The organism is Rhizobium sp. N324 (assembly GCF_001664485.1).
GTDB lineage: Bacteria > Pseudomonadota > Alphaproteobacteria > Rhizobiales > Rhizobiaceae > Rhizobium.
Genome location: NZ_CP013631.1, coordinates 229157 through 284715 on the forward strand (window position 1 = coordinate 229157; position 55559 = coordinate 284715).

At 62.5% G+C, this 55559-nt stretch carries 56 protein-coding genes and 1 pseudogene (2 of these 57 running past the window's edge); 28 read left to right on the forward strand and 29 right to left on the reverse strand.

Going from position 1 to position 55559, the window contains the following annotated elements; genetic code table 11:
• The 3 genes from AMK05_RS23345 to AMK05_RS23355 form a co-directional block, all read right to left on the reverse strand.
• Positions 1-431, reverse strand: partial view of a response regulator transcription factor gene (locus AMK05_RS23345; protein WP_064841685.1) — the 5' portion only. Its footprint begins 241 nt before the window's first position; only the first 431 of its 672 coding nucleotides appear in the window; the start codon lies at positions 429-431; its stop codon lies beyond the left edge, outside the window.
• Positions 428-1801: a cache domain-containing protein gene (locus tag AMK05_RS23350; RefSeq protein ID WP_064841686.1), complete on the reverse strand. Its 1374-nt coding sequence runs from the start codon at positions 1799-1801 to the stop codon at positions 428-430. Before AMK05_RS23350 ends, AMK05_RS23345 begins: the two co-directional genes overlap by 4 nt.
• A gap of 77 nt (positions 1802-1878) precedes the next feature.
• Entirely contained in the window at positions 1879-2343 is a 465-nt protein-coding gene (locus AMK05_RS23355) for an Lrp/AsnC family transcriptional regulator (RefSeq protein ID WP_064841774.1), read from the reverse strand.
• A 162-nt stretch (positions 2344-2505) separates the two neighbouring features.
• Here AMK05_RS23355 and AMK05_RS23360 point away from each other — a divergent pair, with 162 nt between their 5' ends.
• The 8 genes and pseudogenes from AMK05_RS23360 to AMK05_RS23395 all read left to right on the forward strand — a co-directional run bounded on the left by AMK05_RS23360 (position 2506) and on the right by AMK05_RS23395 (position 9772).
• Positions 2506-3285: an ABC transporter ATP-binding protein gene (locus AMK05_RS23360; RefSeq protein WP_064841687.1), complete on the forward strand. Its 780-nt coding sequence runs from the start codon at positions 2506-2508 to the stop codon at positions 3283-3285.
• Positions 3286-3333: 48 nt separating this feature from the next.
• Positions 3334-4107, forward strand: a complete 774-nt coding sequence (locus tag AMK05_RS23365; protein ID WP_064841688.1) for a transporter substrate-binding domain-containing protein — start codon at positions 3334-3336, stop codon at positions 4105-4107.
• 12 nt (positions 4108-4119) lie between these two features.
• Entirely contained in the window at positions 4120-4845 is a 726-nt protein-coding gene (locus tag AMK05_RS23370) for an ABC transporter permease (protein ID WP_064841689.1), read from the forward strand.
• Between the two features lie 13 nt (positions 4846-4858).
• A complete protein-coding gene (locus AMK05_RS23375) occupies positions 4859-5548 on the forward strand; it encodes an ABC transporter permease (protein ID WP_064832009.1) in 690 nt (229 codons plus the stop codon).
• Between the two features lie 123 nt (positions 5549-5671).
• Positions 5672-6580 (forward strand): homocysteine S-methyltransferase family protein, encoded by a 909-nt coding sequence (locus tag AMK05_RS23380; protein ID WP_064841690.1) that lies wholly within the window; start codon positions 5672-5674, stop codon positions 6578-6580.
• Positions 6581-6757: 177 nt separating this feature from the next.
• Positions 6758-7868, forward strand: a pseudogene (locus AMK05_RS23385) (ABC transporter substrate-binding protein).
• Between the two features lie 66 nt (positions 7869-7934).
• Entirely contained in the window at positions 7935-8987 is a 1053-nt protein-coding gene (locus tag AMK05_RS23390) for a FecCD family ABC transporter permease (protein ID WP_064841691.1), read from the forward strand.
• The gene (locus AMK05_RS23395; RefSeq protein WP_064841692.1) at positions 8984-9772 is read left to right on the forward strand and encodes an ABC transporter ATP-binding protein; all 789 of its coding nucleotides are present in this window, start codon (positions 8984-8986) and stop codon (positions 9770-9772) included. The genes AMK05_RS23390 and AMK05_RS23395 overlap by 4 nt, the downstream gene beginning before the upstream one ends.
• Positions 9773-9794: 22 nt before the next feature.
• Here the strand turns inward: AMK05_RS23395 and AMK05_RS23400 are convergent, their stop codons facing one another.
• Positions 9795-10232, reverse strand: coding sequence for a MarR family winged helix-turn-helix transcriptional regulator (locus AMK05_RS23400; RefSeq protein ID WP_064841693.1), 438 nt, complete (start codon positions 10230-10232; stop codon positions 9795-9797).
• Between the two features lie 206 nt (positions 10233-10438).
• On the opposite strand from AMK05_RS23400, the gene AMK05_RS23405 reads away from it, so the two are divergent.
• From AMK05_RS23405 to AMK05_RS23415, 3 genes are all read left to right on the forward strand, one after another.
• A complete protein-coding gene (locus AMK05_RS23405; protein ID WP_064841694.1) occupies positions 10439-12250 on the forward strand; it encodes a chloride channel protein in 1812 nt (603 codons plus the stop codon).
• A gap of 75 nt (positions 12251-12325) precedes the next feature.
• Positions 12326-12592, forward strand: a complete 267-nt coding sequence (locus AMK05_RS23410; RefSeq protein WP_064841695.1) for a type II toxin-antitoxin system Phd/YefM family antitoxin — start codon at positions 12326-12328, stop codon at positions 12590-12592.
• Positions 12589-13035 (forward strand): type II toxin-antitoxin system VapC family toxin, encoded by a 447-nt coding sequence (locus tag AMK05_RS23415; RefSeq protein ID WP_064841696.1) that lies wholly within the window; start codon positions 12589-12591, stop codon positions 13033-13035. Before AMK05_RS23410 ends, AMK05_RS23415 begins: the two co-directional genes overlap by 4 nt.
• A gap of 35 nt (positions 13036-13070) precedes the next feature.
• Here AMK05_RS23415 and AMK05_RS23420 read toward each other — a convergent pair whose 3' ends face one another.
• The 5 genes from AMK05_RS23420 to AMK05_RS23440 form a co-directional block, all read right to left on the reverse strand.
• Positions 13071-13841, reverse strand: coding sequence for an ABC transporter ATP-binding protein (locus tag AMK05_RS23420; protein WP_064841697.1), 771 nt, complete (start codon positions 13839-13841; stop codon positions 13071-13073).
• Positions 13842-13850: 9 nt separating this feature from the next.
• Positions 13851-14834, reverse strand: a complete 984-nt coding sequence (locus AMK05_RS23425; RefSeq protein ID WP_064841698.1) for an ABC transporter substrate-binding protein — start codon at positions 14832-14834, stop codon at positions 13851-13853.
• Positions 14835-14871: 37 nt separating this feature from the next.
• Entirely contained in the window at positions 14872-15726 is an 855-nt protein-coding gene (locus AMK05_RS23430) for an ABC transporter permease (RefSeq protein ID WP_064841699.1), read from the reverse strand.
• Positions 15727-15736: 10 nt separating this feature from the next.
• Positions 15737-17089, reverse strand: a complete 1353-nt coding sequence (locus AMK05_RS23435; RefSeq protein ID WP_064841700.1) for an LLM class flavin-dependent oxidoreductase — start codon at positions 17087-17089, stop codon at positions 15737-15739.
• Positions 17090-17440: 351 nt separating this feature from the next.
• Entirely contained in the window at positions 17441-18226 is a 786-nt protein-coding gene (locus AMK05_RS23440) for an IclR family transcriptional regulator (protein ID WP_064841701.1), read from the reverse strand.
• Positions 18227-18448: 222 nt separating this feature from the next.
• Here AMK05_RS23440 and AMK05_RS23445 point away from each other — a divergent pair, with 222 nt between their 5' ends.
• The 8 genes from AMK05_RS23445 to AMK05_RS23480 are packed head-to-tail and all read left to right on the forward strand — an operon-like array spanning position 18449 to position 26633.
• Positions 18449-19519, forward strand: a complete 1071-nt coding sequence (locus tag AMK05_RS23445) for an ABC transporter substrate-binding protein (RefSeq protein WP_064841702.1) — start codon at positions 18449-18451, stop codon at positions 19517-19519.
• Between the two features lie 21 nt (positions 19520-19540).
• Positions 19541-21055: a sugar ABC transporter ATP-binding protein gene (locus AMK05_RS23450; RefSeq protein WP_064841703.1), complete on the forward strand. Its 1515-nt coding sequence runs from the start codon at positions 19541-19543 to the stop codon at positions 21053-21055.
• Positions 21052-22014 (forward strand): ABC transporter permease, encoded by a 963-nt coding sequence (locus tag AMK05_RS23455; RefSeq protein WP_064841704.1) that lies wholly within the window; start codon positions 21052-21054, stop codon positions 22012-22014. The genes AMK05_RS23450 and AMK05_RS23455 overlap by 4 nt, the downstream gene beginning before the upstream one ends.
• A complete protein-coding gene (locus AMK05_RS23460) occupies positions 22011-22952 on the forward strand; it encodes an ABC transporter permease (RefSeq protein ID WP_064841705.1) in 942 nt (313 codons plus the stop codon). Before AMK05_RS23455 ends, AMK05_RS23460 begins: the two co-directional genes overlap by 4 nt.
• Positions 22949-23905: an amidohydrolase family protein gene (locus tag AMK05_RS23465; protein WP_064841706.1), complete on the forward strand. Its 957-nt coding sequence runs from the start codon at positions 22949-22951 to the stop codon at positions 23903-23905. Before AMK05_RS23460 ends, AMK05_RS23465 begins: the two co-directional genes overlap by 4 nt.
• On the forward strand, positions 23898-25208 hold the full coding sequence (locus AMK05_RS23470; RefSeq protein WP_064841707.1) for an alanine racemase: 1311 nt from the start codon (positions 23898-23900) through the stop codon (positions 25206-25208). Before AMK05_RS23465 ends, AMK05_RS23470 begins: the two co-directional genes overlap by 8 nt.
• Before the next feature lie 35 nt (positions 25209-25243).
• Positions 25244-25588 carry a RidA family protein gene (locus tag AMK05_RS23475; RefSeq protein ID WP_064841708.1) on the forward strand — a complete coding sequence of 115 codons (345 nt, stop codon included), beginning with the start codon at positions 25244-25246 and terminating at the stop codon, positions 25586-25588.
• Positions 25589-25619: 31 nt separating this feature from the next.
• Complete coding sequence (locus AMK05_RS23480; RefSeq protein WP_064841709.1) at positions 25620-26633, forward strand: succinylglutamate desuccinylase/aspartoacylase family protein; 1014 nt, start codon at positions 25620-25622, stop codon at positions 26631-26633.
• On the opposite strand, the gene AMK05_RS23485 is transcribed toward AMK05_RS23480, so the two are convergent.
• The 7 genes from AMK05_RS23485 to AMK05_RS23515 form a co-directional block, all read right to left on the reverse strand.
• Positions 26630-27814, reverse strand: coding sequence for a hypothetical protein (locus AMK05_RS23485; protein ID WP_064841710.1), 1185 nt, complete (start codon positions 27812-27814; stop codon positions 26630-26632). The genes AMK05_RS23480 and AMK05_RS23485 overlap by 4 nt on opposite strands.
• A gap of 96 nt (positions 27815-27910) precedes the next feature.
• The gene (locus AMK05_RS23490) at positions 27911-28585 is read right to left on the reverse strand and encodes a 4-carboxy-4-hydroxy-2-oxoadipate aldolase/oxaloacetate decarboxylase (RefSeq protein ID WP_064841711.1); all 675 of its coding nucleotides are present in this window, start codon (positions 28583-28585) and stop codon (positions 27911-27913) included.
• A gap of 88 nt (positions 28586-28673) precedes the next feature.
• Positions 28674-29510, reverse strand: coding sequence for an ABC transporter substrate-binding protein (locus AMK05_RS23495; protein WP_064841712.1), 837 nt, complete (start codon positions 29508-29510; stop codon positions 28674-28676).
• Between the two features lie 31 nt (positions 29511-29541).
• A complete protein-coding gene (locus AMK05_RS23500) occupies positions 29542-30306 on the reverse strand; it encodes an amino acid ABC transporter ATP-binding protein (protein WP_064841713.1) in 765 nt (254 codons plus the stop codon).
• Positions 30303-31058: an amino acid ABC transporter permease gene (locus AMK05_RS23505; protein ID WP_064841714.1), complete on the reverse strand. Its 756-nt coding sequence runs from the start codon at positions 31056-31058 to the stop codon at positions 30303-30305. The genes AMK05_RS23500 and AMK05_RS23505 overlap by 4 nt, the downstream gene beginning before the upstream one ends.
• Positions 31055-31762, reverse strand: a complete 708-nt coding sequence (locus AMK05_RS23510) for an amino acid ABC transporter permease (RefSeq protein ID WP_064841715.1) — start codon at positions 31760-31762, stop codon at positions 31055-31057. Before AMK05_RS23510 ends, AMK05_RS23505 begins: the two co-directional genes overlap by 4 nt.
• Entirely contained in the window at positions 31759-32532 is a 774-nt protein-coding gene (locus AMK05_RS23515) for an SDR family oxidoreductase (protein WP_064841716.1), read from the reverse strand. Before AMK05_RS23515 ends, AMK05_RS23510 begins: the two co-directional genes overlap by 4 nt.
• Positions 32533-32764: 232 nt before the next feature.
• On the opposite strand from AMK05_RS23515, the gene nac reads away from it, so the two are divergent.
• Positions 32765-33670 (forward strand): nitrogen assimilation transcriptional regulator NAC, encoded by a 906-nt coding sequence (nac, locus tag AMK05_RS23520; protein ID WP_064841717.1) that lies wholly within the window; start codon positions 32765-32767, stop codon positions 33668-33670.
• A 6-nt stretch (positions 33671-33676) separates the two neighbouring features.
• Here the strand turns inward: nac and AMK05_RS23525 are convergent, their stop codons facing one another.
• The 12 genes from AMK05_RS23525 to AMK05_RS23580 all read right to left on the reverse strand — a co-directional run bounded on the left by AMK05_RS23525 (position 33677) and on the right by AMK05_RS23580 (position 45570).
• Entirely contained in the window at positions 33677-34879 is a 1203-nt protein-coding gene (locus tag AMK05_RS23525) for a pyridoxal phosphate-dependent aminotransferase (protein WP_064841718.1), read from the reverse strand.
• 61 nt (positions 34880-34940) lie between these two features.
• A complete protein-coding gene (locus AMK05_RS23530) occupies positions 34941-35708 on the reverse strand; it encodes a 5-oxoprolinase subunit PxpA (RefSeq protein ID WP_064841719.1) in 768 nt (255 codons plus the stop codon).
• Between the two features lie 21 nt (positions 35709-35729).
• A complete protein-coding gene (locus AMK05_RS23535) occupies positions 35730-36722 on the reverse strand; it encodes a biotin-dependent carboxyltransferase family protein (protein WP_064841720.1) in 993 nt (330 codons plus the stop codon).
• Complete coding sequence (pxpB, locus tag AMK05_RS23540; RefSeq protein WP_064841721.1) at positions 36719-37426, reverse strand: 5-oxoprolinase subunit PxpB; 708 nt, start codon at positions 37424-37426, stop codon at positions 36719-36721. The genes AMK05_RS23535 and pxpB overlap by 4 nt, the downstream gene beginning before the upstream one ends.
• A complete protein-coding gene (locus AMK05_RS23545) occupies positions 37423-37848 on the reverse strand; it encodes an acetyl-CoA carboxylase biotin carboxyl carrier protein (RefSeq protein WP_064841722.1) in 426 nt (141 codons plus the stop codon). Before AMK05_RS23545 ends, pxpB begins: the two co-directional genes overlap by 4 nt.
• Positions 37845-39239, reverse strand: a complete 1395-nt coding sequence (gene accC / locus AMK05_RS23550; RefSeq protein WP_064841723.1) for an acetyl-CoA carboxylase biotin carboxylase subunit — start codon at positions 39237-39239, stop codon at positions 37845-37847. Before accC ends, AMK05_RS23545 begins: the two co-directional genes overlap by 4 nt.
• Positions 39239-39670 (reverse strand): acetyl-CoA carboxylase biotin carboxyl carrier protein, encoded by a 432-nt coding sequence (locus AMK05_RS23555; protein WP_064841724.1) that lies wholly within the window; start codon positions 39668-39670, stop codon positions 39239-39241. Before AMK05_RS23555 ends, accC begins: the two co-directional genes overlap by 1 nt.
• Positions 39671-39975: 305 nt before the next feature.
• The gene (locus AMK05_RS23560) at positions 39976-40314 is read right to left on the reverse strand and encodes a hypothetical protein (protein ID WP_064841725.1); all 339 of its coding nucleotides are present in this window, start codon (positions 40312-40314) and stop codon (positions 39976-39978) included.
• A 34-nt stretch (positions 40315-40348) separates the two neighbouring features.
• Positions 40349-40951, reverse strand: a complete 603-nt coding sequence (locus AMK05_RS23565; protein WP_064841726.1) for a hypothetical protein — start codon at positions 40949-40951, stop codon at positions 40349-40351.
• 8 nt (positions 40952-40959) lie between these two features.
• Positions 40960-42291: a hypothetical protein gene (locus AMK05_RS23570; RefSeq protein WP_064841727.1), complete on the reverse strand. Its 1332-nt coding sequence runs from the start codon at positions 42289-42291 to the stop codon at positions 40960-40962.
• A gap of 117 nt (positions 42292-42408) precedes the next feature.
• Entirely contained in the window at positions 42409-44283 is a 1875-nt protein-coding gene (locus AMK05_RS23575) for an adenylate/guanylate cyclase domain-containing protein (protein ID WP_064841728.1), read from the reverse strand.
• Positions 44284-44499: 216 nt separating this feature from the next.
• Positions 44500-45570, reverse strand: a complete 1071-nt coding sequence (locus AMK05_RS23580; protein ID WP_064841729.1) for a LacI family DNA-binding transcriptional regulator — start codon at positions 45568-45570, stop codon at positions 44500-44502.
• A 223-nt stretch (positions 45571-45793) separates the two neighbouring features.
• Here AMK05_RS23580 and AMK05_RS23585 point away from each other — a divergent pair, with 223 nt between their 5' ends.
• From AMK05_RS23585 to ppk2, 7 genes are all read left to right on the forward strand, one after another.
• Entirely contained in the window at positions 45794-46747 is a 954-nt protein-coding gene (locus tag AMK05_RS23585; protein ID WP_064841730.1) for a sugar phosphate isomerase/epimerase family protein, read from the forward strand.
• Positions 46748-46805: 58 nt separating this feature from the next.
• Positions 46806-48038, forward strand: coding sequence for an ABC transporter substrate-binding protein (locus AMK05_RS23590; RefSeq protein WP_064841731.1), 1233 nt, complete (start codon positions 46806-46808; stop codon positions 48036-48038).
• Positions 48039-48130: 92 nt separating this feature from the next.
• A complete protein-coding gene (locus AMK05_RS23595) occupies positions 48131-49018 on the forward strand; it encodes a carbohydrate ABC transporter permease (protein WP_064841732.1) in 888 nt (295 codons plus the stop codon).
• Entirely contained in the window at positions 49018-49902 is an 885-nt protein-coding gene (locus tag AMK05_RS23600) for a carbohydrate ABC transporter permease (RefSeq protein ID WP_064841775.1), read from the forward strand. The genes AMK05_RS23595 and AMK05_RS23600 overlap by 1 nt, the downstream gene beginning before the upstream one ends.
• An 8-nt stretch (positions 49903-49910) precedes the next feature.
• Positions 49911-50990: an ABC transporter ATP-binding protein gene (locus tag AMK05_RS23605; RefSeq protein ID WP_064841733.1), complete on the forward strand. Its 1080-nt coding sequence runs from the start codon at positions 49911-49913 to the stop codon at positions 50988-50990.
• An 81-nt stretch (positions 50991-51071) separates the two neighbouring features.
• Positions 51072-52724: a GMC oxidoreductase gene (locus tag AMK05_RS23610; RefSeq protein WP_064841734.1), complete on the forward strand. Its 1653-nt coding sequence runs from the start codon at positions 51072-51074 to the stop codon at positions 52722-52724.
• 109 nt (positions 52725-52833) lie between these two features.
• On the forward strand, positions 52834-53748 hold the full coding sequence (gene ppk2 / locus AMK05_RS23615) for a polyphosphate kinase 2 (protein WP_064841735.1): 915 nt from the start codon (positions 52834-52836) through the stop codon (positions 53746-53748).
• Positions 53749-53838: 90 nt separating this feature from the next.
• On the opposite strand, the gene AMK05_RS23620 is transcribed toward ppk2, so the two are convergent.
• Complete coding sequence (locus tag AMK05_RS23620) at positions 53839-54714, reverse strand: aldo/keto reductase family oxidoreductase (RefSeq protein WP_064841736.1); 876 nt, start codon at positions 54712-54714, stop codon at positions 53839-53841.
• A gap of 96 nt (positions 54715-54810) precedes the next feature.
• Between AMK05_RS23620 and AMK05_RS23625 the strand changes: the two genes are divergently transcribed.
• On the forward strand, positions 54811-55559 hold the 5' portion of the coding sequence (locus AMK05_RS23625) for a LysR family transcriptional regulator (protein ID WP_064841737.1). 163 nt of this gene lie beyond the right edge of the window; the window shows 749 of its 912 coding nt (coding positions 1-749); its start codon is at positions 54811-54813; its stop codon lies beyond the right edge, outside the window.

Consider the following 55559-nt stretch of genomic DNA (forward strand, 5'->3'; position numbering starts at 1 on the left):
TCTACGCGCTCACCCATCAGCGCGTCGAAGACGCCGGAGGAGAAATAGGTGCCGCCGCCCGCCACTGTCTCGATGGCCGCGACGATCTCGTCGGTGGACACGTCTTTCAGCACATAACCGGCGGCGCCATGCATGACCGACGAGGAAATATACTCGCGGCTGTCATGCATGGAGAGCATCACGACGCGGGTCTGCGGAAGTTCGCTCCTGAACAGTTCGATCGCATCGATGCCGCTGAGCTTCGGCATGTTGATGTCCATCAGCACCACCTGCGGCTGGATCTGCCGGGCGATGTCGAGCCCGGTCTGCGCCAAGCCCGCAGTGCCGGCAACCTCGATATGATCGAAGGTTTCGAGCACCGCCTTCAATCCGTCCAGCACCAGCGGATGGTTGTCGATCAGGAGCACCCTGATTTTCTGGCGTTCCGTCATGCGGCTTCCGCCTGCTTGTCAGTGGGCAGATTGGCCGATCTCGGCATCATCGCCGTCAAAGTCGTGCCGGCTTCGCTGCTGTCGATGAGCAGCAGGCCGCGGAAGTGCGCCATCCGCTCCTGCATGTTGCGCAGGCCGAGGCCCGAGCCGCCGGACGCGCCATCGAAGCCGCTGCCGTTGTCGGAGATGGTCATGCGGGCGCGGCCGCCGTCGCTCCAGAGCTTGACCGAGAGCTTCGAGGCGCCCGAATGCCGCTCGACATTGTTGAAGGCCTCCTGGGCGACGCGATAAAGGGCGGTACTGGCTTCCGCCTTCAGCGTGCCGGTGAAGCCCGAGGCGTCGATCTCCGTCTCGATGCCCGTGCGTTCGGCAAAGTGATGGCAGAGCGCCTCCAGCGCAGCCGTCAGGCCGAGATCGTCGAGCACGCGGGGGCGCAGATCATGCGAGAGCAGCCGAATTTCCTTGATCGCGCCGTTCAGCGCCTCGACGCCGCGCTCGATGGTCAGCGCCGCATCGTCGACATTGGTCCTGACTTTGCGGCCGGCGAGATCCATCGCATAGCGCACGCCGAGAAGGGTCTGGGAGATGCCGTCATGCAGCTCGCGCGCCAGCCGTGTGCGCTCTTCTTCCTGGGTGTCGATGACCCGCTGCGTCAGTTCCTTCAGCCGGCTGTCGGCCATGCGGCGCTCATGGAAGGTCAGCAGCATGCAGGTGGTGAACACGACGAGCACCGAAGGCACGGCGATCAGCGCGACGATGACGAAGGTCCGTCTGATGTTGGCGCGCGTCACCGCATTGGCGGCGGCACTCTGGGCAAAGACGTCATCCAGGTAGACGCCGGTGCCGACGACCCAGTGCCATTTGTCGAGGCTGACGACAAAGGAGAGTTTGTCGGCGATCTGTCCGGTCGATGGCTTCTGCCATTTGTACTGGTGCAGGCCGCCGCCGGCCTTTGCCGTGGCGATCAGTTCGGCGATGACCTTGTCGCCATCGGGATCGGTAAGGTCGAGCCAATTTTGCCCATGGCGGAAACTCTGGCGCGGATGGACGATATTGTTGCCGTCGTAATCATAGACGAAGAAATACCCGTCCTTGCCGTAGTCGAGCGAGGTCAGGATCTCAGCCACCTGCTGCTTGGCGGCCTCGTCGTCTACCCCGGCCTTGTCATAGATTGTCTGGATGGCCGATAGCGCAAGATTGGTCAGATTGAGGATCTCGGCTTCCTTGGTCTTCAGCATGTTCTGCTCGAACGTGTCGATGCTGTTCTTGGCGAGGTTTGCCGATTGCCAGGTGATGAAGGTGGTGATCGCGAGGATCGAAATGACCAGCGGGACGATCGCCAATACGATGATCTGGTGTCGTAGCGTCAACGGTCATTCCTCCCAAGGATCTGCGCCCGGAATTATGCCCTTTGTCCGATATGAGTCCAGCCGCCCGGGCGCGATCGCTATTCCAGCGGCACGAACAGGCCGAGCTTGACGTCGCGCAGCACGACATTGGTGTGCATGCGGCGGATCTGCGGATTGTCAGCCATGATCAGGGCGGCGATGTCGTCATAATGCTCGACGTCGCGGGCGGTGACGATCGCAATCAGATCGACGGCGCCGGTGACGTAATAGACCTGCTGGATATGATCCTGCTTCTCCGCCCAGACGCGAAATTTCGCCAAAGCGTCGTAATTGTCCCGCTCGATCTCCATGCCGACGATGAACACCATCGCTGTTCCCGTCGCTTTCCGATCAACGACGGCGACCTCGGCCTTGATGATCCCCTCCTCGCGCAGCCGTTTCAACCGCCGCTGCACGGCCGAGACCGACAGGCCGATCCGTTCGGCGATCGTTTCGGCCTTCAGCTGGCAATCGCGCTGAACGATATCGAGGATGTCACGGTCAAAACGATCCAGCTGTTCCATTGTCCATTCCCATTTCAGCTGCGGCACATCATACATTCTGCCGCATTCGATGCGCGAGGAAGATTATTTTGCACAAAATATGCAAAATAGGTGATAATTGCGCGAAAAAACCGCGTTATTTTATCATTATCCTTCGCATCTCAAGTTCAGCCGGACCCATGCATGTCGGATCAACCCTTTCCTGCTCTTCGCGTCGAAGATCTCCACAAAAGCTTCGGCTCGCAACAGGTTCTCAAGGGTATCTCGACCGAGGCCCACAAGTCAGATGTGATCTCTATCATCGGCTCGTCGGGTTCCGGCAAGAGCACTTTTCTCAGATGCATCAATTTCCTGGAAACACCGGATCGCGGCCGCATTGCGGTGAACGGCGAGGAAGTCGGGATGAAGTCCGGCCGCGACGGGAAGCTGCAGCCGCAGAGCTGGCGGCAGATCGAACGGCTGCGAACGGGGCTCGGCATGGTGTTTCAGAGTTTCAATCTCTGGGCTCATCGCACCTTATTGGAAAACGTCATCGAGGCGCCGGTCCATGTCATGGGCATTTCCAGGCGCGAGGCAATCGAAAAGGCGGAGGCCCTGCTTCACAAGGTCGGGCTCTTCGACAAGCGTGACGCCTATCCCGCCTTTCTCTCCGGCGGTCAGCAGCAGCGCGCGGCGATCGCGAGGGCGCTCTGCGTCGATCCTGCCGTCATGCTGTTCGACGAGCCGACATCGGCGCTCGATCCGGAATTGGTCGGCGAGGTGCTGAAGGTCATCCGCGATCTCGCGGAGGAAGGCCGGACCATGCTGATCGTCACGCATGAAATGCGCTTCGCCCGGGATGTGTCGAGCCGCGTCCTCTTCCTGCATCAGGGGCGGATCGAGGAGGAAGGGCCGCCGGAGCAAGTTTTCGGGGCGCCGGTCAGCGCCCGCTGCCGGGAGTTCACCAGTCTCGGCGCCCATTGATCCACATCAGCCATCATCGACAACACACGAACCTGGAGAATTCTGCGAATGAAACTGCTTCCCATGCTTTTCGCCGGCGCGGCCCTTGCGCTTTCCGCCGTCACCGCACAGGCCGAAGTCCGCTTCGGCGTCATGAACGAATCCTACCCGCCCTTCTTCGCCAAGGACGCCTCCGGCGAGTGGCACGGCTGGGAGATCGATCTGATGAACGCCGTCTGCGCAGAGATGAAGGAAAAATGCTCGATCGTCGACATTTCCTGGGATGGTCTCATTCCGGCTCTCCAGAGCAAGAAGTTCGACGTGATCTGGTCGTCGATGTCGAACACGGCGGAACGCTCGAAGGTGATCGATTTCACCGACAAATATTATAACACGCCGAGCACCCTGATCGGTCCCAAGGACCAGAAGCCGGGCGCCACCGCCGAGGACGTGAAGGGCAAGACCATCGGCATCCAGGTGTCGACGATCCAGTCTGAATATTACAAGAAGTATTTTGCCGGCGCCGCCGAGGAAAAGACCTACCAGACGCTCGACGAGGCTTTCCAGGATCTGGCCTCCGGCCGTATCGACTACGTCTTCGGCGATTCGCTCGCGCTCGACGCGTTCCTCAAAAGCGACGGCGGCAAGGATTGCTGCGCCAAGATGGGAGATGTCGCCGACGACAAGGAAATTCTCGGAGCCGGCGTTTCGGCCGGATTGCGCAAGGAAGACACGGAGCTGAAAGCCAAGCTGAACGCGGCGATCGCTGCCGTTCGCGCCAACGGCCAGTATGACGCCATCACCAAGAAATACTTCGACTTCGACATCTACGGCGCGAAGTAAGCACTGCAAAAAATGGCGACCGCGCAACAAGGCATTCTGGATCTGCTGTCTCCCTATCCTCCGGGATGGGGCGGCGTTCTTTTGACAGGTGCTGTCTCCACGGTCGCCATCTCGGCTTGCGCCTTCGCCATCGGCCTGCTGCTCGGCACCGGCGGCGCACTCGGAAAGCTTTCCGGCAATCGAGCACTGCGCCTGGTGCTCGATCTCTACACCACGCTCATCCGCGCCGTTCCCGAACTGATCCTCATCGTCGGCCTCTATTATGCCGGCACCGACGGCCTCAACCGGCTGCTGGCGGCACTCGACCTGCCGCCGGTCAATGTGAACGGCTTCGTCGCCGCCGTCGCAGTGCTCGGCTTCGTGCAGGGCGCTTATATGACCGAGGTGCTGCGCGGCGCGATCCTCGCCATTCCCACCGGTCAGATCGAGGCGGCCAAGGCCTTCGGCATGGGGCCGATGCTGCGGTTCCGCCGCGTCCTGCTGCCGGCGCTGTTGCCGAACGCGCTGCCGGGGCTTGCCAATCTCTGGATGTCGATCACCAAGGACAGCGCGCTCGTCGCGGTCGTCGGCTACCAGGAACTGGCGCTCGCCACCCGGCTGGCCGGGGCAAGCACCAAACACTATTTCGTGTTTTTCCTCGCCTCCGCCTTTCTCTACCTCGCCATCACTCTCGTTTCCAACGTCGCCTTCAAGCTGATCGAAGGGCGGGTGCGGCGCGGACAGCCGCGTCTCGCCTGAGGAAGCCGCGCCCATGAGTTTCACCTGGATCTCCTCCTATTGGCCGCTGCTTCTGACCGGCGCCTGGCAGACCGTGGCGCTGCTGGTCATCTCAGTGGTGTTCGGTTTCATCATTGCCATCGGACTCGCCTTCGCGCAGGTCAGCGGCGGCAGGCTGACGCGGCTGCTGGCCCGCGGCTACTGCACCTTCTTCCGCGGCACGCCGCTGCTGATCCAGCTCTGGCTTCTCTACTATGGAGTCGGCTCGCTGCTGCCGATGATCCCCGGCATCCGCCAGAGCCTGTTCTGGCCGATCCTGCGCGAGGGCTTCTTCTTTGCCGCCGTCAGCTTCACGCTGAATTATGCGGCCTATGAGGCGGAGGTTTTGCGCGGCGCGCTGCTTGCCGTTCCCAAGGGCGAGCTGGAAGCCGGGCGGGCTTTCGGTCTGTCGCCCTGGAAGCTGACTCGCCGCATCTGGCTGCCGCGCGCCATCCGCATCGCCCTGCCGACGATTGCCGGAGAGATCGTCATGCAGCTGAAGGCGACGCCGCTCGCCTTCACGGTGACGGTGATGGATCTCTACGCCGTGGCCAACAAGGTTCGTCAGGATACGCTGCTGGTCTATGAGCCGCTGCTCGTCGTCACTCTCTTCTATCTCGCCCTGACCGCAGTGATTGCCCGCGTCTTTCGAGGTCTCGAAGCGCAAGTGCCGGTTCGTCGTTAGCCGATCGGAAAGAGCTCGCTATGAATCCCGCCGCCTGTCGGAGCGAACAACGCACACTCACCCCTTTGTAAATGAAAAGCACGCCCGCCGGTGACGGCGCGGCGGCCCGAATGGAGACCCTTCATGAACAGGACACGAATCCTCGATGGCGGCATGAGCCGCGAGCTGCTGCGGCTCGGCGCCGAATTGAAACAGCCGGAATGGTCGGCGCTCGCGCTGATCAATTCGCCGGATATCGTCCGCGAGGTGCATAAGGAATTTATCGCCGCCGGCTCTGAGATCATCACGACCAACAGCTATGCGCTCGTGCCCTTCCATATCGGCGAGGACCGATTCCAGAAGGAGGGGCCAGCACTGATCCGTCTCGCCGGTCGCCTGGCGCGCGAGGCGGCCGATTCAATCGCCGACCGCAAGGTGCTGGTCGCCGGTTCGTTGCCGCCGATCTTCGGCTCCTACGAGCCACAGAATTTTCAGCCTTCGCGAGTGCAGGATTACCTCAAGGTGCTGGTCGAAAACCTCGCCCCCTTTGTCGACATATGGCTCGGCGAGACGCTGAGCCTGATCGCCGAGGGCGAGGCCGTCCGCCAGGCGGTGGCGGCATCAGCCAAGCCCTTCTGGATCTCCTTCACGTTGGCGGATGACGCGGCGGATATCGAAAGCGGCGAACCGAGGCTTCGCTCCGGCGAAAGCGTCGAGGCGGCGGCATCCTGGGCAGTGCCGTCAGGCGCCGAAGCCTTCCTGTTCAATTGCAGCAAACCCGAAGTCATGCGAGCCGCCGTCGAGACGGCCGCCGGGACGTTCCGGAAGGCGGGTGCCCAGATCGAAATCGGCGTCTACGCCAATGCCTTCGAAGGGGAACAGGGCGAATCGGCCGCCAATGAAGGTCTGCACGAGACTCGCGGCGACCTGAACGACGACGCCTATTCGCGTTTTGCCTGCTCCTGGGCCGAGGCTGGCGCCACGATCATCGGCGGTTGCTGCGGCATCGGTGCCGCTCATATTCACCGCCTCGGCAAGGTGCTTTTGCGCTGACACGGCAGGGCGGCGGTGGTTGTCATACCGCCGCCGCCACGCATCGATGGAGATGATGGCGCACCATTATTTTCGGTGCCGTCACTTGTGTTTCTGCAGGGGAAGAGCCTGTCGATAAATAACTTGATTTATCAGCTTTTATAACTCGGCCTCGTATTTAACTCATGGAAGGTCGTCATGAATTTTAGATCCGGAGCCGGCTGGCTGGTTGCCTCGATTATTTCTGTTTCCGTTGTTTTCTTTGCCCCGTCTGTGATGGCTGAGCAGAAGACGATCGCCGATGTGATCGGCCGTCACGTGAAGGTCGAGCTTCCGGCCAAGCGCGTCGTTCTCGGCTTCTATTTCGAAGATTACATGGCCGTCGGCGGCGAGAAGGCCTATGACTCCGTCGTCGGCATTTCCCGCGAGGCATGGGAAGGCTGGGTGCCTGCGAACTGGAAGATGCACATTACCCACCGCCCCTCGCTCGGCGACATCGCCGATGTCGGCGAAGTGGAAGCACAGACCTTTTCCATCGAGAAGGTACTGAGCCTCAACCCCGACCTGGTCATCCTCGCAGTCCCAGGCGCTCGGCCAGGACGTCCATCGCTTGGAAGAACAAGGCATTCCGGTCGTCGTGGTCGATTACAACGCCCAGACGGTCGAGCGCCATGTCGCCTCGACCGTGCTGTTCGGACAACTGACCGGTCAGGATTCGCGCGGCAAGGAAATCGCCGATTTTTATGCCGGCGCGCTGAAGGACATCGCCACCCGCATCGCCGCGTCGGGCAAGCCGAAGCCGAAGGTCTATGTCGAATTCGGCAATAAGGGGCCGGCGGAATATTCCTTCACCTACGGCAAGAACATGTGGGGCGCCATGTCCACGGCAGCCGGCGGCGACAATATCGCGGCACCCTTCGTCGAATGGTGGGGGCCGATCAATCCCGAGCAGGTCCTGGCGTCCAAGCCAGACGCCATCTTCATCTCCGGCCGCGAGAACAACAAGAGCGAGACCGCCCTGCCGATGGGCGAGGGCGTGAAGGCCGACGAAGCCCGCGGCAAGCTGAAGGCCTTCGAAACCCGCCAGGGCTGGAGCGAGCTTCCCGCCGTCAAGAACGGCCAGCTCTTCGGCGTTTATCAAGGCGCGTCCCGGACGATCTCGGATTTTGCGATGGTGCAGTATATCGCCAAGCAGCTCTATCCCGAGCAGTTCAAACACGTCGACCCGGTTGCCGACTACCTCGGCTATTACAAGAAGTATCTGCCGGTGGTTCCCGAAGGCACCTTCGCCATTGCCGTCAAGGGTTGATCCCGGCCGGCCCATCTCCGCGAGCGCCATCTTCGATGGCGCTCGCTTCCAATCGAGAGTTTTCCCATGACAGTGACCGCCCGCAATGCCGAAGCGATCGGCGCGCACCGGCTGCGTGAACGCAGGCGCTGGCGCAGCCTGCTCCTTTTTGTCGCGCTGATGGCGGTCTGTCTCGTTCTCGATATCGCGACAGGCCCCTCGCTGCTGTCGCCGGCAGAAGTGGTGCGGTCGCTCACGGGTCTCGGCGAGCGGGCAGGAATGACTGATGCCATCGTTCGCGGCTTGCGCCTGCCCATGGCGCTGATGGCGCTTGCCGTCGGTGCAGCGCTCGGGGCCGGAGGCGCGCAGATGCAGACGCTTCCCAACAATCCGATGGCCAGCCCCTATACGCTCGGCATGGCGGCCGCGGCCGGGTTCGGAGCAGCCCTGGTTCTGGCGCTCGGCGGCTTCGGCCTCGATGCGATGATCGCCGTGCCGCTCGGCGCATTTGTCTTTTCCATGCTGGCGGCGCTCTTTCTCTTCACGCTTGCATCGATGCGCCGCATGACAGCGGAAACCATCATTCTCGGCGGCATCGCCCTTCTGTTCCTGTTCCAGTCGCTTCTGTCGCTGATCCAGTTCCTCTCCTCGCCGGAGCTGTCGCAGCAGATCTTGTTCTGGCTGTTCGGCAGTCTGACGAAGGCGACCTGGCCGACACTCGGTCTGACCGCGGCTGTCACGTTCGTCTGCTGCGCTATGCTCATGGCGGATTCCTGGAAGCTGGCGGCCCTGCGCATGGGCGAGATGCGGGCGGCAAGCCTCGGCGTCAATGTCCGGCTCTTACGCATGAAGGTCCTCGTCATCGTTGCCATCATGACAGCGACCGCCACCAGTTTCGTCGGCGTGATCGGCTTCATCGGCCTCGTCGCCCCGCACATCGCCCGCATGACGGTGGGTGAAGATCAGCGCTTCTTTCTGCCGATGTCGGTCGTCAGCGGCGCGCTGATGCTGTCGGCCGCCTCCGTCGTGTCGAAGTCGATCATTCCAGGCGCGCTGTTTCCGGTCGGTATCGTCACCGCCATCGTCGGCGTGCCGTTCCTGCTGTGGCTGATCTTTGCGCCGAAGAGGTCCGGCGCATGATCCGCCTCGAAAACATCGCCATCGAACGCGGCGGGCAAAGAATTGTCTCCGGTATCGATACCTGCCTGGAGGCTGGCAAGATCCACGCTGTCATCGGCCCCAACGGCACAGGCAAGACCACGCTTCTGCGGGCGCTCTTCGGCGACTTGCCGCTCGCCGAGGGCAGGCTCACGCTTGGCGGCAACAGCCTCTCCGCCGGACGCACGAGCGCGCGGACGCTGAAGTCCTGGCGCGAAAGCTTCGCCTATATGCCGCAGGATACCGCCGCCGATATTGCGCTCACCGTTCTCGAAGTCGTGGTGCTCGGGCGGCTTGGCCGGCTCTCGCTGCACATTGATGACGAGACGCTCGACATGGCGATGACGCGGCTTTCGCAGGCCGGCATCGCCCATCTTGCCGGCCGCGACATCGCGTCGCTGAGCGGCGGGCAAAGGCAGATGGCGCTGTTTGCGCAGGTGCTGATGCGCGCGCCGAAAGTCATGCTGCTGGACGAACCCGTCAGCGCGCTCGATCTGAAGCATCAGATCGCGCTGCTCGACCTGGTGCGCCGGGAAACGCGCGCCAATGGCTGGGTCACCATGGTCGTGCTGCATGATCTCAATCTGGCCTGCCAATATGCCGACAACCTGCTGGTGATCGCGGATGGCGCGATGAAAGCGAACGGTCACCCGCAATCGATCGTGACGCCTTCGCTGATCGCGCAGACCTATGGCGTGGATGTCGAAGTTTTGCGCGACCGCCGCGGCCAGCCCGTCATTCAGCCGCTGGTCGCCGAGACTGTGTGAGTGCCGCCAGCCGCAGCCGCGTTCACTGCGCTTTCGGCGCCGTCTTCTGCAGCTCGAGCAGAAGCTCGATCAGCTTCGGCGCCATCACCCTGATTTCCGAAAGGTGGACGGCGCTCAGCCTCGTCAGAAGCTCGTCCGCCTTCTCGGTCAGCAGCAGCGTCTGGCGGCGCCTGTCTGTGGGATCGGCATGGCGTTCGACCAGCCCGGCATCCGACAGCCGCCCGACGAGCTCGGTCGCCGTATGCGGCGCGATGATCAGCCGCTCGGCGAGCATGCCGATGGTCATGGTTTCGCCGCCGCGTTGCCCCTTAATCGCCAGCAGCGCCTGATGTTGCTGCACGGGCAGTCCTTCGGACTGGGCGGCCGACGCGCTGAAGTCCATGAACTGACGAAGCGCGAATCTGAGGTCGGCGAGCGCCTCGTAATCCTCCTGTCTCAGCGGCGGCGGGATTTTCTTCACACTCATTCTCCTCTGCCGCTTGCTTCGCAGGAGGCGATCCATGCGGGCGCTATTGCCGATCTCGAATAGATGGGCAGCCGCCGGCCGGTCAAGTGTGGCATCTTCCGAGAGATTTTCGCCTTCTTGCTTTCGTCCATTGATTTATATCGTATCGCGATATAATGACGCCACTCAAGCAGACCCATTTCCGCGTAGCAGAGGCTTCCATGGCGCAGCATCAACCCAGCAACCGGCCGCATGATTTTACCGGCGGTCTTTCCCGGCGCGAGGCCGGCGATTTCACCACCGACAGGCGGGTTCTCCTGCTGGTCGGGATGTCCATCATCGTCGGCACGGCGGGCGCCTTTGCGGCCTGGTGTCTCGTCAGCCTGATCGCGCTGGTCACCAATGTCATCTGGTTCGGAGAGATCGGCATTCAGCCTAACTCTCTGGCTTCAGTGCCGCGCTCGCTGTGGGTGGTGCTGGTGCCGCCGCTCGGCGGACTGGTCATCGGCCTGATGGCCCGCTTCGGGTCGGAAAAAATCCGCGGCCACGGCATTCCCGAGGCGATCGAAGCGATCCTGATCGGCGGCAGCCGGATGTCGCCGAAGGTCGCCGTGTTGAAGCCGCTGTCGTCGGCGATCTCGATCGGTACCGGCGGCCCGTTCGGCGCCGAGGGGCCGATCATCATGACCGGCGGGGCGATCGGATCGCTGTTCGCGCAATTCTTCCATATGAGCGCGGCCGAGCGGAAGACGCTGCTCGTCGCGGGTGCAGCCGCTGGCATGACGGCGATCTTCGGTTCACCCATCGCCGCCGTCATGCTGGCGGTGGAACTGCTGCTGTTCGAATGGAAGCCGCGCAGCTTCATTCCCGTCGCCGTTGCTGCCTGCGTGTCGATCTGCTGGCGTCCGCTGCTCTTTGGCACCGGACCGCTGTTCCCGACCCATTTCCAGGTGGATTTGCCCTGGTGGGGAATTTTCGCCTGTGCGGCAATGGGCATCATATCGGGGCTGCAATCGGGATTGCTGACGACACTGCTCTATCGGATCGAGGACTTGTTCGAGGCGCTGCCGATCCATTGGATGTGGTGGCCGATGCTCGGCGGTCTCGTCATCGGCCTCGGCGGCCTGATCGAACCTCGGGCGATGGGTGTCGGTTACGACATTATCGATGGCCTGCTCAACAACCGGCTGCTCGCACCGGCGGTGATGTCGATCCTGCTGGTGAAGACCGCCATCTGGCTGTTTGCCCTGTCGTCGGGCACCTCCGGCGGCGTGCTCGCGCCGCTTCTGATTTTCGGCGGCGCGCTCGGATGGCTGGTCGGCCTTGTCATGCCCGGCAATGATCCGGGCTTCTGGGCGCTGCTCGGCATGGCGGCGATGATGGGCGGAACGATGCGCGCGCCGCTGACGGGGACCTTCTTTGCGATGGAGATCACCGGCGACATCAGCACGCTCGTTCCTCTGCTCGCCGCAACGGTGGTGGCCTATGCCGTCACGGTTCTTCTCTTGCGCCGCTCGATCCTCACCGAGAAGATCGCCCGCCGCGGGCAGCACATCACCCGCGAATATGGCGTCGATCCCTTCGAACTCTCACGGGCAAGGGAGATCATGATCGGTGATGTCGACACGCTTCCCGTTACCATGACAATCGGCGAGGCCTGCGATTTCTTCGCCTCCGAGCAGAAGACGCACCGGATTTATCCGGTGGTCGATACGCAGGGCAAACTGGCCGGCATCGTCTCGCGGGCTGATGCCCTGCTCTGGCAGGGCAAGCCCGACCTCGCCGCCCAGACGCTTGGCGAAACCGTCACGGATGATTCCGTTCCCGTCGGGCATCCTGACGATACGGTCGCATTCATTGCCGATCTGATGCTGTCGACGGATAACGGCCGTATTCCGATCGTCGATCCGGCATCGGGCAGACTGCGCGGCCTGATCGCCCGAAAAGATCTGCTGCGGCTGCGCAGTTCCTTGAGGTCCGCGGAACTGGACCGGCGGCCCTATCTGACCGCAGGAGCGAGAAGCAAACCGTGATGGCCGCGCCGCTTGCCACTCCTCCAGTTTTGGCTTATATAGTCATGATGGTCACTCTAGTCATGAGGCTGAGCAATGCAGCCATCACGGGAAGGCGATGAAAGCTGGACCGTTGCCAGCGCAAAGGCGAAGCTTTCCGAGGTTATCGAACGGGCGCAATCCGCGCCGCAGACGATAACCCGGAACGGCAAGCCGAGCGTCGTCGTCGTCTCCGCTGAGGAATGGCAGCGCAAGACTGCGCGCAAGGGTACGCTTGTCGAATTTCTGATGAGTTCGCCGCTGCGCGGCGCTGATCTGGATCTCGAGCGTCAACGCGACGAACCGCGTGATCCTGAACTGTGAGGCTTCTGCTGGACACCAACGTCCTGTCCGAGGTGACGAAGCCGAACCCTGACATGCGCGTCTTGGCGTGGCTGGATAAGCTCGACGAGGATCGCACCTTCATCAGCATCGTGTCGATCGCGGAGATCAGGCGTGGTGTCGCCTTGATGGACAGCGGACGAAAACGCGACGCGCTGACCGAATGGCTTGCCCGGGACCTGCCGCAACGCTTCCAGCGCCGCATCATCCCGGTGGAGGAGCCGGTTGCCTTGGCCTGGGGCGACCTGATGGGCCAGGCGAAGCGGAGCGGTCGCGGCCTCTCCTCGATGGACGGCCTGATCGCAGCAACCGCGGTTGCTCACGATCTCACTCTGGCTACACGTAACACCAGAGATTTCGTGGGATTCGGGATCGAACTCGTTGATCCCTGGCTCGATCCTCTCGATCTCTGGGTCGATCCCTAGACCGTGTAATCCGGGTAGGCCTGGGGCCGCAGCCTTCAATGCAGCCCGAACAGGTTGAGCAGCTCCTCGCGGTGCCGGACGAATTCCGGTGCGCTGCGGTCGCGCGGGCGCGGCAGATCGATGTCGATCAGGCGCGGTTCGGCCCCCTTTTCCCGCGGCAGGATCAGGATCCGGTCGGCGAGATAGATCGCTTCCTCGAGATCGTGGGTGACGAGAATGGTCGTCACATCCTCATCGCGCCAGATCCGGGCGAGTTCCTGCTGCATGCCGATCTTGGTCATCGCATCGAGCGCGCCGAGCGGTTCGTCGAGCAGCAGGATTTCCGGCTGGACGGCAAGCGCTCGGGCGATGCCGACGCGCTGTGCCATGCCGCCGGAGAGTTGCCGGGGATAGGCCGCCTCGAACTGCTGCAGACCGACGAGCTTGACGTAGTGACGCGCCCGCGCCCTCGCCTGCTCGCGGGTGAGGCCTCTCGTTTCCAGGCCGAAGGCGACGTTGCCGAGCACATCGAGCCAGGGAAGAAGGCGCGGCTCCTGGAAGATGACGGCGCGTTCCGCGCCGACGCCGCGGATCGCCTTGCCGTCGACAAGCACGTCACCGGTGTCGGCCTCTTCGAGGCCGGCCAGAACCCTGAGCAGGGTCGTCTTGCCCGAACCGCTGGCGCCGACGATTGCAAGGCTTTCGCCGGAGCGGATGTGGAGATTGATATCTTTCAGAACCTGCAGATGGCTGCCGTTCAGCTTGTAGGATTTGGAAAGGTGACGGATCGTCACCTCTCCGCGGCGAATGTCTTGGGCGAGGCTCATCACTCTTCCTCAGTTGCTTGCCGGCTTGGCATCGGCCGCGAAGATGATGTCCTTCGCCGCCAGCTGGCCTTGCTTCAGTTTGCCCTCGCGAACCAGGACGTCGATCCAGAACTGGATATCGCGTTCAACAGGCAGGCCGCCGGCGCGCACGCCGTAGCCGCGGAAGTATTGAGCAATATCAGGGTTTTCGCCGCGTTCGGTCAGGGCCTTGGCCAGGATCTTCTTGGTTTCCTCGGGATGTTCGCGGGCATAATCGAGGGCGCGGGCCGACTGCTCGACGAAGATCTTCGAGGCTTCGGGATGCTTCTGAATGAAATCGCGGCGCAGAACCACGAAGCCGCCGGCAATGTCGCCGAGCACGTCGGTATCGTCGAAGACCGCCCGCAGGCCGCCATTCTTCAGCGCCGCACCCTCGAAGGTCGTCTGCCAATAGCCGAAGGCGGCAATATCGACTTGCTTGGAGCGCAGCACCTGTTCGAGCTGCGGCCCGGGAACGACGACCTGATTGGCGGAGTCGCTTGGCAGGCCGACGGAGTGCAGGGCTTCGCGGATCGTGTAGTCGAGATGGGCGCCGAGCGTGTTGACGGCGATGCTCTTGCCGGCGATGTCCTTGATGCTTTTGATCGGGCTGTCTTCCAGCACGTAGAATGTCGACTGCACCTCGTCATTGATGCCGTTCGACGGATAGGCGGCGACAAAGTCGTTGCCGCCGATGATCGAGTTCAAAACGGCTGACGTGGCGGCGCTGCCGATCTCGACGTCACCGGATGCGAGCGCGATGAGGGAGGCCGGGCCGCCCTGGGCATAGCCGACATTCTCCAGCGTGATGCCGGTGTCTTTGAAATAGCCGAGTGCGTCGGCGAGTTCATGGGCGGCAAGGCCGCCCTGGCTCGCGAGATAGCGCAGCTTCACGGTATCGGCGGCGGCTGCCGGCGTGGCGAGACCGAGCGCGATCACGGCCGGCAGGAGAAGGTTGCGGGGATGGAAAGTCATGACGTGTCCTTTCGGAAGAGGAAATCGGAGAAAGCGGTCAGGCGTTCGGCTGAGACCAGCGGCAGAGGCGGCGCTGCAGGAGAACCAGCAAGGCATTGGCTGCAAGGCCGAGAAAGGCGAGCAGCAGGATCGCCGCAAACATCAGCGGGATCTGGAAATTGTACTGGGCGTTCATGACCTGGAAGCCGATGCCCTTGTTGGCGCCGATCATTTCGGCGGCGATCAGCAGGAGAAGCGCCGTCGTCGCCGAGAGGCGCAGCCCGACGAAGATTGCGGGGACGGAGGCCGGCAGGATGACGCGGCGGAAGACGGTCAGCGATCCGGCGCCATAGGTGCGCGCCATCTCGATGAGCTTCTGGTCCACCTCCTTGACGCCGCCGATCGTGGCAAGCAGCACCGGAAACAGCGTCGCCCAGAAGATCACGAAGATCTTGGATGTTTCGCCGAGGCCGAGCAGCAGGATGAAGACCGGATAGAGCGCCAGCGCCGAGGTCTGGCGGAAGAGTTGCAGGATGGGATCGAGCGCCTGCTCGACCGCACGAACCTGGCCCATGAACAGACCGAGCGGAATGCCGATCACGACTGCAAAGACGAAGGCGGTTCCGGATCGCTGCAGACTAATGGCGATGTCATCGAGCAGCGCGCCGTTGGCAAGGTTGGTCCACAGAGCCGAGAGGATTGCGTTCAAGGGCGGGAAGACGGCGGGATTGACCCAACCTTCGGTGCTCGATACCTGCCAGAGCGCGAGGAAAGCGAGGAGCAGGCCATAACGCGGCAAAAGCGATGCCAGCGCGCCGCGCAGATAGGATGCGAGGATCGAGATCGTGCTTGTTTCGCCGCTTTTCAGGCGGCCGAAGCTTCTCGGGAGGACCTGGTTGATTTCATAGGCCATGGGTCGCTCCTCACTCTGCTGCCTGAAGGGCTGCGTGTTCGGCAGCCCATCGATTGGCGGGGAAAGGCAGGCCGAGATTTTCCCGGAGCGTCCTGCCCTCATAGGCGGTGCGGAACAGGCCGCGGCGCTGCAGTTCCGGGATGACCAGATCGACGAAATCGTCGAGGGCCGTCGGCAGCCAGGGCGGCAGAATGTTGAAGCCGTCGGCCGCTTCGTTCTCGAACCAAGTCTGCAGCGTGTCGGCGATCTGCTCGGCCGTGCCGACGATGGTGTAGTGGCCGCGGGCCGATGCGATCCACTGATAGAGCTGGCGGATGGTGAAGTTGTTTTCATCGGCGATCTGGCGGATGAGGGCCTGGCGACTCTTCATGCCTTCCGTCGGCGGCGCCGGCGGCAGAGGACCATCGAGATCATAACCGTGCAGGTCGAGCGTGCCGCCGGTCAGGCCGTTGAGGAGGCCGATCCCGTCCTCTTCGACGATGAGCGAGGTCAGGCGATCATACTTCTCCCGCGCCTCGGCTTCGGTCCTGCCGACGAAGGCGGAGACGCCGGGCATGACCAGGATGTGATCGGGGTTGCGACCGAGACCGCGGGCGCGTGCCTTGATATCACGGTAGAATTCCTGGGCGGTTTCGATGTGCTGATGGGCGGTGAAGATCACTTCGGCCGTTGCCGCGGCAAGCCCGCGCCCGTCGTCCGACTGCCCGGCCTGGACGATGACGGGATGTCCCTGCGGCGAGCGCGAGACGTTGAGCGGGCCGCGCACGCTGAAATGCTCGCCGCGATGGTCGGTATCGTGCAACTTCGCCGGATCGAAGAACACGCCGCTCTCCTTGTCGCGGATGAACGCGTCGTCCTCGAAGCTCTCCCAGAGTTTGCGGACGACGTCGACATGTTCGGCGGCACGGCGATAGCGCTCGGCATGCGGAAGCTGCGTGTCGCGATTGAAGTTCTGCGCCGTGAGATCACCCGTGGTGGTCACGACATTCCAGCCGGCGCGGCCCTCCGAGATCAGATCGAGCGAAGCGAATTTACGGGCGGTCGTATAAGGCTCCTCATAGGTGGTCGAGGAGGTGGCGATAAAGCCGAGATGGGTGGTCAGAGGCGCGAGTGCGGAAAACAAGGTGACGGGCTCGAAGCCGGCGACACGGGCATTGCCGCCTTCGCGTGCGCCGCCAAAACCGACGGCCAGCCCATCGGCCAGGAAGTAGGCATCGAAGAGGCCGCGCTCAGCCGTCAGGGCGAGTTGCTTGTGAAACTCGAAACTGGTGGCGCCGTCGGCCGGCTGGTCGGGATGGCGCCACGAGGCGACGTGCTGACCGCCACCGGGGAGAAATGCTCCAAGCCTGATTTTCCGTGTCATTTCGTGTCCTCTCCGTTTGCCGTCCGCAGCCCGGTCTTTCCCAAGCCAAGGTATGAAAGGTCGGCTGCCGGAGTACTAAAATACGTTCTCCATAGATTTTATAGAGAAACTTCATTCCGTAGTTTCGGGAGAAGAGTGAATAGATTTTCGGGATTGGCTTGAATCTGGAAATCAACGATCGGGCTAAACGGGGAGGTCTTCCACGTCTTCGGTCCGGATAGGTCGATACGCAGCATTCCGCGAGCCCGGCGAAGAGCCTGGGGCGCGTGACTAAAAGGGCATGCCGCTGGTGACCGGTTTATGCACGATTCCCGTATCGCCGGCGATCGATCATATGTTTCTGCCCGGGCGTCAGCCTCGTTTTGGCCGGGCTGGGGCATGCTCCAGGCCGGCGGCGGCCTTCTTCAGGCAGTCGAGATAGCGGTCCCGGTTGGCGATGCCGTCGTCGCGCGGGGTGACGAGGCAGACCGTTGCGGCGGCATGGCCTTCCTCGCCGCGCACCGGCACGGCAAAACAATGGGTGAAGCTGTCGACGATGCTGTTGAAGGTGAAGAGGCCCTCGCGCTCGGCCTGGCGCACCTCGGCGATGAAGGTCTGGGGCTCGAGCCATTCGCCGCCCGGCAGGCGGAAATCCTGCGGCGGAATGAAATTCAGGATGTCCTGATCCGAAAGATGCGCAACCAGCAGCCGTCCCGACGCCGTCCACGGGATCGGCACCGACTGGCCGACATCGGTCGAAATGCGGAACGGCCGCGCGCCTTCGCGCATGCGCACCACCGTATACCGGTTGCCATCCAGCATGCAGAACTGCGCCGTCTCGCGTGTCTCGTCGGCAAGCCGTTCCAGCGTCGCCTCGCATTCGCGGGTGAAATCGAAATGATTTTCATAGGCGGCGCCGAGGAAATAGAGTTTGCGGCCGAGATAGACCCGTCCCTCGCCGCCGGTGAATTCCAGAATGCCGTTGCTCAGCAGCAGGTTGACGAGTTCGTAGACCGAGGAGCGCGGCGCGCCGATCTGCGCTGCGATTTCGTTCGGCTTCAGCGCTTGCCGTTTCTGGCGCAGGAAATCGAGGATTTCGAAGGCGCGGTCGAGCCCGCGGGCGCGTTTGCCGGCTGCTTCGTCCTGAACTGCATCCATTGCTGTCGATCCCAATTTCTGTTCGGCCAAGCTTTTCAAATCCTCCGCCGCATCTGTCAACCGGCCTCCGTGATTTCACAGCAGACGAAAATTTTTTTCACCCCTCTTGCGAGGTGGAAAAATCGGCATAAGATCGCCTCGTCCGGTATAAAGATCATATGTACAATATATTGGACATTGATGGCAGGCCGTCAAGGCTGCCGCACAAAAAAGGGGATCGACATGAAGAATTTTGAAAACAACATTTCCGCTTCACTGCGCCGCCGCCTTCTCGCCGGTGCTGCCGCTGCCGCGGCCCTCCTCGTCTTTTCCACGGGCACGGCCTTGGCCGCCGCCAATTGCATCAAGGGCGATAGGAAAGCGCCCTATACGGTCGGCTGGGCGAACATCTATTCGGTGCCGACCTGGATGAAGCAGACCGAAGGCACCATCACGGCCGAGGTGGAGGAGCTGAAAAAAGCCGGTCTCGTCAAGGACCTGATGATCACCGACGCGCAGGGCAACGCCCAGACGCAGATCCAGCATATCCAGTCGATGATCGACGCCAATGTCGACGCCATCGTCGTCATCGCCGGCTCCTCCAACGCGCTCGACCGCGTCATTTCAGATGCCTGTGACAAGGGCATCGCCGTCGTCAATTTCGACAGCCTTGTGAACACCGACAAGGTGACGGCGAAGATCAACACCGATTCCAACGAATGGGGTGCGACGGCGGCCAAGTGGATGGTCAGCCAGCTCGGCGGCAAGGGCAAGATCATCATCATGAACGGCCCGGCCGGCATTTCGGTCAGCGATGATCGCCGCAAGGGCGCCCAGCCGGTCCTCGACGCCAATCCGGGTCTCAAAGTGATCACCGAGACCAACACCGAATATAACGTCGCGCCCGCACAGGAAGCGATGACCAGCCTGCTGTTTGCCAATCCCGAGATCGACGGCGTGCTGTCGCTCGGCGGCGCGCTGTCGGCCGGCTCCGTCCTCGCCTTCGAGCGCCAGGGCCGCGACCAGGTGCCGACGACGGGCGAAAACGCCAGGCAGTTCCTGGAACTCTGGAAGGAGAAGGGCTTGAAGGGCTGGGCGACGATGCAGCCAAACTGGCTCGGCGCGCTTTCCGTCTATACCGCTGTGCAGGCGCTACAAGGCAAGGACGTGCCTTCCTTCGTCAAGGTGCCGCTGCCCGTCATCGACGACAGCACCATCGGCAGCTACCTCGCCCGCGCCGACAAGTTCCCGGCCGACGGCTACATCTACTCGGATTACGACCAGGCGCTCTTCGACAAGCTGCTTGCCAAGTAATCCTGAGCTGAGGACACCGTCATGACGGAAGAACGGCCCCTGCTGGAAGCCCGGCAGGTGTTCAAGGGATTTTTCGGAAACCCCGTTTTGAAGGGCGTCGACATCGCCCTTCTGCCGGGCAGGGTTCACGCCCTGCTCGGCGAAAACGGCGCCGGCAAGTCGACGCTGATCAATCTCCTGTCCGGCGCCCTTCAGCCGGACAGCGGCTCCATCCTCATCGACGGCAAGCCTGTCGGGCGTTTCAGCCCGGCGGCGGCGCGCGCGGCCGGTATCGCCGTGGTTCAGCAGGAGCTGAGCCTGACGGCCAGCCTGTCGATTGCCGAAAACATCGGGACCGGCGCCTTTCCGCGCCGGTTCGGCCTGATCGATTACGCAGCGCTGCATCGCGGCGTGCAGGAGGTCTGCGATATGGTCGGGCTCACTGAACTGCTCGACATGCCGGTCGCCGATCTCGCGCTCGGCCGCCGTCAGATGGTGGAGATCGCCAAGGCGCTGTTCCGCAAACCGCGCGTGCTGATCCTGGATGAGCCGACCTCATCGCTCTCCGCGCATGAAGCCGGCATCCTTGCCCGCCTCATCGAAACGCTCAAGGGCCGCGGCATCGCACTTCTCTATATTTCCCACCGCCTGAACGAGGTGCAGGCGCTCTGCTCGCATGTCACGGTGCTGAAAGACGGCGGGGTCACGGCCGATCAGTCGCTCTCCGGCATCGACGGCGAGGGGCTGGTCCGCCTGATGGTCGGCCGCGAGACCGGTGACCTGTTCCCGCCGCGTGTCGCCGCTAAGCCCGGCGCGATGCGCATCAGCGTCGAGAATTTTTCCGCCGGCATGGTGCGCCATATCGGCTTCTCCGCCCGGGCCGGCGAGATCGTCGGTATCGGCGGGTTGGTGGGACAGGGGCAGGAAGACCTGCTGCTCGGCCTCTATGGCGCGATTCCCGCGTCCGCGGCCCGGGCGGAAGTATCGGGAAATCCCGGTCTGCCCGCAAATGTCGGCGCGGCGAATGCGGCGGGTATCGTCTATGTGCCGGCTGACCGCAAACATGAGGGACTGGTGCTGCCCCACTCCATCGCCGCCAATCTCGTCCTGCCCTCGCTCGGACGGCTCGCCCGCAAGGGGCTGCGCGACCTGACGGCGGAAACCGGCCTGGTCGCCGATCTCGCCTGCCGGCTGACGATCAAGGGCGATACGGCCCGCCCGGTGCAGGCGCTTTCCGGCGGCAACCAGCAGAAGGTGGCGCTCGCCAAATGGCTGCCGCTCGATCCGTCCATTCTGCTTCTCAACGATCCGACGCGCGGTGTCGACATCGAGACCAAGCGGGAAATCTACCTGATGCTGCGCGCCTTCGCCGCCGAGGGGCGGCTCGTCATTCTCGTCAGTTCCGATACGCCGGAGCTCGTCCATCTCTGCGACCGCGTCGTGGTTCTGCGCGAAGGCAGCGTCGCGGCAACACTGTCGCAGGATGCGATCAGCGAAGGCGCGATCGTCGGTGCGGCCATGGGTATCGCGGCTGCGACGCAGGGAGAGGCGGCATGAGCATGATTTCATCCTCCCGGCTCTACGGTTCGATCCAGCTCCGCCGCAACCGCGGCCTCGCCGGCCTCTATCTCGTCGTTGCCGCCTTTCTCATCCTCTATGCGGTGCTCTTTCCCGGCATCCTGTCCGTCGGCGGTTTCTCCAAATTCACGCAGAACTGGTTCCCGCTCGCGCTCGTTACCATGGCGCAGGCGCTGCTGATGCTGAACGGCGGCATCACCCTGGCGATCGGCCCGCTCGTCAGTCTCGGCGCGGTGATCGCGGCGACGACGATGCAAGGGGTGCTCGGCGTGCCGGGCGGCATTCTGGCTGTCGCGCTCGCCGGCCTTTCGATCGGCGCCGTCATCGGCGCCATCGTGACGCATCTGAGATTGCCGGCGATCATCGTCACGCTGGCCGGCTCCTTCATCATCAGCGGCGTCGCGCTGATCCTGCTGCCGCGGCCGGGCGGGTTCATTCCCGATTGGCTGTCCACGGCGCTTGCCGGCCACACGCCGGTTGCCTTCCTGCTGCTGGTCGTTATCCTCCTGCTCTGGAAAGCCTTTCTCGCAACGCCGCTCGGCCTCGGCATCTATGCGGCCGGCGACAACCCGGTCGGCGCATTCCGCTCCGGGGTCCCGGTCGAGCAGGTGAAGGTCGCAGCCTTCGCGCTCTCCGGTCTGCTTGCGGCGCTGACCGGCCTTTTCGTCGCGGCGCAGACCGGCTCGGGCGATCCCGTGATCGGCACACCCTTCACGCTGAACTCGATCGCCGCCGCCGTGCTCGGCGGCGTCGGCTTCCTCGGCGGCAAGGGCACGATGCGCGGCGCGATCTGCGGCAGCTTGCTGCTCTCCGTGATGATCAACGTCATGTTTTTCCTCGGCTTCCCGCCGGTTGCGCAATATGTCGCTCAAGGGTTGATCATCGTCGGGGCGGTCGCCATTCCGGAACTTCTTAAGGGTTGGAGGGCAAGGCGATGAACATCGTCAGATCCGCGTTTCGCAATCCACCGCTGCTCACCTTCCTTCTGGTCGCGCTCGTCTGGATCGTCGCAAGCGTCACGCTGCGCGGTTTCGGCGCCTATGGCCATCTGCGCTACCTGCTTGAACTCGCCGCGGTGATTGGCATCGTCGCGGCCGGCCAGACGCTCGTCATCCTGATGGGCGGCATCGATCTTTCCGTCGGTGCTGTCATCACTGTCACGGCGATCCTGCTGCCGCTGATCTCGCCGGCCTGGGATCCGACCGGCCTTGCCGGCATCGCGGCGGCGCTTGCCATCGCCACCGGCATCGGCCTGATGAACGGTGCGGGTGCTGCCTATCTTCGCGTGCCGCCGATCATCATGACGCTCGCCATGGCGACCTTCCTGCAGGGGCTGCTGGTCATCGTCGCCGGCGGCAGCGCCGTCACCGTCAGCAATCCGGCCGTCATTCTGCTCGGGCAGGCGCGGCCGCTCGGCATTCCCTCGGGAATTCTGCTATGGCTCGCCGTCTCGATCGTCGTGCTGCTGCTCGTCCACCGCATGCCGATCGGCGCCCGGTTCGTGGCGCTCGGGGCAAACCCGCTCGCCGCCCGGCTTTCCGGCGTCAGCATCACCCGCAACACACTGATCGCCCATACCCTGTCCGGCTTCTTCGCCGGGCTTGCCGGCATTCTCGTGCTCGGCATGAACCGGCAAGGTTATGTCGGCATCGGCGACCCCTATTTGCTGACCTCGATCGCCGCCGTCGTGCTCGGCGGCACCTCCATCCTCGGCGGCCGCGGCACCTATGCCGGCACCATTCCGGGGGCGATCCTGCTCGTCACCACGACGGCGCTGATCACCGTCGTCAACGCCTCGCCCGGCTGGCGCTCGATCATGTTCGGCACGCTGATCCTTGCCCTGCTGCTCGTTTCCGGCCGCGAGGCGCGCAGATGACGAAGCGCTATGACGGGCCGGTGATCGACCCGCATCATCATCTCTGGGACCTCAGCCTGCAGCGCCATCCCTGGCTTCAGAAAGCGCGCGAGACCGGCGAGGAGATGGTGGTCGGAAACCTCGGACCGATCCTGCGTGATTACGGCATCGACGATTATCGCGCCGATGCCGCGCGACAGAACGTCATTGCGACGGTGCATGTGGAGGCCGGCTGGTCGGTTGCCTATCCGCTGGAGGAGAGCCGCTGGCTTGAGGGTCTCGACCGCAGTTCCGGCGTGGCCCGCCGCTATATCGCCCGCGTTCCCCTCGACGGTCCGGATGCCGCGCGCCTGCTCGAAGCCGAAGCGGAAAACCCCAACGTCGTCGGCATCCGCGATATTCTGAGCTGGCATCCCGATGTGGCGAAGCGTTTTGCATCGCGTCCGGATCGCATGGCCGATCCCGCCTGGCGCGCGGGGCTTGCCCATGCCATGCGGCTCGGGCTGGTCTTCGACCTGATGCTCTATCCCTGGCAGATGGCTGAGGCGCTCGATCTGGTGCAGGCTTTTCCCGACACGCTTTTCGTCCTCAACCACGGCGGCAGCCCGATCGACCGGACGGAGGACGGCATGGCGCTCTGGCACCGCGGCCTGCGGGCGCTCGGCAAAGAGCCGAACCTGCGCCTGAAGATCTCCGACCTCGTCGCCTATGACCATGCGTGGACGCTCGAAAGCCTGCGGCCGGTGATCGAACATTGCCTCGCTTGTTTCGGCCCTGAACGTGCGATGTTTGCCAGCGACTTCCCGGTCGCAGGCCTGCATGCCTCTTTCGACCAGGTCTATCAGGTGTTCCGCACGGTCGCCGCCGAGTTCTCTCTGGACGAGCAACGCGCTTTGTTCTTTGCCACCGCCAACGACACCTATCGCCTTGGTTTGGCCGATCCGGCCGAGATCGGGAGAGGTTCCCATGTCTGATCTTCAAACTGCGACCGAAAACGTGCTGATCGACGAGCGGGTGCGGGGCTTTCCGCCCGGCCACCCGCCGCTGCCGCTCGTGGCCATCGGAACCCGGGGATGGAGGCCCTATGATGGCCGGATGGCGCTGCCGCTGATCTCGCTCGACCGGCAGGCCTTCGCCGGTAATGTCGAGCTGATGATGGCCTATGTGAAGAGCAATAGGGCCGAAATCGCGCCGCACGCCAAGACGCCGATGTCGACGGCGCTGGCGGACATGCTTCTTTCGGCGGGCGCCTGGGGCGCGACGGTTGCCGACATTCGTCAGACCGCCGTGCTGCTCAAGGCCGGACAGCGCCGGTTGATCCTCGCCAACGAGATCGGCGGGGTCGCCGCGGCCTGCCGGCTGGCGGCCCTGCTCGGCCATTATCCCGATGCGGAGCTCCATGTCTTCGTGGATTCGACAGCGCTCGTCGAGGCGCTTGCCTTCGCCTGGCAGGAGCGCGCCGATCTGCCGCCTCTTGGCCTGCTGGTGGAATTCGGCGCCGGCCGCGCCGGTCTTCGTAGCGCCGAAGCCGCGGCGGGAATTCTCGACGCAATCCTTGCCGTGGAGACGCCGGCCTTGCGGCTGAGCGGCATCGCCGCCTATGAGGGTGCGGCCGCGACCGCCGATCCGGAAGAAACGATGCTTCGCATCGACGCGCTGATGGCGATGACATCAGATTTCCTGCCGAAGATCCGCGTCCGCATCGGAAGAGAGCGGCCGCTTCTCGTCACATCAGGCGGTTCGGTGTTTTTCGACATCGTCGTCGCGCGGCTTTCGGCCGTCGTCGCGGCCGATCCCGCCTGCCGGCTCGTGCTGCGCAGCGGCGCGATCTTCTTTCACGACCATGGCGTCTATGAGCGTGGCCTTGCCGGTCTCGATGCGCGCGGCGGCTTTCGCATCGGCGGCGAGATCGTTTCCGCGGCGGCGGCTTTCCGTCCGACGCTCAGGGTCTGGGCCGAGGTCCTGTCGCGGCCGGAGCCAGGGCTTGCGATTGCAGGCATGGGCATGCGCGACGTGGCGATGGACCAGGACTTGCCGCGGCCGCTGGCGCTTTATCGCAATGGCGTGCACCTTGCCGATCTCGACGGCGCCAGAGTTTTCCGCCTCAACGACCAGCACGCCTTCATGGCGCTTGCCGATGACAGCGACGTCGCCGTGGGCGACGTCATCGAGTTCGGCATCTCGCATCCCTGCACCTGCCTGGACCGGCATGCGATCCTTTACGGCCTCGATCCGGATCATTCGGTGACGGCAGCCTATTTCACAAGCTTCGGCTGAATTCTCCCTGCAAAACCAAGAAAAGGAAAAGCTGCATGATCCAGCGTTATCAGAAGGGCTCGCGTATGAGCCAGGCCGTCAGCTATGGCGGTCTCGTCTATATTGCCGGCCAGGTCGCGGAAAATCGCAAGGCTGATATCGAGGAGCAGACCCGCGATGTGCTCGGCAAGATCGACGCCCTTTTGCAGGAAGCCGGCACCGATCGCTCGCGTCTCCTCGCCGTTAACGTCTTCCTGCCGGCGATTACCGATTTCGAGGCGATGAACGGCGTTTATGACAGCTGGATCGACATCGAAAACCCGCCGGCCCGCGCCTGCACCGAAGCGCGCCTGGCCGACCCGGACCTGCGCGTCGAAATGACCGCGGTCGCGGCGCTGTAACTGCGCGGCACCGCCCCGCACTGGAGGGACCATGCATAGCGGCCTCGTCAATCCGATCGACTTTTCGCGTGAGGGCCGGCAGGCCGGCCATCTCGCCATTCCCTATTCGATCGACCGTTCGCCTTACTATCAGATCCGCATTCCGATCCTTCGCCTCAAAAATGGCGAAGGGCCGTCTTTGCTGCTGATGGCCGGCAACCACGGCGACGAATACGAGGGCGAACTGCAGCTCGGCCGGCTGATGCGCCTGCTTGATGTTGCTGATATAAGTGGCGCCGTCACCATCCTGCCGATGGCGAACCTGCCGGCGGTGATGGCGGCCAAACGCTGCTCGCCCTTCGACGGCGGCAACCTCAACCGGGCTTTTCCCGGCGATCCCGCGGGGATCCCAACGGCGCGCTTGGCGCATTTCCTCGAACACGAACTCTTCCCGCGCCATGACGTCATGCTCGACCTGCATTCGGGCGGCACGTCGATGGCGCACCTGCCCTGCACGCTGATCGAGCGGCAGGCCGACGCCGTCCGCTTCGAGCGGTCGGTCGCGCTGACGCGGGCGATGGGCGCATCGCATGCCTTCATCGCTGACAATGGCCCGGCGGCGCCGACATCGATGGGGGCTGCGGCAAGGGCCGGTATCGTCGGTCTTTCCGGCGAGTTCGGCGGCGGTGGAAGCGTGACGCCTGCGACGATGGCCTTCACGGCGGCAGCGATCGATCGGCTGCTTTTGGCGCTCGGCATTATTAGGCGTCCGGTCCTTTCCCGCACGCCACTGGCTGAGCTTGGGCCGCTGCAACTCCTCTCGCTGTCCCGGCACAGCCAGGGCATCTACGCCGATCGCAGAGGCTGGTTCGAGCCGGCCGCAGCCCTTGGCGCCATGGTTTCGGCCGGCGACCTGGCCGGATGGTATCATGACCTGGAACGCCTGGAGCAGCCGGAGGAAGAGCTGTGCTTTGCCGAGGGCGGTATCGTCATTTCCCACCGGCTGCATTGCGACAGCCAGGCCGGCGATTGCCTGATCCAGGTCGCCGAACCGATTGCCGCTTAGCGAAGCCCGTCGACTGCCGCCCTGACCCAGTCGAGACGTTTGGCCGGGATCAGGCCGTAATTGTAGAAGTTCACGCCGTCAGCGCCGGCATCGACGGCCGCCTGGGCGCGTGCCGCCAGCACCGAGGCTTCACCGACCTCGGGATAGAAGACGCGCAGGCCGACACCGAGGAATTTCTCCGATCCAAGTGCCGCCCGGCCGGCGCGCATGACATCGGCGACAGCATCCGGCGTCATGTCGTAGCAGCAGAGGATCGCCCCGTCGCAGAGCTTGCCGACAGCTGAGAGATCGACGCCGCCGAGCCAGCCGTCCTTCAGGTCGATCAGCACGATCCGGCTCGCCGGATCGGCCGCCGCCTTGATCTCACCGATCAGGCTGGTCACCGGTTCGCTGCGCCAGGCGAGATAGGCGTGCAGATCGGGGTGGTCGCGGAAGGCGTCGATGCCGGCCGCCGGAAAATCCGGGAACTGGCGTTCCGGGACATCACGCTCGCAGAATTCGGCGATGAAGCGCGCAGCCGTTCGGCGTGCGCCTTCGACCGGTACACCGGCCTTTGCCGCGCGCGCCGTGCAATGGTCGCAGAAGCAGAGCGACAGCAGGAAATCATCCTCGGCATTGAGGCCGACGCCGTCTTTCTCATGATGGTATTCATGCGCGAAGCCCATGAAGTTCGGGCTTTCCAACTCCACCATATCCGGCCGGTAATTCTCCGTGATGTCGCGGACAAGGGTGACGGCATAGGCGCGCGCCGCCGGGCTGGAGGGGCAGAGATTATAATAGTTGGGATTGCCGAAGGCGTTGCGCGTCACGTGGTCGGGATACAGCATGCCGAGGCGGCTGTTGTGAAGGCAGACCGTCCAGCAGGAGACCCGCAGACCGGTCGCGTCGCGTCCCCTGGTCAGCGCCTCCAGCATGTCGCCGCGCTCGGTGACATTCTCCGCCATCAGCGGCCGGATCAGCTTGTCCTGCCACAGGCTCTCGTCCGGCCGGAAGTAGACCGTCCCGTCCTCGGGAAAATAGGCCTTTTGCTGCGGGCTGCGCGGCTGCAGGAAGCGGCCGGCATGATAGGAGGTCGCCATGCTGATCGTGTTGAGGCCTACCCTGTTGCGAAGCTCGGCGGCAATCGCATCGAGCCCTTGGTCCTGGATATCCCAGGGGTAAGTCCACATGGAAAGGTGCATGGCGCGCTCCGCTCAAGTCTGTCCACTTTATAGAACATGTGTCCATAATAGTGTCCAGAGTGACTTTGGCGCGCTCAGGCCTTTTGCTGTTCCTTGTCAGATGTCGACGACAAGGCCCTTGGCTTTCAGCACCGCTTCCAGATTGCTGACCTCGATGACCGATTTTCCCGCCTTGTAGGCAGCGATGTAACCGGCTTCGGCATCTTCGCGCGCCTGCGAAAGCCTCGCTGCCTCCTGCGCTTCCTGCCTGCGCACGACCACCAGGCCGTCGGCATCTCCGACGATGATGTCGCCGGGATTGATGGTTTCGCCGCCGACGATGATCGGGTCGTTCACCGCCGCAATGGTTTCCTTCACCGTGCCCTTGATGCAGACGCTGAGGGAGAAGACGGGGAAACCGAGTTCCCGCAACTGCAGTGTGTCGCGCACGCCGGTATCGGTCACGAGACCGCCGATGCCCTTGGCAAGGCAGGCATTGGCAAGCACGTCGCCGAAGGAGCCGGCCTCTTCGTATTCGCCGGCCGAGACGACGATGATATCCCCGGGCTTTGCATAGTTGATGGCGAGCTGCAGCATGATGTTGTCGCGCGGCGCGCATTTGACCGTGAATGCCGGGCCGCACAGTTTCATGCGGTAGTCGACGGGCTTGAGGCGGGAGGAAAGTGCGCCGCGGCGGCCCTGGGCTTCGTGGATGGTCGCCGGCGAAAATTTCGAAACGGCCTCGATGTCAGCTTTGCTGGGCCGTTCAGCGATGTCTTTTATATGAATCATGGGTGCCTCACATCGTTGGTAGACGGCGGGCAAATCCCGCCGTCTTATCTCGGTTGAATGTCTTCGGGAGGTTCCGAGACCGGTCGGTCTACGGGATCGGGTCGAATTTCAGCTGCGCGAGCGGCACGACTTTGTCCGTGCGGGTCATCTTGTACTCGGTGTTCGGGCCGAGCCACTTGTCCCAGATCTTGTTGATTTCACCGGACTCGTCGAGCTTGTGCAGGATCTCGTTGATCTTGGCGGTCAGCGCCGGCTGATCCTTGGCCATGCCGATGCCGATCGGCTGATAGAGCATCGGCTCCTCGATCATCCGCATTTCCTTGCCCTTGCTCTTCGATTCATTGACGAACTTGGTCGTCGTCATGGTGTTGGCGACCATGCCGCGCGCCTTGCCCTGCTGGACGGCGAGGTAGGCCGAAGCGGTATCCTGGAAGGTCAGCGGGTCGGATTTGTTGAGCTTGATCGACATTTCCGAGGTCGAGCCCTTGGTCGAAGCGATGCGCTGGCCGGCGTAATCGGCCTTCGACTTGCCGGCATCGTCGGCCGGCACGATCAGCATCTCCTTGGCGAGATAATAGGGATCGCTGAACTGGATCTGCTCGGCGCGGCTCAGCGTATAGGCAAGGTTGGCGACGGTGATGTCGACGCGGCCGAGCTTGACCTCCGGCACGCGGGCTTCGACCGAAACCGGCTTGATCTCGGCCTTGACGCCCAATTCCTTGGCGATGGCGCCGCAGAGATCGACGTCGAAGCCGGCCATTTCGCGGGTCTTCGGATCCGGCGAAGCGAAGGGAGGAACGTCGGCGAACGTCGCGCAGCGCAGGGTCTTGGCCGACATGATGGTGTCGAGCTGATCGGCTTTCGCGGGCAAGGCGGCTGCCAGGCCGGCAAATGCGACGGTGAGGCTTAGGTATTTCCAGTTCATTGCTGTTCTCCTTTGTTTTTGGTGGTTGGTATCAATGCCTGAGATCAGCGAGGAAACGCTGAGCCCGGGGATGGGTCGGATTTTTGAAGAAGTCCTCGGGAGTTGCCGTTTCGATGATCTGGCCGGCATCGATGAACCAGATCCGGTCGGCGACATCGCGCGCAAAACCCATTTCGTGGGTGACGCAGAGCATGGTCATGCCTTCGGCGGCCAGGCTCTTCATGACCGCGAGCACTTCGCCGACCATTTCGGGATCGAGTGCGCTCGTCGGTTCGTCGAACAGCATCACCGGCGGTTCCATGGCAAGCGCACGGGCGATCGCCACCCGCTGCTGCTGACCGCCAGACAGCTGCCCGGGATAGGCGCGGGCCTTGTCGGCGAGGCCGACCCGATCGAGCAGCTTGAGGGCCTTTTCATGCGCGATACCGGGCGCCACGCCCTTCACCCGGATCGGCGACATCGATACGTTCTCGGCGACCGAAAGATGCGGAAACAGGTTGAAGTTCTGAAACACGAAGCCGATCCGGCTGCGCATCGCATTGAGCGCCTTTGCCCGCATCGAGGCATGAATATCTTGTCCGTCCAGCGTGATCGATCCGCTGTTGATCTCCTCAAGACGATTGATCGTGCGGATCAGCGTCGATTTTCCCGAACCGGACGGTCCGCAGATGACCACGACCTCGCCGCGCGCCACCTCGGCGTCGATATCCTTCAGAACCGGATAGTCGCCATAGCTCTTGCAGACCCGTGAAAGCCGGATCGTCTGCGATTCCTGCATTGAAACGGACATGGTCATAGCTGCTCCGATACGATTTTCGACGGCGTGACCACGGCGGCGGGGACGTTGAGAAGTCCCGCACGCCGCCGCGTGATGCGCCGCTCGAGGCGATTTGCGAAGTAGGTCAGCGTCCAGCAGATGGCGAAGTAGACGATCGCCAGGATGAGGAAGACCTGGAAGGGCTGCGTCAGCAGCTGGTTGTTGACCTGGCTTGCGGCAAAGGTCAGGTCCGGCACGTTGATCACGTAACCGAGCGTCGTATCCTTGATCGTCGAGACGAAGGTGGAGAGGATGCTCGGGATCATGTTGTAGAGCGCCTGCGGCAGGATGATGTAGCGCATTGCGCCGATATAGCTGTGGCCAAGCGCCCGCGCCGCATCCATCTGGCCGGGACCGAGCGCGACGATGCCGGCTCTGACGACTTCGCTCAAAAACGCGCTCTGATAGACCACGAGCGTCGTCAGCATGGTGACGAAGCTCGGCACGTCGGCGCCGGTCAGCAGCGGAACCAGGAAATAGCTCCACAGAATCAGCATCAAGAGCGGCACGCCCCTGGTGAAATAGACAAGGGCGGTGACCGGCCAGCGCAGCAGCGGCGATTTGGAGAGCCGCGCCATTGCAAACAGGATGCTGATCGGAAAGGCGAGAGCGATGCTGAGCGCCGACAGGATCAGCGTATTGGCGAGCCCGCCGAGCGGTCCGTTCGGATATTGGCCGATCAGGAGCAGCAGCCAGTAGTCGCGGACGATGGCGATCATGTCGTGGATCATGCGCGCGCACTCCTGGCAGGATCGGCGCGCATCGACAGATAGGCGCCGATGCTCATGATCACGAGCGAGAAGAAGAGGTAGAGAACCGTGCCGATCAGGTAGATCTCGAAGGTGCGGAAGCTGAGGTTTTCAATTTCCTTGACCGCATGGGTCAGTTCCGACGCGCCGATGACGACGGCGAGGCTGCTGTTCTTGAACAGGGAGACACTGTGATTGATGAGCGGCGGCAGCGCGTTGCGCACGCCCTGCGGCATGATGACGAAACGCATCGCCGAGACGTAACCGTGGCCGAGAGCGCGGGCTGCCTCCATCTGGCCGGGACCGACCGAGCGCACGCCCGAACGAAGGTCTTCGCTGAAATAGGCTGCCTGGCAGAGCCCGAGCCCGATCACCGCGAAGATCGCCTCGGCATTGTGGCTTGCGAGCCAAGTCGCCACCCCGTTCGGCATCAGGGTGAAAATCCCGAAATACCACAGCATCAGCTGAACCAGGGTGGGGACGTTACGGTGGTAGGATACGTAAGCGGCGACCAACGGATCGCCAAAGCGGAAGGGCGACAGGCGCACACACAGCAGCAGCAGTGCGAGCGCCATCGCCAGAGACCAGGACCCGGCATAAATGATGAAGGTCATCTCGATGCCATGCAGCAGCATGGCGGCATATTCGGGATTCCCCAGGATTGCCGAAAGGTCGAAGCCGCTCACGAGCCTGGCTCCCCGGATGGAGCCGTCTTCGGCTGCGGCCTTGCGGTCTGCAGGCCGCCCATGACCTGTAGCGTCGGCGTGATCTCCATGTGTCCGATGTTGACGGCAACGGGAGCCGATATGGCGAAGGCGATCGCGTCGGCGATATCGGCCGCTTCAGGCAGTTCGAAACCGTCGATGAACTTTTCCCGAATGCTCGGATCATCGCCGTGGACGTGATTGAAAATATCGGTGGCGACGCGGCCGGGGCAGATTTCGGTGACCCGCACCCGTTTGCCGAACGCGTCGATGCGCAGCTGGTTGCACAGCATGCTCACGCCGGCCTTGGTGGCGTGATAGGAGGAGTTGCCTCCGAAATTATAAGCGCCGGCGATCGACGAGATATTGATGACATGGCCGCGGTCGCGCGCCACCATGCCCGGCACCACCAGGCGGCAGATGTGCAGAACCGCGCGGAGATTGACGTCGACGAGGAGGTCGATATCGCCCTCGTCGGCTTCCAGGAACTTCTTCGGCCGGTCGACGCCGGCATTGTTGACGAGAATGTCGAACTCCACCCGGCCGGCGAGCTCGGCGATCGCCGGACGGTCGGTCACATCGATGGCATGGGCAATACAGCCCGTACGCTCGGCCAGCTGCTGCAGCGCTTCAGCGCTGCGGGCAACGGCATGGACCTCGATATTCTCCCGGCGAAGCCGCTCAACCACGGCTGCGCCGATCCCGGAGGATGCGCCGGTCACCAATGCGGTCTTGTAATCGGAGAATGGCATTGTCGTTCCCTTGTGGTTGATTGAGACAGTAGCGAAGCTTTAACCCCTTGCCTAAGACCGATTATCTCTGGAGCAATAAGCAACGGTTATGGAGCCGGCGCGGTCTGCCGAAGAAGAGAAAGCGGCGATGCCGGTATTCTCTCGCGGCCCCGCTTCAGGCCGCGCCGCGTTGCAAAAGCAATGCGCCTCTGCAAACATGCCATCCGCAGATCAGAACGGTACCCCGATCCCCATGGACATCAGACGCCTCAAATCTTTCATCGTGATCGTCGACAGCGGCAGCATCACGCGAGCGGCGGATCTCTTGCATATCGCCCAGCCGGCTCTCAGCCAGCAGCTCGCGGCGCTGGAAGAGCATTTCGGCCACAAGCTGCTGATCCGCAGCCAGCAGGGCGTCAGCATGACCGATGCCGGGCACGCGGTATATCGCCATGCGCAGATCATCCTTCGGCAGATGGAACAGGCGCAGGCCGATGCATCGGCGGCAGGCAATTCGCTTGCCGGGCGCGTCTCGGTCGGCCTGGTGCCGTTCAGCAGTGCGGCGACGCTCTCCGTCGATCTGCTGGCGGAAACCCGGAAGCGGCATCCCGGTATTCTGCTGCACCTGACAGAAAGCGTCGGCCAGACCTATAGCCAGATGATCATGAACGGCCGGCTGGAGATGGCGCTTCTGCATGGAACCGGACCGATCAAAGGCGTGCGCTTCGAACCGATCCTCAGCGAAGAGTTTTTTCTGGTCGCCCATCGCGACTTTGCCATCGAAACGGATACGAAACCCGTTGCGGTCAACGCTCTCGACGGCATACCGCTGCTCCTGCCGCCGGCCTATAACTTCGTCCGCCGCGCGGTCGACACTGCCTTCACCCGCACACGCACCAATTTGAAGGTCGTGGCGGAGGTCGAGATCGTGCGCACGCTCGCCCGCGCGGTCGGCAGCGGCCTCGGCGCGACGATCATGCCGAAGGCGATTGCCGATCGCATCGTCTCGGAATCGAGCGAGCCGCTGATCTGCCGGCTGGTCTCGCCGCGGATCGAAGAAACCCTGTCGCTTTGCGTTTCCGACCAGAATCCCCTGTCGGAACCGGCCCTTGCCGTCCGCGACATCCTTCTGGAATTGACGGCGCGGCTGAAGGGTTAAAAGCGGTCAGCGCATCTCCTTGCAGAACTGGGCGATACGCGCGCAGCCTTCCCCGAGTTTTTCCATGCTTGTCGCGTAGGAAATGCGAAAGAAGGGGCTCATTCCGTAAGCCGCGCCTTGCACAGTCGCGACATGATGCTCCTCAACCAGGCCCATGACAAAATCGACGTCGGTCTCGATCTTTCGCCCGCCCTTGCTGGTCTTGCCGATCAGCCCCGATATATTGGGATAGATATAAAAGGCGCCTTCGGGCCGATGGCAGCGCAGCCCTTCCACCTCCGACAATTTGTCGAGGACGAAGTCGCGTCGCGTTTTGTAGATCGCCGCCCGCTCCTTCAGCAGGTCTTGGGGCCCGTCCAGCGCCGCGGTCGCCGCCGCCTGGGTCAGCGTTGCGATGCCGCCGCCATTCTGGCCGTTGACGTTGCTGATGGCCGAGATCAATTCTTTCGGGCCGGCGCAGAAGCCGAGCCGCCAGCCGGTCATGGCGTAAGCCTTGGAGACGCCGTTCATCGTCAGGACGCGGTCGTATAGTCTCGGCTCGACTTCCGCAATCGTGCAGAACTGGAAGTCGTCGTAGACCAGATGTTCGTAGATATCGTCGGTCATGATCCAGACGTTGGGATGGCGCAGCATGACCTCGGCGATAGCGGCCATCTCCGCCCGCGAGCAGGCGGCGCCGGTGGGATTGTTCGGGAAATTCAGGAAGAGCCATTTGGTACGCGGCGTGATCGCCGCTTCCAGATCCTCCGGGCGCAGCTTGAAGCCGGTCTGCTCGTGGCAGGGGACGGCGACCGGCACGCCGCCGGCGAATTTGACGATGTCGGCATAGCTGACCCAGGAGGGCGTCGGGATGACGACCTCGTCGCCCGGATTGCAGGTCGCCAGCATGGCATTGAAGATCACCTGCTTGCCGCCGCCGGAGACGACGATCTGGCTGGCGTCGTAGTCGAGATTGTTGTCGCGCTTGAACTTTTTGATGATGGCGGATTTGAGCGCCGGCGTGCCGTCCATCGGCGGATATTTCGTATCGCCTGCAAGTGCAGCCGCATGGGCCGCCTCGATCGCATGCGCCGGGGTGGGGAAATCCGGCTCGCCGGAGGAGAGGCTGACCACCTTGATCCCTTTGGCCGCCAATTCCCGGGCCCGCTGGGTCATGGCGGCGGATGCTGAAATGGAGACGTTTTTCAGTCGGTCGGCGATGACGGACATTGACATGGTCCTTCGATGAGGGATTGAAACGAGAGACCGCCCGCAGGCGATCGGAATTGCGTTATTCGGCGAGTTCGGCGGCAGGTGCGAGGGTGGCGCCCATGGCTTCGATTTCACCGCGCACGATGCCGGCGAGCTCGAGGGCGCCCGGTGTGTCGCTGTGGACGAGAATGGAGCGTGCCGGCATGGCGATCACCGCACCGTCGATCGACTCGACGCTGCCGTCGACGAGGAATTTCCGCACACGGGCGCGTACGGCGGCTTCGTCCTTGATGACGGCTCCGGGCAGCCCACGCGTGACAAGCTTGCCGCCGGCGTCATAGGCCCGATCCGCGAGGAAAAGCGCTAGCGTTTTCAGGCGCGCGCGTTTCGCCGCCTGCTCGATCTCGCTGCCTGACGTGACGAAAACGACGAGATTGGCGTCGACGGCCGCGATCGCATCCATCATCATATCGGCAAGGACCGGGTCGCGGTTGACCATGTTACCCATGGCCGCATGGAAGCTGATATGGGAGACGGCGACCCGCTCGGTTCTGGCAATCGCCATCAGCGCGCCGAGCTGGTAGAGCATCTGCTGGCGAAGCTCGTCCGCCTGAAAGGGCATTTCGCGCCGGCCGAAGCCCAGCCGGTCGGGCAGGCCGGGATGGGCGCCGATGCCGACGCCATTCTGCTTTGCCAGCCGCACCATGCGCCCCATCGTATCGGGGTCGCCGCCGTGGAAACCGCAGGCGATATTAGCCGAGGAGACGATCTTCATCATCGCTTCGTCATCGCAAAGCCGATAGGGACCAAATCCTTCGCCCATGTCGGAATTCAGATCGATCTTCATCCGTTCCTCCTTTTGCCTCCCTTAGGCCATCGCCTTCAGGGCACGCTTGACCATCCCGGATGTCAGCCTGACATCCTCGACGTAACGGGCCACGGCCTGTTCGACCGCGCGTGCTTCCGCATGCGTCGAGCGGACGAATTTCAGGCGGGCGCCGATGCGGGCCTGACCGAGCCGCCAGAGGTCGCATTCGATCACGCCGGCGATCTTCGGATAGCCGCCGGCAGTATTCGCATCGCTCATCTGCACGATCGGTTCGCCGCCGGGCGGAACCTGGATCACGCCGGGCACGACGCCATGAGAGCGCATCTCGATGGTGGCGGTCGGCGTGATCGGCTCGCCGGACAGGCGGTAGCCCGTGCGGTCGCTGCGCGAGGAAATCCGCCAGGTCTGGCTCCAGAAGGCTTCGCCGTCTCCGGCGAAAAGACCATGCTCGCCGGCAGGCAGGGCGCGGATCGGCAGCACGCCATCGACGGGCGCCGGGAAGACCTCACGCAGTGCCACGGCCGGCTCGATGACGGCGAGGCCCGTGGCCGGCAGCATGGCAATCTCCAAGTCCTCGCCGACCGCGATCCGATCGCCCTTCGCCAGCGGCCGGCCGGCATTGCCGCCGAAACCGCCGCGCAGCGACGTGCTGCGCGACCCCATGACAACTGGAATATCCAGCCCGCCGCCGACCGAAATATAGGCGCGCGCCAGCCGGGGCTGCTTCAGTTCGAGAACCTGTCCGAGCTCTGCCACGTAGGCGCACCAAGGAATGAGTTCCGATCCGTCGAGGTGAGGATGACCGTCGGTGCCGGTCACGGCAAAGACGGTGCGCCGCTCGAAACGCAGGCTGAACGGAAAGGTCTGCACCTCGATCACAGCCGCATTCTCGTCATTGCCGACGAGAATATTGCCGATCCTGACCGCCAGCGGATCCATCGCGCCGCTCGCCGACACGCCGATATCACGATAGCCGGGGCGTCCCAGATCCTGCACCGTGTTGAAAGGGCCGCTTTCGCAAATCTCGATCATAGCTCGATCCTTGCCGGCAGGAACCGTACCGTATCTCCGGGCGCCATCATGGCGGGGGTCGGCGCGGTTGGGTCGAACATGTCAAGCGTCGCAAATCCGATGGAGTTCCAGCCGTTCGGACCTGTCAGCATGGCGACGCCGGTCTGCATGCCGCCGATGGTGACGCAGCCCTTCGGCATCTTCAGCGACGGCACGGTCTTCCGTGGCATGTAGATGCGCGGATCGAGGCCATGCAGATAGCCGAAACCAGGTGCGCTGCCCAAGGCGAAGACACGATAGGTGGCTTCATAGTGGATGCGGACGATTTCGCGGTCGCGAAGCCCCGAGAGATCGCAAAGGGCCGGAAGATCGCTCGCATATTCGCCGCCGTAATGGACGGGGATTTCGATGGTCTTGCCGTTGAGGTCGATGCTCTGCGCATTCTCCCATGCGTCCAGCAGCCGCGCGACCACCGCATCGGGATATTCGGGCGTTTCCCTGAATATCACCAGCAGATTGGTCATCCCGGGAATGTCTTCGGCAATATCAGGCCAGCCCTTCACCGTTCGGGACAGAGCCCAGATCCGCCGCTGTGCGACGAGATCGAAATCGCCTGGCGCCTCGAGCAGGAAGGATCTGGCCCCGATTGCGGAAACCCGCGCCCGGCTTTGGGTGGCCGGAACGATTTCGCGTTGCGAGGCATGTCTGTTCGTCGTGGCGATCATGATGGCAGCTCGATTTCGAACAGAGGGTCGCCGAAGCCGACCAGGGCGCCGGGCTCGGCGAGCAGCCTGGTCAAAACACCGGAATGGCCGGCGCGAAGGGGAAGCAGCACATGTGCTACCCTGACGAAGCCGAGGACATCGGCATCGGATATGGAGCGCGGCAGAGTTTGGGGCGTGACGGCGGCGGCCGGATGTTCGGCGCAGAAATGCCCCGCCAGCGGCGCCTTCACGACGAAAGGTGCAGAGTTCGAAGCGCGGGGTGGGGCTGCCGGCACGCTGATGCGGGCGCCGCCCTCCCCCGAAATGACGATGCGAATCTGCCCGTCAGGCCGGGAGATTTCGAGGCCCGCCACGCCGGCGGCCGTCAGCGCGTCGGTGAGAAATGCAATGGTTGCGGGATCGCTGAAATCGATGGCGTTCATGCCGCCGCCCTCCGCAGCTTCAGCCAATGCTCGAGATAGTGGATATCCGTCTCACCGCGCGCGAATGCGTGGTCCTCGAACAGGGCGCGCAGAAAGGGAATATTGGTGGCGATGCCCTCGATCTCGGTGCCGGCAAGCGCCTCGCACATTCTGGCCATCGCTTTCGCCCGCGTCGGCGCGTGAACGATCAGCTTGGCGATCAGGGAGTCGTAATAGGGCGAGACCCTGTAGCCGGGATGAATATGCGTATCGACGCGGATGCCTGGCCCCCGGGGCAAAACCAGATGGGTGACGACACCGGCCGATGGCAGGAAGGTGTCGGGATCCTCGGCATTGATGCGGCATTCGAAAGAGTGGCCTTCGCAACTCACATCGCCTTGGGCGAGCTCTAGAACGTCGCCTTGGGCCGCCTTTATCTGCGCCTGGACGATATCGACCCCGCTCGTCAGTTCGGTGACGGGATGCTCGACCTGAAGCCGCGTGTTCATCTCGATGAAATAGAAAGCGCCGTCCTCATAGAGGAATTCAAAGGTGCCGACGCCGCGGTAGCCGATCTGACGGCAGGCCTGGACGCAAGCCATGCCGACTGGTTGAATGATATCGGGCGCGATCCCGGGCGCCGGCGCTTCTTCCACCACTTTCTGATGGCGGCGCTGCATCGAGCAATCCCGGTGACCCAGCCACACGGCATTGCCGTGGTCGTCGCAAAGAACCTGGATCTCGATGTGGCGCGGATGCTGGAGGAATTTCTCCATGTAGAGCGAGGGTGAGCCGAAGGCCTTGCGCGCCTCTTCGCGCGTCAGCGCGATCGCTTCATGCAGTTGATCGGCCTTCAGCACGACGCGCATGCCGCGCCCGCCGCCGCCGCCGGACGCCTTGACGATGACGGGATAGCCGATCTCCAGCGCGATGCGCTCGATTGCGGCCGGGTCGTCGGGCAGCGCGCTGTCGGGACCGGGAACGCAGGGGACGCCGGCCGCCATCATCGCCCGCTTCGCCGCGATCTTGTCGCCCATGGTCGCGATCGATGAAGCGGTCGGACCGATGAAAGTCAGTCCGGCCCTTTCGACGGCGTCGGCGAATGCGGTGTTCTCAGACAGGAAACCGTAACCGGGATGGATGGCGCCCGCACCGGTCAGGCGTGCGGCGAGAAGAATAGCATCCTGATTGAGATAGCTCCTGCCCGCAGCCGACGGGCCGATGCAGAGAAAACTGTCAGCGGTTTTGATGTAGGACGCTTGCCTGTCCGCCTCGGAGCAGATCGCGACCGTCTTGAGGCCGAGTTCGCGGCAGGCGCGCTGAACCCGGGCGGCGATCTCGCCGCGATTGGCGATGAGGACCGTATCGAAACGGCGTCCTGAGGCAGCGGATTGTTCCAACTTTTCCGGCATCAGGCGATCTCCGCCAAGAGGTCGCCGGTCTCGACCTCGCCATTGTCGATATCGGTAAGGTGCGTGATGCGCCCGGACCGCGGCGCGGCGATCGTGTTGAAGACCTTCATCGCCTCGATGATGAAAAGGGTCTGCCCCTCCTCCACCGCGTCACCGATCGCGACGAACGGCGGCTCGCCGGGCGTCGGAGCCCGGTGCAGCACGCCGAAGACGGGCGCCGTCACCGCATGGGAGGTTTTCTCGACGCTGGAAGGCGCATGGGAGACAGGGCTTTTCGTCGATTCCAGCTTTTGCGACGGCTCGGCAACAACTGCCTCTGCCAGTGATGTGCGGAATATCCGAACCGTCACGTCCTTTTCCGTCACCGTCAGCTCGGTAATGTTCGATCGTCCGACAAAGTCGATCAGCGTCTTGATCTTCGAGAGGTCCATGTGCGTGCTCGGAATTTCAGAATTCCACCGCGCATAGCTGAAGTTTCAGATCGCCCGGCGTTGTGATTTTCGTAGCACGACGTATGGGTTGATGGGGTCAGACGAAGTTTTGATGGAGCGCAATTGGCCCTGCGGGAACTATCGCCGGCCGGCCCCTGACGGCAGCCGGGCCGGCGAGACGAAATAGAGTCCATCGAGGAGAAAGGCGTTTTTGGAAGCGGCGCCCCCTCAGACAGACTGCCCATGGGGACAGTGGCTCGCCAAGTCGTAGACCGTCGGCTCGAATTGACGTGGCCCGTCAACGATCAGACGATCAAAAATCCTTGTATGGCGCTCTTCTGGCCATTCAGTTTTATCACAACCCACAAGGGTGGGTCGGGCGGCTTTTTGGTGGTATCGGTAGGCTTGGCGCCAAGCGCCGGTTTGGCGACGACGGGCCATACCTTGTCCGTGCTCGTAGCAGAATCATCTGCAAGTACTTCGACGTCAATTCTATCGCTGCCATCTTGCTTGGTAGATACATAGACATCCATCCCCTCGCCAAAGCCGTTGCCTATGAGTGTAAACGGCGTTCGTGTGCGTAGCGGAGCTTGCACAGGCTTGGGGTCCAAGCGCACAATTTCGAGAGTAGTTTTTGCGGCCATGATCGCCTCCCTGGTCCATCCCTATCCGTAAAAATTAATCACCATCGCCCGATCTGCGTGGGATGAATCCGCCTGATCTCGACATCACGCCGCCGGAGCGGGACAAGGCACCGCCCGACCGGGACAATCCGCCGCTCGCCATTCCTCGAGGATCAGCCGAGGCCTCGACCGAGAGCAGGATTTGCTCAAGGGTTCCCGTTTGGGCATCAAGCCTCATCGAGATATCGTCCTTGTCATAGATCCAGACCTTCATATCCCTGGCGAGAGCTCCAATTTGGGAGCCGAGGCCTGTTCGTGCACTCGAACCTGGGGACCGAGACAATCTGTCGTATTCGATGTCGCCATCGACGTTCCGCGGAGGGGGATCGTCGGGATTCAGGCCGCTGCCGTGGACAACGAAAATAGCCGGTGGGCTCAGTTCAACGAACGTCCCCTCGAAAGAGAAAGCATAGATTCGCGCGAGGGTCGCTTCGTTCGTGCTGAGCTGGCCCCTCAGAAAACTGTTCGCGCCTAATGGATTTCCGATCAGAGGCTGATAAACGTCGCCTCTCAGAAGAAGGTCACTCAGTTCGCGCCCGAAGAGATACACCGCTGATACACCTAACAAGGTTTCGTTGTCTGCCACGTCTGCCTCCATCCATCTGGTTATTGACCAATGCCTGATCTCGACAACAGAACTTTCTCGCGAAAGGTCATCTTCGGAAGCTCCAGATAATCTATCGGCAGTAACGTCCGCGCAGAGTGGACATGACTGTGATGCTCGCCGCCTTTGAGGTGCGGGCCAGCGTGCACTTCACCGATCGCCCGTCGCCTGAAGTTTCTACTGATGATCCGTGCGAACTGACCGCCACTTTCGTTCTGATCGATCGCAAGCATCGTTCTCGCGACGTCGCCGTAGTCGAGAAAGTCGGGAGCGAGAGCCCACAAGGTTTCCGCCAGATACGTCCCGACGATATCGCGTGCGTCGAGCAGTGCTTCGACAAACCCATCGGAGTTCCGCGCGAAAGCACGGTCGAAAGCATGCTGCACCGGCGCCTCGGCGGCCGGATCGAACTCGGCAATATCTGCGAGATCTTCAACGGCATGGGAGATCAAGCCGCGCGCCACCAGGCTCTCATGAAAGATGTCGACGAGGATGTCGAATATGGCGCCAGTAAGCGGCTGCGAGAGCTCATGCTCGTCCTTCCACCCATGCGCGAACTCGGCCATCGTCCTTTTGTTGTTTGCCGACCGTATCTGGCGATGCGGCGAAAATTCCGAAAAGCGTGACAGGCGGTTTGCGCGGTAAAGGTTACCGCGCGTCTCCGTGAGAACGTTGTCGATCACGGACGGAAAATGCATGGCCGCGATCAGCGACACGCAATCGGAGAAGGCCTCCTGGAAGCCAAGATATTCGGGATACTCGGCTCCCAGGCGCGGCACGCCCAGGACGCTGAAGATGATCGCGTGTCCCACCTCATGCGCGATGACGTCGAAATCGAGGCTGAAGGGAAGGACGCGCCCATCGTTCTCGAACTGGCTCCCGACTTCGAGGAAACCATAGCCGTACTGTGCGTTGTCCCATTGCGGCAGGATCGAGATTTCCAGCCGGTCATAATAATCGCGAAAATGCCATGTGAGCGGCTGGCCGAGATAGCGCTCCCATACATCCAGTGTGAACCGCACGCAGCCGAAGACATGTGCGGCTTGGAAGCCGGGCGTCGAAGGCCGGAGATAGTCGAAATTGCCGCAAGCGTCGGGGGTGGCGGGCTCGAGGATTTTCCCCGTCCAGGGCGGCAGATAGATATAGGGCGTTCCGAGCGGCCCGCGGTTCAAACCGTAAGGACCGGTTTTGCCGACTGGCTCCACAACAAACATGCGATCGTCGGCTGGGCCAGCTGTCAGGCTACCCAACGGAGACGATACTTCGACGATCTCGGGCTTGGACCGAGCATCTTCAAATGGAGGCTGTACAAAAAGCCTGAACCGGGTGCCCATCCGCTCCCCCTCAAAAGACTTTTATGATTGCCAGTTTAAGTTGACGATCGGCGCTCGCAAGAATTTTAGCAAGTAATAAAATAGAATTAGAACTAGTCCGCCAAAATGTACGGGGCGTTATTCTGACAGCTCAACCAAGCTTGAATAACGCGGGTGACTGCGAATGGGATCGAGGTCGGAATCATTCTTGAACCATAGCCGCATCTCGATGCCGACTTGAGGCATCCAGACCTCGAGCAAGTCTATCGCCCGCTCAATCTCGCCAAGCAGTGCATAGGTGCAGGCGGCATTGTACTGAATGTTTATATCGTCGGGATCTGTCGCCAGAGAGCGGGCCAACCATTCCAGAGCCCGATCGCGAACACCGAGAAAGGCGAGCACCGTCGCTCCCAGGCAAGCAACATTGGCATTCTCCGGATGCAGCCGCAGTTCTTCCTCCGCCTTTTTCAACGCGATCCGCGCATAGCTGCTGGCCTTGTCTATTTGTCCGAGCGAACGAAGGACGTTCACAAGCATGATCGGCGCACCATAATCGGCGGGCTTGATTTCCATCGCACGCTGAAAGTGCGTAGCCGCGAGTTTGAATTGACCTTCGGTGACGCAGAATTCGGCGTAGTACCGATTTGCCTCATGACAATTGGCGTCAAGCGACAAAGCCTGTTCGAAGGCAGAAACTGCGTCAGTGCGATCGCCGGCCACCGCCAACGCAAATCCCTTGGCCGCATGGGCCTCCGCCAGATTGGGATCGATAACGAGCGCTGTCGCCGTATTCGCGAGAATGTCCTCCACCGGAATCTCGGCGCCGAACTGAGACCGCAGACGCGCATCGCAAACCGCGATGCCGGCATAGGCGCGGGCATAATTCGGATCCAATTCGATGGCTCTGGCGAAGCTCTGCCTGGCCATTAGATGGTTCGAGCGCGAAGCAATATGGTAGTATTCGCGCCCTCTGAGGAAGTGCGTATAAGCTTCGACGCTCTCTGTCGGCGCTTGCTCGATTGCCTCCTTTTCCTCCGGGAGCAGCTTGACCTTGAGCTGCTCGACAATTGCCTTGGTGATCTCGTCCTGCACTTCGAAGATATCGGTGAGGTCGCGGTCGTAACGCGCGGCCCAGACGTGGCCGTCGCTGGCTGCGTCGATCAATTCGGCATTGATCCTGACGTGGTTGCCGGCCTTGCGGACGCTGCCCTCTACGACATAGGCAACCCCGAGCTCCCTGGCGATGCGCTGCAGGTTTTCGCTCCGGCCTTTCCATGTAAAGACAGTATTGCGGCTCAGTACAAACAGGCCTGAAACATTCGATAGATCAGTGATGATGTCCTCGGTGATGCCGTCGCTGAAAAACTCCTGGGCGGGATCGTCGCTGATGTTGGCAAATGGCAGGATTGCCACGGATGGCTTGTTGACTGGTGCCTGCGTGTGGCCGTTTGCGGCAAACGGCACCCCTTCACGGGAGGCGACATTGCCCCAATCGGCAAAATAGACATGCACCGGACGGGAGATGTTCTTGACGGTCTTTTCGCCCTGGTCTGCGAACTCGAGGCCGAGTTTGTTTCCGACTTCGTGGCGCACCGCCGCCGAACAGGCAATGCCGCCCGGAGCTGCAAGGGCTTGTAGCCGGACCGCCACATTAATGCCGTCCCCATGAAAGTCGTCCGCATCGAAGACGATGTCGCCCAAATTCAAGCCTATTCGAAACGCAAAGTGCCTGTCGGCTGGAAGCTCCATATTGCGCTCCAGCATGCCGCGCTGGATTTCGACTGCGCATCGTGCGGCACTGAGCACGCTACCGAACTCGACCAGGAAACCGTCGCCCATGACCTTGATTATACGCCCGTCGTGGGTCGCGACAGCAGGTTCGAAGAGCTCGCGGCGATGCTGGCGAAGGGCATTAAGCGTCTCCTCTTCGTTTGCCTCCAGGAGACGGCTGTACCCCACTACATCGGCAGCCAGAATAGCCGTCAATCGACGCTCGACAAGCTCTGCGCACATGCCCGTCTCCCCAACGTGCTGGTGGCAATACTATTCAATTCGAGAAACTAGCCAGTAATGTTGCCGGACGATCGTATTACTGACAACTAAAATCTCCCTCTCGTCCGTAAGAACTCCTGGAGAGCTTCGATGTCGCGGATTACGGCAGCGAGAAGTTGCACATGACGCTTCGGCCCGGCGTTTCTGTACGGGATGTGCGAACCGGTTATGCCATCGTCAACCCTTCGGAGGGGCGATGCTTTCCCGCAGGATAAGCTTGCTGCGGATGATGGTGCGCACCGAGACTGGGTTTTGCCTCTGGCCAATGGCGTCGAGCAGCAGTTTCACCGCGGCGCGGCCCATTTCTTCCACCGGCTGTTCGATCGTCGAGAGCGGTGGCGAGGAGAATTCGCAGACGGGCGAACCGTCGAAGGAGACGACGGACAGATCATCGGGAATACTCAAGCCTGCGCGCTTGATGCAGCTGACAAATGAGATGGCCATGTCATCGCTGGTGGCGATGACCGCCGTTGGTTTCTCGTCCAATCCAGCGAAATCGTCTGCCGCCTGCACGCCGATGTCGAAACCGTGCTGATAATCGAGACGACCGCCCGAGCGACGTACGGCCTCCTTCGATAGGCCGGCTGCCTCAAGCGCCTCGAGCACGCCGCCATAGCGCTCGACGTCATGGTAATTGCCTTCAGGTCCTGCAAGATAGAAGAAACGGCGATGGCCCAGCCGGATCAGTTCGGCCGTGACGTCGCGCACAGCCTCGCGGTCGTTGGTGACGACGCTCTGCAGGCCCGCATCGCTCATGTCGAGCAGCATCGAAACGATCGGCAGGCCGGAGTTTGCCATCGACCGCCCATCGACCTCCGGAAGTTTCGACGACAGGATGATGGCTCCGCGCACGCTGCCTCCGAAGGCGAGGTCGAGAATGTGCCGCTCGGAAATCTCGTCGCGATCGAGGTTGGCGATCATCAGATTGTAGCCGCCCTGGATCAGCGACTTGTTGATGCTCTGCAGAACCTGAGGAATGATCTGTGAGACGCCGTAATAGAGCGATCCGGGCAGGATGATCATGATGATGTTGGATTTGCCGACCCTGAGACCGCGCGCCATCGCATTGGGAGTATAGCCGAGCTGCTTGGCCGCCGCGTTGATCTTGGCGCGCGTCTTCTCGTTGACCCGTCCGGGATTGGCGAGCGCACGGCTGACCGTTGAGATGGCGACACCGGCGAGCCGCGCAACATCGGCCATCAGCGCTCCCGACTGCTCCTCGACGGCCACATCCTTGTTTTTATTCACGTTTGTTTCATTCTCCCGGATGCTTCGATTTGCAACTCTAAGACAGCCGGCGATCTATAGCAAACGTTTGCCAAAAATCGCTTGCGTAAAAAACCAGCTTGATTATCATCTGGGTCATGGCAAACGATTGCCATTCCTTAATGCGTTGAAAATTCATGATTTATTGAATGTGGAACCGCTCTTCCGCAGACGGGTAGGTCATGCCTTTAGAAATGGATGGATTATGGCTACTGGCGACAGGCTCCGCTTCGGCGTCGATCTCGTGACGTTCTTCGATCCCGGCTTCTGGGGTGTCGATAGCCATGACGCAATCATCGACTATGCGCGCGCCGAACCGCGCGCCTTCTGGGACAAGATTCTCGACAGCGTCCAGGCCTCCGGCGTCACAGGCGTCGAACTGACCTTCTCTCCCTTCAACTGGCAGGATGCCATCAAGACCTATGGTTCCGTCGACGCTTTCGCCGCCGAGCTGGCAAAACGCGGCCTAACGCTCTGCAGCGGCTTCTTCGCGGAACTGGAGGCGGCCGGCGATTTCGCCGAGCCCGAGGCCCAGCGCGCGCTGATCGACAAGGCGGAACGCTATGCCGACTTCCTGAAAGCCTGCGGCAGCGACATCATGGTGATCGGCGCCCCGCTTCGCCAGACGCTCGGCGCCCAGCCGGCGCAGTTTTATGATTTCGACCGCGCCAAGGTGATTGCCGATTTTCTGAACCGGCTCGGCGCGACCCTCTATGCCAGGGGCGTGCGGCTGGCGCTGCACACCGAGGCGCACTCGATTTTTGCCGCCGCGCGTGACGTCGATCTGCTGATGCTTCTGACCGACCCGGCCTATGTGCACATGTGCCCGGACACGGCCCATATCATCGTTGCCGGCTCCGATCCCGTCCAACTCGTCGATCGCCACCACGAGCGCATGATCATCACCCATTGGAAGGATGCGATCGGGCCCATGCCCGCCGACACGCCGATCGACAAGCACATCCACGATCGCCACCGCCCCTATTTCTGCGGCTTCGGCCTTGGGCGGGTCGACTGGCCGGCCTGGATCCGGCTGCTGCGCGACCGGGCCTATGAAGGTTGGGCAATTCTCGAACTCGATGCCGCGCCGGATCCCGTCCGCGACATCGCCAACGGGCTCACGCTCGTCCGGCAGGCGCTCCTGCCGATCTATCGCTGACAATGATTCCCAAGACAACGAACGCCCCGCAAAGAGGGCATTTTCACGAGGTGGAACAATGAAGACAATGATGAAGCTTTTTCTTGCCGGTGTGGCATTCGCCGGTCTCTTCGCTTCGGCGCATGCCGAGGACAAACCGACAATCGAGATCATGTCGTCCTGGACGTCGGGCGGCGAAGCGGCAGCCCTCAACGTCATCAAGACCGAGTTTGAAAAGCGCGGCGGCGTCTGGAAGGATTCCTCGATCGCCGGCTTCGGCGCCGCCGATGCCGCCTTCCAGAACCGTATCGTCGCCGGTGACGCGCCCGGCGCCAAGCAGGGCGTCATCGGCCTCGCGGCTGCGGATTTTGTCAACCAAGGCCTGTTCAACCCGATCGATGACGTAGCCGGTGCCGGCAAATGGGCCGACGTCCTGCCTAAATCGATCCATAATCTCATCTCCTATGACGGCAAGGTCTATCTCGCGCCGACCGGCGCCCATGGCGAAAGCTGGGTCTTCTATTCCAAGGAGGCCTTCGGCAAGGCCGGCATCGCCGAGGAGCCCAAGAGCTGGGACGAGTTCTTCGCCGACTTCGACAAGCTGAAGGCTGCCGGCATCGTTCCCGTTGCCTGGGGCGGCCAGCCCTGGCAGCAGACCAAGGTCTTCAACATGATCCTGCTCTCGCAGGTCGGGATCGACGGCTTCCTGAAGATCTATGTCGACAAGGACAAGAGCCAGGCCTCCATTGACGGCGTGAAGAAGACCCTCGAAATTCTCGGCAAGCTGCGCGGCTATGTCGATGCGGGTGCCGCTGGCCGCAACTGGAACGACGCGACGGCGATGCTGATCACCGCCAAGGCCGGGGTGCAGTTCATGGGCGATTGGGCAAAGGGCGAATTCACTGTCGCCGGCAAAGAGCCGGGCAAGGATTATGGCTGCATGATCGTGCCGGAGTCCAAGGGCATGGTCTATATCGCCGATTCCCTCTGGTTCCCGAAGACCGGCAATGCCGCGACCGACAAGGCGCAGAAACTTCTCGCCGAAGTCGTCATGGATCCGGCAGTGCAGGTCGAATTCGCCTTGAAGAAAGGCTCGGTTCCGATGCGCACCGACGTCGACAAGTCGAAGCTTGATGTCTGCGCCCAGAAGGGTGCCGAGCTGATGGCCGCCGGTGCGATCGTCCCGGATCAGGCGATCGTGCTTACTCCCCAGCAAGTCGGGGCGCTCGACGATTTCGTCGACGAGTACTGGAGCGGTAGCTCGAACGATGCGACCTCTGCGGCCGAGAATTTCTTCGCCGTGTTCGAGTAGAATAGTGCCTGCGGCGTCGGCCTGATCCCGACGCCGCATGCCGACTGGAGTGCGCGGCGGCGTGCCCCGCTTTTCCGTCAACGAGCTGGCCGATGCCCATCAAACGCAAACCCAATCTTTCCGCCACCATCGCCCTGTTGCCGACTTGGTTCGTCGCGGTCGTGGTCTTCATCGGCACCATGGGCTGGTCGATCCGCCTGTCCTTCACCAACTCGACGCTTTTTCCATCCTCGACCTATGTCGGATTTGCGCAGTACTCGAAACTGTTCTCTTCCGCCAAATGGCTGGCATCGCTGCAAAACGTGTTGATCTTCGGCGTGCTCTACGTCGCGGGCTGCCTTTTGCTTGGCTTCTTGCTGGCTGCGGCGCTGGATCGCAAGATCCGCTTCGAAAGCGCCTTCCGGACCATATTTCTTTATCCCTACGCCATGTCCTTCGTGGTGACCGGGCTGATCTGGCAATGGATGCTCAATCCGACCCTCGGCATCCAGGCGAGCGTGGGTTCGCTCGGCTGGGAAAGCTTCGTCCTCGACTGGGTGGTCAATCGCGACATGGCGATCTATGCGCTGGTGCTTGCCGGCGTATGGCAAGGCGCGGGCCTGGTCATGGTCATCGCGCTGGCCGGCATGCGCGGGATCGAGGCCGAGCAATGGAAGGCGGCGCGGATAGACGGCATTCCCGTCTGGCGGATCTATGTCTCGATCGTCCTGCCGCAGCTCGGGCCGGCGCTGGCTGCAGCCGGCATGCTGCTCGCCATGGGGGTGATCAAGACCTACGACATCGTCGTCGCCATGACCAATGGCGGCCCCGGCAATGCGACGGAGGTGCCGGCGAAATTCATCATGGATAACCTGTTCGGGCGCCAGAACCTCGGCCTCGCCACCGCCGGCGCGACGGTGCTTGTCCTCGGCGTGATCATCGCAGTCGCCCCGTTTCGCTACGCGATGCACATGCGCGACAGAGCGAAGGGACCCGCATGATGGCTGGTCCTCATCCGAATGGCCCCAAGCCGGCGCAGATCACCGCCGGGCGCATCGGCCTTTATGCCTTCCTGGTCGTCGCCGCACTTTTCTTTCTTCTGCCGCTCTACACCATGGTCGTCACCTCGCTGAAGTCGATGGACGAAATCCGGCTCGGGCAGATCTTCGCCTTGCCGGCAACGCTCGATTTCTCCGCCTGGGTGACTGCCTGGTCGGGCGCCTGCATGGGGACCGTCTGTGTCGGCATTCGCAGCGGCTTCTGGAATTCGGTGGCGATCACCCTTCCCGCGGTCGCACTCTCGGTCTTTATCGGCGCCGTTAACGGCTATGCGCTGTCGCTCTGGCGGCCGCGCGGGGCCAACCTGCTCTTCGGCCTGCTGATGGCCGGCGGTCTCATCCCCTACCAGATCTTCCTCTATCCGATGGTCCGGGTGATGGCGAATGTCGAACTCTACAATTCGCTTGCCGGCATCATTCTCGTGCATGTCATCTTCGGCCTGCCGCTGGTGACGCTGCTCTTTCGCAATTATTTCGTCAGCGTGCCGGAAGAGCTCTGCAAGGCGGCACGCGTCGACGGCGCCGGCTTCTGGCGGATCTTTTTCGAGATCATGCTGCCGATCGCCGTGCCGATGGTGGTCGTGGTCTCGATGCTGCAGTTCACCGGCATCTGGAACGACTTCCTGCTCGGCCTCGTCTTCGCCGGGCGCGACAATCTGCCGATGACGGTCCAGCTCAACAATATCGTCAACACCACGATGGGTGAGCGCACCTACAATGTGAACATGGCGGCGACGATCCTGACCGCCGTCGTTCCGCTTGCCATCTATTTCCTGTCCGGCCGCTGGTTCGTGCGCGGCATCGCCGCCGGCGCAGTCAAGGGGTAAACGCTTCCATGCAATCCGCCGTCTCCGTCAAGGATCTGAAGATCGCCTATGGCCACCATACGGTGATCGAAAAAATGTCGATCGATATTGCCCCGCAGGAGTTCCTGGTGCTGCTCGGCCCTTCCGGCTGCGGCAAGTCGACTTTGCTGAACGCCATTGCCGGACTGCAGGACATCGCTGGGGGCGAGATCTGGATCTCAGGCAAGAACGTCAGCTGGGAGGAGCCGAAAGACCGCGGCATCGGCATGGTCTTCCAGTCCTACGCGCTCTACCCGCGCATGTCGGTTCGCAAGAACCTCTCCTTCGGCCTTCGCGTCGCCGGTCTGCCGAAGGCCGAGATCGAGGAACGTGTCGCCCGCACGGCCGCTCTCCTTCGCCTCGATATGCTGCTCGACCGGCGCCCGGCCGAACTTTCCGGCGGCCAGCGCCAGCGTGTCGCCATCGGCCGGGCGCTGGTGCGCGAAGTCGATGTCTTTCTCTTCGACGAACCGCTGTCGAACCTCGACGCCAAGCTGCGCAACGAATTGCGCGTCGAGATCAAGAAGCTGCATCAGCGCCTCGGCAACACCATGATCTATGTGACCCATGATCAGGTCGAGGCCCTGACCCTTGCCGACCGCATCGCCATCATGCGCGACGGCGTCATCCAGCAGCTTGCCTCGCCCGCCGAGATCTATCGCCGCCCGGCCAACCTCTTCGTTGCCGGTTTCATCGGCGCGCCGGCGATGAACTTCGTCGAGGGCCGGATCGAGCGCGGCGACAGCGCGCTGGTCTTTCGGAGCAAGGGACTTGCCGTCGAACTCTCCGATTATTCCTTTCAAACAGCGGCGGCGGAAGGACCGGCGACCCTCGGCTTTCGCCCTGAGCATCTGGTGCTCGAGGGGGCAGGTAGCCTGCCCACCATTCCCGGCCGCGTTTCCGTCGTCGAGCCGATGGGGTCCGATGCCGTTGTCTGGTTCGACTGGGCCGATCAAAGCCTCTCGCTGAGGCTGATGGGCGACGTGGCCCTGCAGTCGGGCGACGCCGTGGCTCCCGGGCTCGATATCGCCAAGGCGTCGCTCTTCGGCGCCGACGGGGCGCGGCTCTGATGCGCCCCTTGGTTTTCTCGCAATTTCCGGCGCGCTGCGCGCCGTTTTGAGCAATCGCTCCAGGACAGGATTTGGAAAGACATGTCTGAGATCGTCTACGATGCGCTGGTGATCGGCTCCGGCGCGGCGGGTTCCTTCGCGGTCAAAGAACTGACGGCCCAGGGGCTGTCCGTACTGCTGCTCGAAGCTGGTCCGGCCGTGGGTCCCAGGGATTTCGACCCGGCGCGCAAGAAGGCACCCGCCAGCAGCATCAATATCTGGGAGCGGGCGCGGGCCACAATCAAGGGCCAGCCGATCCAGGCGCGGGCGGCGTTTTTTACCGAGCGCTTCAGCCACTTCTTCGTCAACGACCGCAAAAATCCCTATACGACGCCAAAGGGCGAGCCCTTTCTCTGGATCCGCGGCCGCCAGGGCGGCGGGCGTCTCCACAGTTTCGGCCGGGTGCTGCTGCGCTGGACCGACGATGATTTCAAGATCCGGTCGCGCACGGGCAAGGGCGTGGACTGGCCGGTCTCCTATGACGAGCTGGTGCCATTTTATGAGGAAGTGGAGGCCTATCTCGGGCTTTACGGCAACAAGGATGATGTGCCGACCCTGCCCGACGGCATCTATGCCAAACCGGCCAGCCTGACGCCGGCCGAACAGATCTTCAAGCAGGCGGTCGAAAGCCGTTGGCCGGAGAGGCGCGTCGTTTCCTGGCGCTACATTGCGCCGGACGTCGAACGCATGCCGCGGCCGCTTAAGGATGCCAAGACCACCGGCCGGCTGACGGTCCGCTACGACGCCGTCGTTCGCCGCATCACCACGGACGAGAAAACCGGCCGCGCCACCGGCGCCGAATTCATCGACCGCAATACGGGAGAAGTATCGACGGCGCGTGCCGCGACGGTGGTTCTTTCCGCCTCGCCGATAGAGAGCGTGCGGCTGCTCCTGAATTCGGCTTCGGCAAGACATCCTGACGGGCTCGGCAACAGCTCCGGCGTCCTCGGCCGCTATTTCATGGATCAGCTTCCCTGCCTCGCCTTCGGCTCCTTCTCGAAGGCGAAGGGCTGGGCGCCCGACGATTCCGCTCCGACCGACCCGTTCTACAATCCGTCGGGTGGGATCTTCATCCCCCGCTTCGGTGAGGGCGATGCCGCCCGCGGCGATTTCGACTACCAAGGCAGCGTCGGCCGCGCGCCGGTCTCAGGCGCCACCGATGCGCGCCTCGCCTTCTTCGGCTTCGGTCGCATGCTGCCCTATGCCGACAATCGCATCACGCTCGATGTCAGGCGCAAGGACGCCTGGAACATTCCCGTGCCGCATATCCGCTGCGTCATGCAGGCGGAGGAGCAGGCGCTGCTTCGCCGACAGGAGGAGACGCTGATCGCCATGATCAGCGAAGTCGGCGGCGAGCTCGAATTCATCGGCTCGCCCACCGGCCTCAAGGAGATGGGCAAGGGCGCCTTCCCGGATGCCGATGCCTTCAGCCGCTTCATGTTCCGCACATGGTTCCGCAAGACCATGTGCATGGGTGCGGCGATCCATGAAACCGGCGGCGCGCGCATGGGCGAGGGCCCGGAGGCTTCGGTGCTCAATCCCTATAATCAGGTCTGGGATGCCCCGAACCTCATCGTCACCGACGCCAGCGCCTTTCCCGGCAGCGGTATCGCCGGCACGACGCTCACCGTCATGGCCCTGACGCTCCGCGCCTGCCGAAACCTGGTCGACCGGTACCGGGCGGGGCAGTTTTAAGGCGCGCTTGGAACGAGAGACTGGGGTAACCGTTTCAGCTCGATCAGTGGTCGTCATATAACCTTCGCACTGACATGCTCCTGTCAAGAAAAGCAGGAAGGAAAAACCCATGTCGCAATCACATCAGGACCAGCTTAACCGGATAAAGGCCGAAATCGCCGACAGCTTCGATGAGGAGCTGGAAATGCAGATGGAGGAGGATCGGCTGGACGATCTGGTCGCCGAGGGAATGTCGGAACCTGCCGAGCAGACGCTCGAGCGAAAGATCTACTTCCGGGAACTCTTCCGGCTGCAGCACGAGCTGGTGCGGCTGCAGGATTGGGTTCAGCACAAGAAGTTGAAGGTGGTCGTGCTTTTCGAAGGCCGCGATTCGGCCGGCAAGGGCGGCGCGATCAAGCGCGTCACCCAGAGGCTCAACCCGCGCGTCTGCCGGACCGTCGCGCTGCCTGCCCCGACCGAGCGGGAGCGCCATCAATGGTATTTCCAGCGCTATGTCCCACACCTTCCCACAGCCGGCGAAATCGTGCTCTTCGACCGCAGCTGGTACAACCGCGCCGGCGTCGAGCGCGTGATGGGGTTCTGCACCCCTGACGAACTCGAGGAATTCTTCCGCTCGGTGCCGGAATTCGAACGCATGCTGGTCCGTTCCGGCATCGTGCTGATCAAATACTGGTTTTCGATCACCGACGAGGAACAGGAATTCCGCTTCAAGATGCGTATTCACGATCCGCTGAAGCAGTGGAAGCTCTCACCGATGGATATGGAAAGCCGTGTCCATTGGGAGGAATATACCAAGGCCAAGGAAGAAATGCTGGTGCGCACGCACAGCAAGGATGCACCCTGGTGGGTGGTACAGGCCGTGGACAAGAAACGGGCGCGGTTGAACTGCATCGCCCATCTTCTTGAGCAGATCCCTTATGAGGATGTTCCCAAGCCGGACATCGAACTGCCGGACCGCATCCGCCACGCCGACTATAACAGGGCGCCGGTTCCGCCTGAAATGCATGTGCCGGAGCGCTATTGAGCGCATAATCATACCGGTTGTCTGACGTTTCTGGCATCGCTACACCACGCATCAGTGTGGTGTAGCGATGCCCCTGGGCTTGGAGCGTCGTCAGGCAGCGATATCAGCCATAAGGTCCAGTTCCGCGACGGCATCATCCGGCAGCACCAGCGCGGCAGCGGAAAGATTCTCCCTCAGATGGGCGACGGACGAGGTGCCGGGGATCAGCAGAATATTCGGAGCGCGCCGCAGCAGCCAGGCGAGCGCGACCTGCATGGGCGTCGCATGAAGACGCGTGGCGACATCGGACAGGGTGGAGGACTGCAGCGGGCTGAAGCCGCCGAGCGGGAAGAAGGGCACATAGGCGGTGCCTTCGCGCGCGAGTTCGTCGATCAGGCGATCGTCGGCCCGATGGGCAAGATTGTACTGGTTCTGCACGCAGACGATCTCGGTGATTCCGCGCCCTTCGCCAATCTGCTTCGACGTGGCGTTGCTTAAGCCCACGTGACGAACGAGGCCTTGCCGCTGGAGATCGGCCAGCGCCGTCAGGGGTGCTTCGATCGATCCTTCGGCGGGGCCATGCAGATCGAAGGCGATCCTGAAGTTGACGACATCGAGCACGTCAAGGCCGAGATTACGAAGGTTGTCGTGCACGGCCGCGGTCAGCTCTTCGCGCGAGAAAGCCGGAATCCAGGATCCGTCCGCGCCGCGCCGTGCGCCGATCTTGGTGACGATGACGAGATCGTCGCGATAGGGATGAAGCGCTTCCCGGATGATCTGGTTGGTGACGTGCGGGCCGTAGAAATCGCTGGTGTCGATGTGGTTGACGCCGCTCGCGACTGCCTCGCGCAGCACGGCCAAGGCCGCGCCATGATCCCTGGGCGGGCCAAACACGCCGGGCCCGGCAAGCTGCATGGCGCCGTAGCCGAGCCGCTTCACGCTGCGGTCACCGAGTTTGAAGGTTCCGGACTGATCGATGATGGACATGATCTCACTCCTTTCAAGAGGTGACCCCAAGATAGGCGTTGTCGGCGCGCGTGATAATTCGCTACAATCCGCACAGGCCGTGCGGAGTGGCGAACAGTGAAAGTCGATTTGGGGGATCTCAACGCCTTTGTTGCGGTGGCGCGGGCCGGCGGTTTTCGCGAGGGCGCGCGGGCCAGCGGCAGCAGCGCCTCCTTCCTCAGTGAGGCGGTGCGCCGCCTGGAGGCCGACCTCGGCGTCAGGCTCTTCAACCGCACGACACGCAGCGTCGTTCCGACCGAAGCAGGCAAGGGTTTGCTGGAGCGGCTCGGCCCGGCTCTGACAGAGGTGGAGTCTGCGCTCGACGTGGTCAATGGATTCCGCGACAGGCCGGCTGGATCGCTGCGGCTCAATGTGCCGGTCAGCGCCGCGCGGCTGGTGCTGCCCGCCATCGTTCCGCCGTTTCTCGCCGCCTATCCCGACATTCGTCTTGAGGTGATCACCGAGGAGAGCTTCGTCGATGTGCTTGCTGCCGGGTGCGATGCCGGCATCCGTTATGACGAACGGCTGGAGCAGGATATGATCGCCGTGCCGATCGGGCCGCGCGTCCAGCGTTTTGCCACCGCCGCCTCCCCTGACTATCTCGACCGCCATGGCCGGCCGCAGCATCCGAGCGAACTTCTTCGCCACGCCTGTCTGCTCGGCCGTTTTGCCAGCGGCGCGCTGACGACGCCATGGGAGTTCGAGCGAGAAGGCGAAATGGTGCGGGTCGACCCTTCAGGACCGTTGATCGTCCGGGTCGGCGGGGCGACCGATCTGACCGTCGACGCAGCGATAGCGGGCACAGGGGTCGTCTGCGTTTTCGAAGA

Coding starts and splice junctions, on each gene's coding strand:
- AMK05_RS23390 (WP_064841691.1), top strand. CDS start 7,935: ATGACAGTGACCGCCCGCAATGCCGAAGCGATCGGCGCGCACCGGCTG.
- AMK05_RS23500 (WP_064841713.1), bottom strand. CDS start 30,306: ATGACCATGTCCGTTTCAATGCAGGAATCGCAGACGATCCGGCTTTCA.
- AMK05_RS23460 (WP_064841705.1), top strand. CDS start 22,011: ATGAACATCGTCAGATCCGCGTTTCGCAATCCACCGCTGCTCACCTTC.
- AMK05_RS23430 (WP_064841699.1), bottom strand. CDS start 15,726: ATGGCCTATGAAATCAACCAGGTCCTCCCGAGAAGCTTCGGCCGCCTG.
- AMK05_RS23410 (WP_064841695.1), top strand. CDS start 12,326: ATGCAGCCATCACGGGAAGGCGATGAAAGCTGGACCGTTGCCAGCGCA.
- AMK05_RS23560 (WP_064841725.1), bottom strand. CDS start 40,314: ATGGCCGCAAAAACTACTCTCGAAATTGTGCGCTTGGACCCCAAGCCT.
- AMK05_RS23420 (WP_064841697.1), bottom strand. CDS start 13,841: ATGAGCCTCGCCCAAGACATTCGCCGCGGAGAGGTGACGATCCGTCAC.
- AMK05_RS23365 (WP_064841688.1), top strand. CDS start 3,334: ATGAAACTGCTTCCCATGCTTTTCGCCGGCGCGGCCCTTGCGCTTTCC.
- AMK05_RS23605 (WP_064841733.1), top strand. CDS start 49,911: ATGCAATCCGCCGTCTCCGTCAAGGATCTGAAGATCGCCTATGGCCAC.
- AMK05_RS23370 (WP_064841689.1), top strand. CDS start 4,120: ATGGCGACCGCGCAACAAGGCATTCTGGATCTGCTGTCTCCCTATCCT.
- AMK05_RS23455 (WP_064841704.1), top strand. CDS start 21,052: ATGAGCATGATTTCATCCTCCCGGCTCTACGGTTCGATCCAGCTCCGC.
- AMK05_RS23570 (WP_064841727.1), bottom strand. CDS start 42,291: ATGGGCACCCGGTTCAGGCTTTTTGTACAGCCTCCATTTGAAGATGCT.
- AMK05_RS23495 (WP_064841712.1), bottom strand. CDS start 29,510: ATGAACTGGAAATACCTAAGCCTCACCGTCGCATTTGCCGGCCTGGCA.
- AMK05_RS23515 (WP_064841716.1), bottom strand. CDS start 32,532: ATGCCATTCTCCGATTACAAGACCGCATTGGTGACCGGCGCATCCTCC.
- AMK05_RS23545 (WP_064841722.1), bottom strand. CDS start 37,848: ATGAACGCCATCGATTTCAGCGATCCCGCAACCATTGCATTTCTCACC.
- AMK05_RS23405 (WP_064841694.1), top strand. CDS start 10,439: ATGGCGCAGCATCAACCCAGCAACCGGCCGCATGATTTTACCGGCGGT.
- AMK05_RS23355 (WP_064841774.1), bottom strand. CDS start 2,343: ATGGAACAGCTGGATCGTTTTGACCGTGACATCCTCGATATCGTTCAG.
- accC (WP_064841723.1), bottom strand. CDS start 39,239: ATGCCGGAAAAGTTGGAACAATCCGCTGCCTCAGGACGCCGTTTCGAT.
- AMK05_RS23525 (WP_064841718.1), bottom strand. CDS start 34,879: ATGTCCGTCATCGCCGACCGACTGAAAAACGTCTCCATTTCAGCATCC.
- AMK05_RS23445 (WP_064841702.1), top strand. CDS start 18,449: ATGAAGAATTTTGAAAACAACATTTCCGCTTCACTGCGCCGCCGCCTT.
- AMK05_RS23555 (WP_064841724.1), bottom strand. CDS start 39,670: ATGGACCTCTCGAAGATCAAGACGCTGATCGACTTTGTCGGACGATCG.
- AMK05_RS23440 (WP_064841701.1), bottom strand. CDS start 18,226: ATGGATGCAGTTCAGGACGAAGCAGCCGGCAAACGCGCCCGCGGGCTC.
- AMK05_RS23485 (WP_064841710.1), bottom strand. CDS start 27,814: ATGCACCTTTCCATGTGGACTTACCCCTGGGATATCCAGGACCAAGGG.
- AMK05_RS23610 (WP_064841734.1), top strand. CDS start 51,072: ATGTCTGAGATCGTCTACGATGCGCTGGTGATCGGCTCCGGCGCGGCG.
- AMK05_RS23590 (WP_064841731.1), top strand. CDS start 46,806: ATGAAGACAATGATGAAGCTTTTTCTTGCCGGTGTGGCATTCGCCGGT.
- AMK05_RS23375 (WP_064832009.1), top strand. CDS start 4,859: ATGAGTTTCACCTGGATCTCCTCCTATTGGCCGCTGCTTCTGACCGGC.
- AMK05_RS23585 (WP_064841730.1), top strand. CDS start 45,794: ATGGCTACTGGCGACAGGCTCCGCTTCGGCGTCGATCTCGTGACGTTC.
- AMK05_RS23480 (WP_064841709.1), top strand. CDS start 25,620: ATGCATAGCGGCCTCGTCAATCCGATCGACTTTTCGCGTGAGGGCCGG.
- AMK05_RS23425 (WP_064841698.1), bottom strand. CDS start 14,834: ATGACTTTCCATCCCCGCAACCTTCTCCTGCCGGCCGTGATCGCGCTC.
- AMK05_RS23620 (WP_064841736.1), bottom strand. CDS start 54,714: ATGTCCATCATCGATCAGTCCGGAACCTTCAAACTCGGTGACCGCAGC.
- AMK05_RS23475 (WP_064841708.1), top strand. CDS start 25,244: ATGATCCAGCGTTATCAGAAGGGCTCGCGTATGAGCCAGGCCGTCAGC.
- AMK05_RS23530 (WP_064841719.1), bottom strand. CDS start 35,708: ATGAAGATCGATCTGAATTCCGACATGGGCGAAGGATTTGGTCCCTAT.
- AMK05_RS23565 (WP_064841726.1), bottom strand. CDS start 40,951: ATGGAGGCAGACGTGGCAGACAACGAAACCTTGTTAGGTGTATCAGCG.
- AMK05_RS23505 (WP_064841714.1), bottom strand. CDS start 31,058: ATGATCCACGACATGATCGCCATCGTCCGCGACTACTGGCTGCTGCTC.
- AMK05_RS23435 (WP_064841700.1), bottom strand. CDS start 17,089: ATGACACGGAAAATCAGGCTTGGAGCATTTCTCCCCGGTGGCGGTCAG.
- AMK05_RS23490 (WP_064841711.1), bottom strand. CDS start 28,585: ATGATTCATATAAAAGACATCGCTGAACGGCCCAGCAAAGCTGACATC.
- ppk2 (WP_064841735.1), top strand. CDS start 52,834: ATGTCGCAATCACATCAGGACCAGCTTAACCGGATAAAGGCCGAAATC.
- AMK05_RS23380 (WP_064841690.1), top strand. CDS start 5,672: ATGAACAGGACACGAATCCTCGATGGCGGCATGAGCCGCGAGCTGCTG.
- AMK05_RS23575 (WP_064841728.1), bottom strand. CDS start 44,283: ATGTGCGCAGAGCTTGTCGAGCGTCGATTGACGGCTATTCTGGCTGCC.
- AMK05_RS23450 (WP_064841703.1), top strand. CDS start 19,541: ATGACGGAAGAACGGCCCCTGCTGGAAGCCCGGCAGGTGTTCAAGGGA.
- AMK05_RS23470 (WP_064841707.1), top strand. CDS start 23,898: ATGTCTGATCTTCAAACTGCGACCGAAAACGTGCTGATCGACGAGCGG.
- AMK05_RS23395 (WP_064841692.1), top strand. CDS start 8,984: ATGATCCGCCTCGAAAACATCGCCATCGAACGCGGCGGGCAAAGAATT.
- AMK05_RS23595 (WP_064841732.1), top strand. CDS start 48,131: ATGCCCATCAAACGCAAACCCAATCTTTCCGCCACCATCGCCCTGTTG.
- nac (WP_064841717.1), top strand. CDS start 32,765: ATGGACATCAGACGCCTCAAATCTTTCATCGTGATCGTCGACAGCGGC.
- AMK05_RS23535 (WP_064841720.1), bottom strand. CDS start 36,722: ATGATCGAGATTTGCGAAAGCGGCCCTTTCAACACGGTGCAGGATCTG.
- AMK05_RS23360 (WP_064841687.1), top strand. CDS start 2,506: ATGTCGGATCAACCCTTTCCTGCTCTTCGCGTCGAAGATCTCCACAAA.
- AMK05_RS23465 (WP_064841706.1), top strand. CDS start 22,949: ATGACGAAGCGCTATGACGGGCCGGTGATCGACCCGCATCATCATCTC.
- AMK05_RS23600 (WP_064841775.1), top strand. CDS start 49,018: ATGGCTGGTCCTCATCCGAATGGCCCCAAGCCGGCGCAGATCACCGCC.
- pxpB (WP_064841721.1), bottom strand. CDS start 37,426: ATGATCGCCACGACGAACAGACATGCCTCGCAACGCGAAATCGTTCCG.